This is a genomic window from Arthrobacter sp. D3-16, from assembly GCF_054408515.1.
The window spans coordinates 3,865,869-3,921,640 of sequence record NZ_CP096437.1 but is presented as its reverse complement, the minus strand read 5'-3'; the positions used below and the strand labels follow the sequence as shown (position 1 = coordinate 3,921,640).

The 55,772-nt window shown below is 65.2% G+C and carries 54 protein-coding genes, 1 pseudogene and 1 riboswitch (2 of these 56 cut by a window edge); of the genes and pseudogenes, 25 read left to right on the top strand and 30 right to left on the bottom strand.

Features of this window, described 5'->3' with window-relative positions; genetic code table 11:
* Together M1D32_RS18365 and M1D32_RS18360 are read right to left on the bottom strand one after the other, a co-directional pair.
* Positions 1–4, bottom strand: partial view of an amino acid ABC transporter permease gene (locus M1D32_RS18365; protein WP_458780048.1) — the 5' end (the start) only. The gene continues 785 nt to the left of window position 1, outside the view; the window shows 4 of its 789 coding nt (coding positions 1–4); the start codon lies at positions 2–4; its stop codon lies off the left edge, out of view.
* A gap of 39 nt (positions 5–43) precedes the next feature.
* Positions 44–910, bottom strand: a complete 867-nt coding sequence (locus M1D32_RS18360; RefSeq protein ID WP_458780047.1) for an ABC transporter substrate-binding protein — start codon at positions 908–910, stop codon at positions 44–46.
* A 183-nt stretch (positions 911–1,093) separates the two neighbouring features.
* Here M1D32_RS18360 and M1D32_RS18355 point away from each other — a divergent pair, with 183 nt between their 5' ends.
* Complete coding sequence (locus M1D32_RS18355; protein ID WP_458780046.1) at positions 1,094–2,182, top strand: LacI family DNA-binding transcriptional regulator; 1,089 nt, start codon at positions 1,094–1,096, stop codon at positions 2,180–2,182.
* On the opposite strand, the gene M1D32_RS18350 is transcribed toward M1D32_RS18355, so the two are convergent.
* The 7 genes from M1D32_RS18350 to M1D32_RS18320 form a co-directional block, all read right to left on the bottom strand.
* Positions 2,175–3,035 carry a sugar phosphate isomerase/epimerase family protein gene (locus M1D32_RS18350; RefSeq protein ID WP_458780045.1) on the bottom strand — a complete coding sequence of 287 codons (861 nt, stop codon included), beginning with the start codon at positions 3,033–3,035 and terminating at the stop codon, positions 2,175–2,177. The genes M1D32_RS18355 and M1D32_RS18350 overlap by 8 nt on opposite strands.
* 2 nt (positions 3,036–3,037) lie before the next feature.
* On the bottom strand, positions 3,038–3,874 hold the full coding sequence (locus M1D32_RS18345) for a carbohydrate ABC transporter permease (RefSeq protein WP_458780044.1): 837 nt from the start codon (positions 3,872–3,874) through the stop codon (positions 3,038–3,040).
* A complete protein-coding gene (locus tag M1D32_RS18340; RefSeq protein WP_458780043.1) occupies positions 3,868–4,839 on the bottom strand; it encodes a carbohydrate ABC transporter permease in 972 nt (323 codons plus the stop codon). Before M1D32_RS18340 ends, M1D32_RS18345 begins: the two co-directional genes overlap by 7 nt.
* A 10-nt stretch (positions 4,840–4,849) precedes the next feature.
* Positions 4,850–6,169 (bottom strand): ABC transporter substrate-binding protein, encoded by a 1,320-nt coding sequence (locus M1D32_RS18335; protein ID WP_458780042.1) that lies wholly within the window; start codon positions 6,167–6,169, stop codon positions 4,850–4,852.
* 179 nt (positions 6,170–6,348) lie between these two features.
* Positions 6,349–7,452, bottom strand: a complete 1,104-nt coding sequence (locus tag M1D32_RS18330) for a LacI family DNA-binding transcriptional regulator (protein WP_458780041.1) — start codon at positions 7,450–7,452, stop codon at positions 6,349–6,351.
* A gap of 61 nt (positions 7,453–7,513) precedes the next feature.
* On the bottom strand, positions 7,514–8,392 hold the full coding sequence (locus M1D32_RS18325) for a PfkB family carbohydrate kinase (protein WP_458780040.1): 879 nt from the start codon (positions 8,390–8,392) through the stop codon (positions 7,514–7,516).
* A gap of 85 nt (positions 8,393–8,477) precedes the next feature.
* Positions 8,478–9,479 carry an SIS domain-containing protein gene (locus M1D32_RS18320; RefSeq protein WP_458780039.1) on the bottom strand — a complete coding sequence of 334 codons (1,002 nt, stop codon included), beginning with the start codon at positions 9,477–9,479 and terminating at the stop codon, positions 8,478–8,480.
* A gap of 273 nt (positions 9,480–9,752) precedes the next feature.
* On the opposite strand from M1D32_RS18320, the gene M1D32_RS18315 reads away from it, so the two are divergent.
* On the top strand, positions 9,753–10,616 hold the full coding sequence (locus M1D32_RS18315; protein WP_458780038.1) for a DMP19 family protein: 864 nt from the start codon (positions 9,753–9,755) through the stop codon (positions 10,614–10,616).
* Positions 10,617–10,620: 4 nt separating this feature from the next.
* Here M1D32_RS18315 and M1D32_RS18310 read toward each other — a convergent pair whose 3' ends face one another.
* Positions 10,621–13,509: a glycoside hydrolase family 3 C-terminal domain-containing protein gene (locus M1D32_RS18310; RefSeq protein ID WP_458780037.1), complete on the bottom strand. Its 2,889-nt coding sequence runs from the start codon at positions 13,507–13,509 to the stop codon at positions 10,621–10,623.
* 194 nt (positions 13,510–13,703) lie between these two features.
* Here M1D32_RS18310 and M1D32_RS18305 point away from each other — a divergent pair, with 194 nt between their 5' ends.
* Genes M1D32_RS18305 through M1D32_RS18295 form a run of 3 tightly spaced genes read left to right on the top strand, consistent with a single transcriptional unit; the run spans position 13,704 to position 17,440 of the window.
* Positions 13,704–15,407: an extracellular solute-binding protein gene (locus M1D32_RS18305; RefSeq protein WP_458780036.1), complete on the top strand. Its 1,704-nt coding sequence runs from the start codon at positions 13,704–13,706 to the stop codon at positions 15,405–15,407.
* 12 nt (positions 15,408–15,419) lie between these two features.
* Positions 15,420–16,481 (top strand): ABC transporter permease, encoded by a 1,062-nt coding sequence (locus tag M1D32_RS18300; RefSeq protein WP_458780035.1) that lies wholly within the window; start codon positions 15,420–15,422, stop codon positions 16,479–16,481.
* A complete protein-coding gene (locus tag M1D32_RS18295; protein ID WP_458780034.1) occupies positions 16,478–17,440 on the top strand; it encodes a carbohydrate ABC transporter permease in 963 nt (320 codons plus the stop codon). Before M1D32_RS18300 ends, M1D32_RS18295 begins: the two co-directional genes overlap by 4 nt.
* Before the next feature lie 32 nt (positions 17,441–17,472).
* On the opposite strand, the gene M1D32_RS18290 is transcribed toward M1D32_RS18295, so the two are convergent.
* Positions 17,473–18,411 carry a LacI family DNA-binding transcriptional regulator gene (locus M1D32_RS18290; protein WP_458780033.1) on the bottom strand — a complete coding sequence of 313 codons (939 nt, stop codon included), beginning with the start codon at positions 18,409–18,411 and terminating at the stop codon, positions 17,473–17,475.
* A gap of 111 nt (positions 18,412–18,522) precedes the next feature.
* Between M1D32_RS18290 and M1D32_RS18285 the strand changes: the two genes are divergently transcribed.
* Both M1D32_RS18285 and yicI read left to right on the top strand, forming a co-directional pair.
* Positions 18,523–20,592 (top strand): beta-galactosidase, encoded by a 2,070-nt coding sequence (locus M1D32_RS18285; RefSeq protein ID WP_458780032.1) that lies wholly within the window; start codon positions 18,523–18,525, stop codon positions 20,590–20,592.
* A 6-nt stretch (positions 20,593–20,598) separates the two neighbouring features.
* Positions 20,599–22,779, top strand: a complete 2,181-nt coding sequence (yicI, locus tag M1D32_RS18280) for an alpha-xylosidase (protein WP_458780031.1) — start codon at positions 20,599–20,601, stop codon at positions 22,777–22,779.
* 65 nt (positions 22,780–22,844) lie between these two features.
* Here yicI and M1D32_RS18275 read toward each other — a convergent pair whose 3' ends face one another.
* Positions 22,845–23,438, bottom strand: coding sequence for a DUF5655 domain-containing protein (locus M1D32_RS18275; protein WP_458780030.1), 594 nt, complete (start codon positions 23,436–23,438; stop codon positions 22,845–22,847).
* Between the two features lie 209 nt (positions 23,439–23,647).
* On the opposite strand from M1D32_RS18275, the gene M1D32_RS18270 reads away from it, so the two are divergent.
* From M1D32_RS18270 to M1D32_RS18260, 3 genes are all read left to right on the top strand, one after another.
* A complete protein-coding gene (locus M1D32_RS18270; RefSeq protein ID WP_458780029.1) occupies positions 23,648–24,346 on the top strand; it encodes a protein tyrosine phosphatase in 699 nt (232 codons plus the stop codon).
* A gap of 219 nt (positions 24,347–24,565) precedes the next feature.
* Positions 24,566–25,144 (top strand): RNA polymerase sigma factor, encoded by a 579-nt coding sequence (locus M1D32_RS18265; RefSeq protein WP_458782229.1) that lies wholly within the window; start codon positions 24,566–24,568, stop codon positions 25,142–25,144.
* Positions 25,137–25,883: a hypothetical protein gene (locus tag M1D32_RS18260; protein ID WP_458780028.1), complete on the top strand. Its 747-nt coding sequence runs from the start codon at positions 25,137–25,139 to the stop codon at positions 25,881–25,883. Before M1D32_RS18265 ends, M1D32_RS18260 begins: the two co-directional genes overlap by 8 nt.
* A 33-nt stretch (positions 25,884–25,916) precedes the next feature.
* On the opposite strand, the gene M1D32_RS18255 is transcribed toward M1D32_RS18260, so the two are convergent.
* Positions 25,917–26,480, bottom strand: a complete 564-nt coding sequence (locus tag M1D32_RS18255; protein ID WP_458780027.1) for a COG4315 family predicted lipoprotein — start codon at positions 26,478–26,480, stop codon at positions 25,917–25,919.
* A 167-nt stretch (positions 26,481–26,647) separates the two neighbouring features.
* Between M1D32_RS18255 and M1D32_RS18250 the strand changes: the two genes are divergently transcribed.
* Together M1D32_RS18250 and M1D32_RS18245 are read left to right on the top strand one after the other, a co-directional pair.
* Positions 26,648–27,148, top strand: coding sequence for a sigma-70 family RNA polymerase sigma factor (locus M1D32_RS18250; RefSeq protein ID WP_458780026.1), 501 nt, complete (start codon positions 26,648–26,650; stop codon positions 27,146–27,148).
* Complete coding sequence (locus M1D32_RS18245; protein WP_458780025.1) at positions 27,145–27,813, top strand: zf-HC2 domain-containing protein; 669 nt, start codon at positions 27,145–27,147, stop codon at positions 27,811–27,813. The genes M1D32_RS18250 and M1D32_RS18245 overlap by 4 nt, the downstream gene beginning before the upstream one ends.
* Positions 27,814–27,881: 68 nt before the next feature.
* Here M1D32_RS18245 and M1D32_RS18240 read toward each other — a convergent pair whose 3' ends face one another.
* Complete coding sequence (locus tag M1D32_RS18240) at positions 27,882–28,700, bottom strand: DUF1206 domain-containing protein (protein ID WP_458780024.1); 819 nt, start codon at positions 28,698–28,700, stop codon at positions 27,882–27,884.
* Positions 28,701–28,972: 272 nt separating this feature from the next.
* Between M1D32_RS18240 and M1D32_RS18235 the strand changes: the two genes are divergently transcribed.
* On the top strand, positions 28,973–30,553 hold the full coding sequence (locus M1D32_RS18235) for a fimbrial protein (protein WP_458780023.1): 1,581 nt from the start codon (positions 28,973–28,975) through the stop codon (positions 30,551–30,553).
* 66 nt (positions 30,554–30,619) lie between these two features.
* On the top strand, positions 30,620–31,066 hold the full coding sequence (locus tag M1D32_RS18230; RefSeq protein WP_458780022.1) for a hypothetical protein: 447 nt from the start codon (positions 30,620–30,622) through the stop codon (positions 31,064–31,066).
* 40 nt (positions 31,067–31,106) lie between these two features.
* Here M1D32_RS18230 and trmB read toward each other — a convergent pair whose 3' ends face one another.
* The gene (trmB, locus tag M1D32_RS18225; RefSeq protein WP_458780021.1) at positions 31,107–32,030 is read right to left on the bottom strand and encodes a tRNA (guanosine(46)-N7)-methyltransferase TrmB; all 924 of its coding nucleotides are present in this window, start codon (positions 32,028–32,030) and stop codon (positions 31,107–31,109) included.
* 77 nt (positions 32,031–32,107) lie between these two features.
* Positions 32,108–32,503, bottom strand: coding sequence for a hypothetical protein (locus M1D32_RS18220; protein WP_458780020.1), 396 nt, complete (start codon positions 32,501–32,503; stop codon positions 32,108–32,110).
* A 150-nt stretch (positions 32,504–32,653) separates the two neighbouring features.
* On the opposite strand from M1D32_RS18220, the gene M1D32_RS18215 reads away from it, so the two are divergent.
* Both M1D32_RS18215 and M1D32_RS18210 read left to right on the top strand, forming a co-directional pair.
* The gene (locus tag M1D32_RS18215; RefSeq protein ID WP_458782228.1) at positions 32,654–33,931 is read left to right on the top strand and encodes an MFS transporter; all 1,278 of its coding nucleotides are present in this window, start codon (positions 32,654–32,656) and stop codon (positions 33,929–33,931) included.
* Between the two features lie 172 nt (positions 33,932–34,103).
* The gene (locus M1D32_RS18210) at positions 34,104–35,504 is read left to right on the top strand and encodes an MFS transporter (RefSeq protein ID WP_458780019.1); all 1,401 of its coding nucleotides are present in this window, start codon (positions 34,104–34,106) and stop codon (positions 35,502–35,504) included.
* A gap of 70 nt (positions 35,505–35,574) precedes the next feature.
* On the opposite strand, the gene M1D32_RS18205 is transcribed toward M1D32_RS18210, so the two are convergent.
* Positions 35,575–36,318 carry an SAM-dependent methyltransferase gene (locus M1D32_RS18205; RefSeq protein WP_458780018.1) on the bottom strand — a complete coding sequence of 248 codons (744 nt, stop codon included), beginning with the start codon at positions 36,316–36,318 and terminating at the stop codon, positions 35,575–35,577.
* Positions 36,319–36,647: 329 nt separating this feature from the next.
* On the opposite strand from M1D32_RS18205, the gene M1D32_RS18200 reads away from it, so the two are divergent.
* Entirely contained in the window at positions 36,648–38,558 is a 1,911-nt protein-coding gene (locus tag M1D32_RS18200; RefSeq protein WP_458780017.1) for a DEAD/DEAH box helicase, read from the top strand.
* A 121-nt stretch (positions 38,559–38,679) separates the two neighbouring features.
* On the opposite strand, the gene M1D32_RS18195 is transcribed toward M1D32_RS18200, so the two are convergent.
* From M1D32_RS18195 to M1D32_RS18165, 7 genes and pseudogenes are all read right to left on the bottom strand, one after another.
* On the bottom strand, positions 38,680–39,330 hold the full coding sequence (locus tag M1D32_RS18195) for an MBL fold metallo-hydrolase (RefSeq protein ID WP_458780016.1): 651 nt from the start codon (positions 39,328–39,330) through the stop codon (positions 38,680–38,682).
* Between the two features lie 73 nt (positions 39,331–39,403).
* Positions 39,404–39,532, bottom strand: a pseudogene (locus M1D32_RS18190) (aldo/keto reductase); the annotation flags it as partial.
* Between the two features lie 16 nt (positions 39,533–39,548).
* Complete coding sequence (locus M1D32_RS18185; protein WP_458780015.1) at positions 39,549–40,175, bottom strand: nucleoside/nucleotide kinase family protein; 627 nt, start codon at positions 40,173–40,175, stop codon at positions 39,549–39,551.
* Between the two features lie 111 nt (positions 40,176–40,286).
* Complete coding sequence (locus tag M1D32_RS18180; protein WP_458780014.1) at positions 40,287–40,664, bottom strand: DMT family transporter; 378 nt, start codon at positions 40,662–40,664, stop codon at positions 40,287–40,289.
* Positions 40,664–40,987: a DMT family transporter gene (locus tag M1D32_RS18175; protein ID WP_458780013.1), complete on the bottom strand. Its 324-nt coding sequence runs from the start codon at positions 40,985–40,987 to the stop codon at positions 40,664–40,666. The genes M1D32_RS18180 and M1D32_RS18175 overlap by 1 nt, the downstream gene beginning before the upstream one ends.
* A 9-nt stretch (positions 40,988–40,996) precedes the next feature.
* Positions 40,997–41,062, bottom strand: a riboswitch (guanidine-III (ykkC-III) riboswitch).
* Positions 41,063–41,146: 84 nt separating this feature from the next.
* Positions 41,147–41,677: a ferritin gene (locus M1D32_RS18170; protein ID WP_458780012.1), complete on the bottom strand. Its 531-nt coding sequence runs from the start codon at positions 41,675–41,677 to the stop codon at positions 41,147–41,149.
* A gap of 71 nt (positions 41,678–41,748) precedes the next feature.
* A complete protein-coding gene (locus tag M1D32_RS18165; protein WP_458780011.1) occupies positions 41,749–42,339 on the bottom strand; it encodes a HutD/Ves family protein in 591 nt (196 codons plus the stop codon).
* Between the two features lie 96 nt (positions 42,340–42,435).
* Here M1D32_RS18165 and M1D32_RS18160 point away from each other — a divergent pair, with 96 nt between their 5' ends.
* Entirely contained in the window at positions 42,436–43,050 is a 615-nt protein-coding gene (locus tag M1D32_RS18160) for a phosphoribosylanthranilate isomerase (protein WP_458780010.1), read from the top strand.
* 71 nt (positions 43,051–43,121) lie between these two features.
* Positions 43,122–43,523, top strand: coding sequence for a YccF domain-containing protein (locus M1D32_RS18155; protein ID WP_458780009.1), 402 nt, complete (start codon positions 43,122–43,124; stop codon positions 43,521–43,523).
* Between the two features lie 56 nt (positions 43,524–43,579).
* On the opposite strand, the gene M1D32_RS18150 is transcribed toward M1D32_RS18155, so the two are convergent.
* From M1D32_RS18150 to M1D32_RS18140, 3 genes are all read right to left on the bottom strand, one after another.
* Positions 43,580–43,966 (bottom strand): VOC family protein, encoded by a 387-nt coding sequence (locus M1D32_RS18150; RefSeq protein WP_458780008.1) that lies wholly within the window; start codon positions 43,964–43,966, stop codon positions 43,580–43,582.
* A gap of 95 nt (positions 43,967–44,061) precedes the next feature.
* A complete protein-coding gene (locus M1D32_RS18145) occupies positions 44,062–44,871 on the bottom strand; it encodes a 2-phosphosulfolactate phosphatase (protein ID WP_458780007.1) in 810 nt (269 codons plus the stop codon).
* Complete coding sequence (locus M1D32_RS18140) at positions 44,868–45,737, bottom strand: DUF4031 domain-containing protein (RefSeq protein ID WP_458780006.1); 870 nt, start codon at positions 45,735–45,737, stop codon at positions 44,868–44,870. The genes M1D32_RS18145 and M1D32_RS18140 overlap by 4 nt, the downstream gene beginning before the upstream one ends.
* Positions 45,738–45,874: 137 nt before the next feature.
* Here M1D32_RS18140 and M1D32_RS18135 point away from each other — a divergent pair, with 137 nt between their 5' ends.
* Genes M1D32_RS18135 through M1D32_RS18120 form a run of 4 tightly spaced genes read left to right on the top strand, consistent with a single transcriptional unit; the run spans position 45,875 to position 48,978 of the window.
* The gene (locus M1D32_RS18135) at positions 45,875–46,282 is read left to right on the top strand and encodes a TOBE domain-containing protein (RefSeq protein WP_458780005.1); all 408 of its coding nucleotides are present in this window, start codon (positions 45,875–45,877) and stop codon (positions 46,280–46,282) included.
* Between the two features lie 41 nt (positions 46,283–46,323).
* Complete coding sequence (gene modA / locus M1D32_RS18130; RefSeq protein ID WP_458782227.1) at positions 46,324–47,061, top strand: molybdate ABC transporter substrate-binding protein; 738 nt, start codon at positions 46,324–46,326, stop codon at positions 47,059–47,061.
* 13 nt (positions 47,062–47,074) lie between these two features.
* A complete protein-coding gene (locus tag M1D32_RS18125) occupies positions 47,075–47,923 on the top strand; it encodes an ABC transporter permease (protein ID WP_458780004.1) in 849 nt (282 codons plus the stop codon).
* On the top strand, positions 47,920–48,978 hold the full coding sequence (locus tag M1D32_RS18120; RefSeq protein WP_458780003.1) for a sulfate/molybdate ABC transporter ATP-binding protein: 1,059 nt from the start codon (positions 47,920–47,922) through the stop codon (positions 48,976–48,978). Before M1D32_RS18125 ends, M1D32_RS18120 begins: the two co-directional genes overlap by 4 nt.
* A 283-nt stretch (positions 48,979–49,261) precedes the next feature.
* Here M1D32_RS18120 and M1D32_RS18115 read toward each other — a convergent pair whose 3' ends face one another.
* The gene (locus M1D32_RS18115; RefSeq protein WP_458780002.1) at positions 49,262–49,645 is read right to left on the bottom strand and encodes a YciI family protein; all 384 of its coding nucleotides are present in this window, start codon (positions 49,643–49,645) and stop codon (positions 49,262–49,264) included.
* Positions 49,646–49,803: 158 nt separating this feature from the next.
* Between M1D32_RS18115 and clpB the strand changes: the two genes are divergently transcribed.
* Positions 49,804–52,461: an ATP-dependent chaperone ClpB gene (gene clpB / locus M1D32_RS18110; RefSeq protein ID WP_458780001.1), complete on the top strand. Its 2,658-nt coding sequence runs from the start codon at positions 49,804–49,806 to the stop codon at positions 52,459–52,461.
* 44 nt (positions 52,462–52,505) lie between these two features.
* Here clpB and M1D32_RS18105 read toward each other — a convergent pair whose 3' ends face one another.
* Positions 52,506–53,234, bottom strand: coding sequence for a septum formation family protein (locus M1D32_RS18105; protein ID WP_458780000.1), 729 nt, complete (start codon positions 53,232–53,234; stop codon positions 52,506–52,508).
* A 262-nt stretch (positions 53,235–53,496) separates the two neighbouring features.
* Between M1D32_RS18105 and M1D32_RS18100 the strand changes: the two genes are divergently transcribed.
* Complete coding sequence (locus M1D32_RS18100) at positions 53,497–53,730, top strand: DUF3073 domain-containing protein (RefSeq protein WP_050053419.1); 234 nt, start codon at positions 53,497–53,499, stop codon at positions 53,728–53,730.
* A 336-nt stretch (positions 53,731–54,066) separates the two neighbouring features.
* Here the strand turns inward: M1D32_RS18100 and M1D32_RS18095 are convergent, their stop codons facing one another.
* A protein-coding gene (locus M1D32_RS18095; RefSeq protein ID WP_458779999.1) for an ABC transporter permease subunit crosses the window boundary here: on the bottom strand, positions 54,067–55,772 show its 3' portion. Its footprint extends 103 nt past the window's final position; 1,706 of the gene's 1,809 nt are visible here — the last part of the coding sequence; its start codon lies off the right edge, out of view — the gene reads right to left on this strand; its stop codon occupies positions 54,067–54,069.

Genomic DNA, 55,772 nt, shown 5'->3' with positions numbered 1-55,772 from the left:
CCATGGTTGCTCTCAGACGTAGTTGGCTAAAAAATCCGGGCGTTTACTTGCTGGCCGTTGCTGCCGGGGTGGAGGTCTGCTCGGCCTTGGGCAGGTACTGCTCGGGCATCGGCGAGCCCGGGAACCACTTCTGGTACAGCGTCTTCCAGGTCCCGTCTTCCATGGCCTCGGCCAGGGCCTTGTTCAGGGCCTCCTTCAACGCGGTCTTGTCCTTGGCCAGGGCGAAACCGGCCGGGGCATCAAACGAGGGGATGTCCGCGACACTGACCAGGCCGTGCTGTTCGGTGTAGTCCTTCGCTGCTTCGTAATCCAGGAAGTGCGCGTCCGCCGAGCCGCTGTTCACGGCCGCGATCGCGGAGTTGTTATCCGGGAACCGGACCAGGTTCGCGGTGGTGAAGTTCTTCACCGCGTAGGCTTCCTGCAGCGTTCCCTGCACCACGCCCAACCGCTTGCCGGAGAGGCCATCGGCGTCCTGGATGCCGGAATCCTTCGTGGTCAGCACCGTCAGGTAACCGGCCAGGTAGCCGTTGGAGAAATCAACGGTTTCCTTGCGCTTTTCGGTGATCCCGATCGCCGCCACACCCACATCGAACTGGCCGTTCGCCACCGCCGGCAGGATCGCGGAGAAATCCTGGCCCGTGAAGACGACATTGTCCACCCCGGCCCGCTTCGCTACGTCCTTGAACAGCTCAACATCAAAACCGGTGAAATTACCCTGCGCATCAGTGAACGTATAAGGCTTCGAATCGCCCAGGCTCGCAACCCGGACAGTACCGGCCTCAATCAACCCATACGGGTTATCAGCTGAGGATGATGCAGGAGTGGAGCTTGCGCAGCCGGAAAGTGCCACGACCGCGGCGACTGCCGCGGCGATGAGGGCTGCGGGGCGGAAGGATTTTCGAGTAAACACAGCAGTTTTCCAATCGAGAGAAGCGGGAAGTGGAGGATCAAGATCCCCGGCGTGGTGATGTTTTGCCGGTACCTCTTGCTGAGTCCGGTCTCAGCGCCTACGATGAGACCGGACTCACATTGATTTCTTAAGAATGTAACCCACGCCACAAAGGGCGTCAAGCGCCCCTAATGAAAGGCCGACATGAGTACTGACGCTTCACGGCGCCGCGATGTCACAGTCGCCGACGTCGCCAAAGCCGCGCAGGTATCCAAAGCCCAGGCAGCACGTGCCCTGGGAAACTATGGTGCTGTCAGTGACGATGTGAGGGAGCGCGTGCTGGCCGCAGCGGAAGAGCTGAACTACCGGCCCAACGAACTCGCGCGGAGCATGAACACCGGGAAATCGAACACCATCGGCGTGGTGGTGGGCGACATCGAAAACCCCCACTTCGGCCTCGCCACCAGGGGCATCACCGACACCGCCAAGAAAAGCGGCTTCAACGTCATCCTCGTCAACACCGACGAGGACACCGCCGCCGAAGTCGACGCCGTCCAGGTACTGCTGGACAAGCGGGTGGACGGCCTTATAGTGGCTCCGGCGTCGTCGGTTGATACCCGGCACCTGGAGGGAGTCCACAAGTCCGGGCGTCCGTTGGTGCTCCTCGACCGCACGGCGCCGGGGCTCGATGTGGAAACGGTGGCGGTGGAGATGGAGAAGATCTCCCACGAATCCACCAGCTACCTGATCCAGGAAGGGCACAAGCGGATCGCCTTCATTTCCACCCTCCGAACAGATGAGCCCTACTTCGCCGGCTTGCCCCTGCACTCCTCACAAATCTCCGACCGGCGTGAGGGCATGAAGCGGGCCTTCGAAGAAGCGGGCCTTCCCCAACCCGAGGACCTGGTGCGCCTCAACGCCGATGGCCCGGAATCCATCAAGAAGATCACCCGGGAACTGCTGCAGCAGCCTGATCCTGCCACGGCCATCATCGCGTCCGACGGGCTTATCGGCCTCAGCGTTGTTGAAGCCATCCAGGACCTGGGTCTCTCGATTCCGGGCGACGTCTCGTTCCTGATGTATGACGACTTCGCGTGGACCCGCCTCACCACCCCTCCTCTGACGGTCATCGCCCAGCCTGTCTACGAGATGGGCGTTGCCGCCGCCGAAGCCCTCATCAGCCAGATCCAAGGCAGGAAAGTGCCGGCTGCCAAACCTCAGTTCGCCGCAACGCTGGTGAAGCGGGGATCTGTTGGCGCGAGGCCCAACAGTGGTGGCACTCCGCTCAACTAGCGGAAAAGTTCAAGGGCTGCGCCATACTGTCCCCGCAGGCGTTGAGGCACTTCTCGAAGGCGGCCCGGGGATCGATGGAGTACGAGCCGTCGCCGAAAAGCTCGAAAGTCAATGACTCCTTATACTCCAGCTGCCCTAATTCCCGCAGGATTGCTGTCAGGTCCATATTGCCGTCTCCCCACGCCATGTGTCCCGCGGGGGAGCCGTCTATCAGGTGTACATGGCGCACCTTCCCGCCAAAGGACCTGCCGTAATCACTGATCGCATCTCCTGCCACTGCCAATGCGACGGTGTCGATGACGACGCCGAGGTCTCGATGTCCGACGTCGTCCACCATGCGCCTAAGCGACGACACATCGGTGACCAGGTTCGACTCCACCCGCTGCAGCGGCTCCAGTACGCAGGACACGCCCAGTTCTGAGGCCCGTTCGGTAATTGCCTGCAGCGCGAGGACGCTCCGTTCCCACGCCGGCTCCAACGGCTCATCCTCGTAGCCGCGACCGGATGTGAGGAACAACAGTGGGGATTCCAGGTCACTGCTGATCTCAGCTGCGCGGAAGAAAAGCTGCATGCTGCTCTCGCGCAACCAGTCGGCACCCGAAGCGATGTTGACGGGGTAGGCAACCTGCTCAGGCGTTATGCATGCCACAGAAAGTTCACGCTCATGGAGCAGCTTCAGAACATTCCTGACGTCGTGCTTGCCTGCGCTCGGGATGTGCAGGTGGGGCGCTATGCCCCACAACTCCACCTTCCGGCGTGCCAGTTCCACCATGTCGTTGAGGCAACGCTCAAGAGTGTGGTGCTGGTAAGCAAAATTGGAACCGCAAATCTGGTCCACGTCCAGGTTGCCCATTGCTACTTCCCCACACCGTCAGCCAGGCCGCGGATGAAATACCGCTGGCCCGCAAAGAAGAGCACAATCACAGGAACGGCGGCGATGGCCATTCCTGCGAATACCACGGGGTAGTCCGTGCCGTGTTTGGCCATGAGGTTCGTAAGTCCCACCGGCAGCGTCTGCAGGGCGCCGCCGCTCGTGAAAATCATGGCGAAAAGGTATTCGTTCCAGGTGAAGAGAACGTTCAGCAGGATCGTGGAGATGATGATGGGGCGGCACATCGGAAGGATGACCTGCCAGAACGCCCGTGCCTTGGAGGCACCGTCCACTGCTGCGGCCTCGTCTACCTCGTGGGGCAAATCCAGCATGTAGGCGCGGATCAGGAAGGTGGTGAAGGGAACGCGGAAGGCGGTGTAAAGAATCAACAGCGCCCAGAAGCTGTTGTAGAGACCCAGCGCCTGGAACATCTTCACGAGGGGGATCAGGGCCACGGTCGGCGCCAGCATCAAGCCAGCCAGGATCAGAATCAGGATGGTCCGGTTGAACGGAATCCTGACCCTTGTAAGTCCGTAGGCTGCCCAGGCACTGATCAGCACCGTGGCGACGGTGGACGCGACGGTGACGAGGACACTCGTGGTGAGGTAGTCGCCAACACCGCGGTTCCAGGCGGTCGCGTAGTTTTCCCACCGCCAGGTTTCCGGAAGCGCAAACGGATTGGCGAACAGTTCCGAATTCGACTTCACACCGTTCAGCAGCATCCACAGCAGGGGGTAGATCACAACGATGGCCAGGGCCACCAGGAAGGCCTGGACAAAAACCCGTGCCAAGAGCATCAGTACTGAAGTCCGTGTCACCATTCCACCCTCCTGCGCTTGGCCAGCCGGAGCTGGAGTACCGCGAGGATCAGCGTGATGACGAAAACAGCCGTGGCGATGGCCGCGGCATAGCCAAAATCGTTGCGGACAAAACCGCTGCGGTAGAGCCAGGTGCCAAGGACCTGGCTGGAATTGTTGGGGCCGCCTGTGGTCATGACCATCACCTCATTGAAAACCTGGAACGCCCCCGAGACCGTAACGATCATCATCAGGCTGCTCATCTCGCGGACAAGGGGCAGGGATATGGAGAAGAACCTGCGGACGGGGCCAACGCCGTCGATTGAGGCCGCTTCGAAAAGTTCGGAGGGAATACGTTGCAGCGCCACTGCGAAGAGCAGGGTGCAGTAGCCGAAACCCTGCCACTGGCTCATGGCGATGATCCCGAAGATTGCCGTGTTTTCCTGGCCCAGCCAGGCTTGTGCGAAGTTTCCAAGCCCCAGGGTTTCAAGCGCGGCGTTCAGGATGCCCATACGCGGCTCATAGATGAAATAGAACAGGAGTCCGGCCACCGTAAGGGATATCGCCGAGGGAACGAAGTAGATCGCCCGCAGGGCACCCCGCCAGCGCGGACTGGGCAGCCCTTCCACGAGGGCTGCCAGAACCAGCGCTCCGAACACCTGGAAGACGATTGAGATTCCGGCATACAGGGTGTTGTTGAGGAGTGACTTCCAGAAGATCGGGTCATTGAACATCTTGAGGTAGTTATCGGCACCAATGAAGGTCTGCCGTCCGCTGTAGATGTCCCACTTCAGGAGGCTGAAGCCCAAATTCTGCACGAGGGGCAGGTAGCAGAAGGCACAAAGCAGCAAAACCGCGGGCAGGACCCACACCATATTGCGCCACCCGCGGGCCCTGCTCCTGGCCGCTTGCCGGCCTTTGGGGAGACCCTTGGCGTCGGATCCGGAGGCCGAAGGCGCAGGCCTCCGGATCACGTTCGAAACTGTCATGGCAGGTCTGCTACTTGGCTGCGCTGGAAGCGGAACGCACAGCGTCAAGGACTTGTTGCGGGGATTGGGTTCCGGCAACAAGGGCCTCGCCGCCTGCCAGCCAGGCATCGGCCACATCCGGGACGGTAACTGAATCAAGCCAGATGATGGCTTCGGAGGCGTCATTCACCTGCTTGATGCCTTCGACGACCGGTCCGGTGGAGTTCTGTTCCGAGACCACGCCCTTGACCGCACTGGGCTGACCATAGGGCGGTGACGAGAGCTTCGTGGCATTCTCCTTGCTCGTGGCGAACTTCATGAAGTCGACTGCCAGCGCCGCGTTCTCGGACTTGGGGTTAATCAGGTATCCCTCCGGAGAACCCTCGATTGCCCTTGTGTCCCCTTTCGCCGCGGCTGAGGCAGGCAGCTTAAAGATGCCCAGGCCGTCGTTCTTGAGCTGGGATCCCTCCGACGCCGTTGTGTCGAATTCGAGGACCTCCTGGTAGTACATACCGGCGGTACCCGTAGCCAGTGCCTGCTGTGCCGTGGTGTAGAGGACGCCGTTTGAGTCTTTTCCGCTGCCGGTGCATTCGTTGATCAGCTCGGTGAACTGCTCCATGGCCCGGAGGTAGCCCTGGTTCTCGAGCTTCGCCGTCTTGGGGTCGAAGTCCGCTTCCAGTTCGTCGGCAGGCACCTCATAGGCGAACAACTGCTGCAGGTAGTGCAGGCCCGGCCAGCCGTCCTTATTGCCAAAGGCAATAGGCTCGTAGCCGGCATCCTTGAGCACAGAGCAGGAGGAAATGAGTTCCTCGAAGGTGGACGGCGGGTTAAGGCCCAACTCCTTGAAAACCTTCTGGTTGTAGCCCATGAATTTTCCGTTGTTGTACAAGGGAACCGCAAAGAACTTGCCGTCTCGTTCAAAGGCTTTGAGTGAGGATTCGCCGAAGGTGCTTCCCCAATCAGTGCCAGGGGCGATAACCGGCGTCAGGTCCGCTGCGAGGCCGCCGTCGATGAAGTTGTTTGCCCAGTTCCCCGCCCAGGTGAAGTAGATGTCCGGCAGGGCCTGGGATGCAGTGAGGGTCTTGGTTTTGTCCTTGATGCTCTGGTCAGTCTCCTGGATGAGTTCGAAGGAGACATCAGGGTGGAGTTTTTTATACTCCTCGGCCAGGTCCTCGAAGTATGGTTCCAGGGGATCGCCACCGAATTTGGTCAGGATACTCAGGGTCCCGGAATATTCGGGTTCTTTCTGCAGATCCAACTGAGCAACAGGCTCGCTTCCGCCGGCGCAGCCGGTCAGAGCGAGGGCTGTTCCCGCCAGCAGGGCCGTCAATATGTGCGTGCTTTTCCGCATCGTTTTCTACTTTCGCTCGGATGGCTGAATAGCCGAGGTCCACAGGACGAAGAGTGCCGCCCTCCGTTGGACGGCACCTGCGCCAAGTGTGCGTTTTGGGAATTGTGATACCGGTACCACAGTGAATCACGATTGTGGTCCCGGGGGAAGGGTTTCAGGAAGAAATAGTTGCCGGCGGCTTATTCGGCTGCACGTGAAGGCGCAGGGCCGTCGGAGGAGCGCGCAATGAGTGTGGAGGGCAGGACGTGCTTCCTCGGTGCGGAAGAATCGCCCTCGATCCGGGCGAGGAGCTGTTGTGCCGCCGCGGCGCCAAGTTCGCGCATCGGCTGCTGGATCATGGTCAGGGGTGGTTCCATGACTGCGGCCCAAGGGCTGTCATCGAAGCCGATCAGGGACACATCCTTGAGGATCCGGCGGTTGTGCGTCCGTAGTGCATGGAGGGCGCCCACCGTTGCCTCGGTTTCCGTCGTGAAGATGGCAGTGGGGGGATCCGCCAGGGCGAGCATCCCTCCGATGGCCCTGGTTGCCTGTCGTTCATTTTTCAGGACGTGGGTTACCAACGCGGTATCGAACGGTATTCCGGCCTCTTCCAGGGCATCCAGGTAACCGCGAAGGCGTTCGCCATCACTCCAGAGTGCCTCATCAAGGATGCTGTGCATCTGCTGCAGGTCGGTTGCGGGGCTGAGGGTCACGGGGCCCCAGGCGAAGGCAATCCGCTGGTGGCCGTTCGCAATTAAGGATGCGACGGCGGAGCGGGCGGCCTCCCGGTTGTCGATGACCACCGAGTCGGTATCCAAGCCGTCCACCAGGCGGTCAATAAGGACCACCGGTATTCCACGTTCCATCGCTGTGGATAGGTGCGAGACGTCATCGTTCCGTCCCGCCGCCGAAGCGACCACAAGGCCATCAATCTGTTTGGCCAGCAGGACCCTGATGGCGTCGCGCTCCAGGTCCAGCTTCTCGTCCGTGCTCAGGATGATGGCATCGTAACCGGCCTGTTTTGCCGTTTCCGAGATGCCCCTGAGGACCCCCGAAAAGAAGGGATTGGCCACGTCCGCGAGAACAATTCCCAGCGTTTTGGTGATGCCCGTGCTCATGCTGCGTGCCAGCGTATTGGCCTGATAGCCCAACCGTTCGGCAGCCAACAGGACCTTTGCCCGCGTGGCATCACTGACGGACCCATAGTTGCCCAGGGTACGGGCAACGGTGGCCCTGCCGACCCCAGCGGCAGCGGCAACCTCCGAAATGGTCGGAGCGCCCCCGTGCTGATGATCCGGCGACATCCCGGTTCCCTTCTGGTCTTGGAATCGCCCTGGCGCGGTTCCGATGTGGACAAGCTCTGGTTCAGATCCTAGTTGCTGCAGCGACCGGACGGCCGTACCCGAATGCAGCTTCAACGTAGCACTGTTCCGCAGCCGATTCCGCGGCAAAAGCAAGGGCGGGGCGCAGGGAATCCGGAGTTGGCGGGGAGTCCCGGGCCCAGCCCGAGCGCAGGAGGCTAACGACCAATCCGGTGACGAACGCGTCCCCGCAGCCCATGGTATCGGCGAACCTTTGCGCGTCCGTGGGCGCCGCTCTTTGCGTATGGAACCGCTCGCCGTCGTACAGTACCGCGCCGGCGGCCCCCCTGGTGGCAACGGCGAGCGAAGCGCCCGCCCCCGTCACCCGTACAAGCTCATGTTCAACGGCACTCAATGGTGCGTCCCCCAGCGACAGCAGTGCCAAGTCCACGAAGGGAGCCGTGAGCTGCAAGTAGCTGTCAGTCCTGCGCTCCGGTTCCCACGAATAGTCAAAGCTGACCAAGGGGCCGGCCGCCCGCACCGACGGGAGCTGGTTTTCCGAGGCGGAGTAGACGCTCGAATGGACAAGGGCTGCTGCGGCCAGGTAGCTCGGGTGTTCAGGCCCAAGCATGAAGGGTTGGCTGATGGTGACACCGCCTTCATTCCAGCCCAGGAAGACCCGGTCGCCGTCGATAACCTTGATTTCGGTGACGCCGTTGGGGCCTTCGCGCGTCTGGCACCTGCTGACATCTACTCCTTCCGCTTCTATGGCGGAACGGACAAAGGCGCCCAGCGGATCGGAACCGAAGACACCCATGTAGGCGGACTCCAGGCCCATGCGGCGTGCCAGGACTGCAAAGTTCACGCAGTTTCCACCCGGGTACATCACTCCCCGGTCCAGGAAGCGGTCCACGATGTTGTCCCCGAACCCTATTACTTTCATGCTCATCCTGTCTTGACGGCGGTATCCCGGCTTGCGGCCGGGTGACGTTGCCGCGCCCCGGGCAGGGGCGCGGCAACGGAGTCTGTCAGTATTCAACGACCCGGTAGTACCGGCGCAGGTCCAGCGAATGGTTGCGGACCCGTTCCAGGTGCTTGCTGATCCGGTCAGCCACGGTGTCCAAAACCAAAGGCGCCAGAAGGCCCCGGAACCGTGCACTGATTCCCGCCAGCTCGTAGTCCTTGGTGTCGAGGATCGTGGTGTTCTTGTTGTAGTTCTCGGCGAACTTAACCACCCGTTCCATGAGCGGCCGGCTTTCGTCTTCACCCAGGAAAAGCACCAGGCTGGTGTCCTCCTCGATAAGTTCGAGGGAGCCGTGGAAAAACTCGGCGCCGTGGACACGCGTGGTGCGCAACCACTGCATTTCCTCGAGGATGCACATTGAGTACAAATAGGTGAAGCCCCAGAGATTGCCCGCGCCGACGAGGAAGTGGTAGTCCGCCTCCTTGTTTCGTTCTGCAAACGCTTCCGCCACTGGTTCTGCCTGCCGTGCTACCTCAATGAGGACTTCGGGAACGGTCTGGAGCTCAGCCGCAAATTCTTCGTACCCCTCGAACTCTCCCCGCGCAGCCAGAAGGCGGGTGGACAGGAGCAGCAGGGGGATGTCGAACGGCCAGGTCTTCGGTTCGGTGACCAGGGTGACATCCAAGGACTTGGCAAAAGGGCTGTCCCCGAAGCCGGTAAAGCCAACAGTGTAGGCGCCTTTGGCTTTGGCGAATTCGATCGCCTCGATGATGTCCTCCGTTGTTCCGGAAACAGAAGCAAAAACGGCGATGGATCCGGGCCCGAACGCCGGGTCGCCGGTCAGCATCAGCTCCTTCCCGATTGCTGCGCGTACGGGAAGGGTGGACCGTGAGCGGATGAAGTGTTCGTAGGGCAGCATCGCGGCGTAGGTGCCGCCGGCGCCGATGAGGAAGAGGTTGTCAAAACCCCGCTCCTGGATGGAGTCCACGAACTGTTCGATTTGTCCCTGCAGCGCAAGAGCGCTGCGGGTCTGGGCGAGGAATTCCTCTTCTTTGAAGCCGAGCACGGGCTGTCCTTTCGTCCTTTGTGGTAGTTGCGGTTGATACTTATTGATACCGGTATCACAACTGCTCATTATGGTTTCACGGTGCCGGTGACGGGTCAATAGATTTGCTGAACGAAATTTTGGTGCATCCCGCTCGTCGCAAAAGGGATTCGTCCAGGGTGCGGTCCCACAAACTTCGCCGGACGTTCACTTCCCCCTCAGCGCTGTGAAGGAACGGCGCAGTTAGCGTGAAAAGCGTACGAGCACCACCCGCTAACAGCCGTGAGGATTGAAATGATCACCAGCCAGCAGCCCGTCGTCCTGACCAGCAGCAGCATCGAATCCAGCGACGAGGACGTCGTGGAGGCCAACGTCAGCATCGTGGACGCCATGCACGCCGCCCTGCTCCGCACCGAAGAGATATCACCCGTAGCCGTCCGCGGCTACTACGTGGACTTCTACCTCACGCAGGCGCTGGAGGGCGGCTTCGCGCAGTACGTTTTCACCGCCGTCGACCGGGCCGAAACGGACACACTGATCCGTGAAGGCATGGCAGGGATGGGTGCCGCCGCCCACCTTGACCTGTTCAACCGTGCGGTGGCGGCCTACGACAGCCTGTCCGGGGAAGACGAAGAGCACTACCCCGACGGCGGCCTGGATGAGCCAGGGGAAACCGACGGCGTCCTCCGGATGGAGGAGCTCGACGGCGAGTTTGAGGAGCTGCTGGAGCGGGAGAACATTACTTCCCTTAACGCCGCCTGGCTGAGGGGCCAGGCCGCTCTTCTGGTGCTGGACGACGAGGAAGTCGGCGCGCATATTGAGCGGCTTGTGGTGCAGATCCCCGACCTGCCGGAGCGCCAGGCGCAGGCTGACGCCGAGGCCTTGGAAGACGCCCCGGACTTCGAGATCATCATCCGCGAGCTCTGCAGCATCGCAGGGTATGAGCTGATTAGGATCACCATGGGCGACCCCAACTATGTCCATGGCGGCGGGAAGACCCTGGCCTGGCACTTCTCCACCGACCACGGCGACTTCCTGATGGTCGAGGAGGACGACGAGGCCTTTATGATCAACCCCGACACACAGGAAATCGTCGCAGCGGTGGAGTTCGAGGAAGCGGACATTGAAGAAACCGACGCCGAGACGGTCGGCGCGTAAGGGGCTACCGCAGCTGCAGCCGGCTGACCGTGACGGCGCCTTCCAGTACCAGCCGGACGGTGCCTGCTTCATCGAGGGGTGAATTACCGGAATCCAGCGGTACCCGAAGCTCGCCGCGGAAACCGGGCGCAACACGGGCGGTGCCGATCGTGTTCCAAGTGTCGGCGGGTCCCGGCACCTGGACCCGGAGCACGCAGCCGGCACCCGGTCCGGCCGGGCGGCAGGACACAACGTCAACCAGCACAACGTTCTCCCGTAGCGGCTCGGCTGCACTCGAGAAGCGGTAGGTCACCCAGGCAGGGCGGGCGTCCTCGGCAGGTGTAACGGCAGTGCCCGCCAGCCGGGTCTCGGGAACCAAGGCAACGTTCCCGCAGGAGTCGAAGTTTTCCGAACGGAACCAGCGGCCCGCGCTGCGGCCGGGGCCCGGTTTCCCTGGCACTTCCAGCAGCGCTGCCAGGGGAAGGTTCTCTGCCGAGGAGCCAGCCAGCAGCTGGTAGGCGCCAGGCTCCACGAGCATCCGCTCCTCCACCACGCTGTAGGTTGCCAGGCGTTCCACTGGAACGGCGATTGTGGCCACTGCTGTTCCTCCCGCCGGAACCTCCACCCGCTGATGGCCCACGAGCAAACGGCGCGGGAACTCGAAGGGGTGGCCGGGGGCGGAGGCGTAGACCTGAACCAGCTCAAAGACGGGACGGCTGCCCCCGTTGCGTAGTTCCACTGTCAGTTCGACCACGTCTGTGGTTCCTCCGCCCGGCATCTCGCGGAGGGCCATGGACTGGTACTTTACATCGCCGTACGTCAACCCGTGCCCCAGCGGGAACAGGGGCTCGGCGCGGCTGTACAGGTAAGTGGAGCGTGAGGTGATGATGTCGTAGTCCAGGATGTCCGGCAGGTCAGCATCCCGGGCAAACCAGGTCTGCGCCAGGCGTCCGGTCGGTTCAGTGTCGCCACTCAAGACATCGGCCACACCGCTGCCCAGTTCCTGCCCGCCGTGGCTGGTCCACATGATGGCTGGCGTGTCAGCCAACGTGCCCAGGGCATAGGGGTAGGACGACACGATGAGGAGTACTGTCCGCGGGTTCGCTTCACGCACAACACGGACGAGTTCCTGCTCAGCCAGCGGCAGTTCCAGTGTGCTCCGGTCCAGCGTTTCCCGGCCGCCAAGGTGCGGATCATTGCCTACAACCACGACGGCGGTATGGGCTTCGGCGGCGGCCTGCCGGGCGGCTTCGTGTCCGGACCTCAGTGTCCGGAGCACAAACCGCTCAGCCGCGGCGGCGTCCGGAACCAGGGCGGCGCTGTTCGTTCCTGACTCAATTCGAAGCCACTTTCCGGTCCCGACATGCTGCAGGGCGGCGGTGCCGTCAGCAGCATAGTCACGCCTGAAGGTCTCCTGCACCACCCAGCCTCCCACCCGGTCTGCTTCCGCCCGCAGGTAACCGTCGCCCGCGTCCGTCACGAATTTGCCGGTCAGCATCGATTGGAGGGTTACCTCGCCGGCACCCCAGTCCTTCAAGGTGAACGACTCCGCCGTACCGGGTGCAGCCGCGGTGGCGGTAAGTACCGCTCCTGCCGCGCCGCCCAAATAGCCGCCGGTCCTGACGCTGCGCAGGGCAACGACGTCGGCACCTTCTTCCGTAACAACGTTGGCCCCCGCCGCCGCGCTGTAGCGGCGGCCGAGTCCATCAGCGATGCTGACGGCGTCCTGCAGGGTTCCGCTGTACCAGTCACTGAGGACCCGCGTTCCCAGGCTCCCAATAACGGCGATCGTGCCGGGTGCGTCGCCCAGGGGCAGGATGCCGGCGTCGGCATCGTTGCGCAGCAACACCACCGACTTTGCAGCCGCTTCCCGTGCCAGCTGAACGTGCGCCGCCGCGCCGATTACTTCTGCCTCGATCGAGGCATAGGGGTGGTGCGTAAATTCGCCCGTCCTGGCCCTGAGCGTGAGGAGCCGCAGGACAGCCCGGTCCACGTCAGACTCGCTGATCAGCCCCTGCTCAAGCGCCTCAGTAAGGTAGGCGATGGTCGGTGCAGGATTGTCGCCGTCGTCCGTGAAGCTGTCCACCCCTGCCTGCAGCGCGGCGGCGTAGGCTGCAGGGCCGTCGTCGAAATATTTCTCTTGCCGGAAGAGCGAACCGGGGGCACCGGCGTCCGTCACGATGGCCAGGGTGTCCCCGTTCCGCCATTGCCGGAGCTGTGACTGCACCAGGTCTGAAACGTGGGCAGGCCTGCCGTTGACCAGGTTGTAGGACAGCATCACCGCACCCGCTACCCCCTCTTCAATGGGGGAGCGGTAAGCGGGAAGCTCATATTCATGAAGTACCCGGGGGCTGAGGTTGCTGGAGGTGACGTTCCTGTCGAACTCGTTGTTGTAGCCGAGGAAGTGCTTGAGGGTGGGAACAGTCAGCCACGTGTGCGGGTCCTGGCCCTTTAGTCCCCGGCAGTAGGCGCCGGCCAACTCCGCCGTCAGGTGCGGATCCTCGGAAAATCCCTCTTCGTTCCGCCCCCACAAGGGATGCCGTAGCGGATTCACCACCGGTGCCCACACGTTCAGGCCCACGGAGGAATCTTCCGCCTTCTTTCCGCGAAGCTCCCGGCCTGTAGCCTCGCCGAGCCGCTCGATCAGGTCAGCATCCCAGGTGGCGGCCATGCCCACCGGCTGGGGAAAGACGGTTGCCGGGCCCAGCCAGGCAACTCCGTGCGCCGCCTCTGCCCCGGTGTGGAAGGACTCCAGCCCCAGCTCCGGAACAGCCGGCGCGTGCTGGTGCAGCATGGCCACCTTCTGGTCCAGTGACAAGGTGCCCAGGATCCGGGCGGGCACGCCGGGGTCCTGCGCCTGGCCGGGCTCTGGAGCATCGACATTGAGGGTGGAAGGCTGAGCGGAATGCGGCACTGGAGTCCAATCGGCTGTGTTATCGAATCGCTTATACGATTCAGGCGACACCCAGTGTTGCACTCTCCGATGTGAGGCGCAACACATTTCAGCCTTGCGGGATCCGCGAGGAGTGCCCTACGCTAATCGAAGTCGAACCGATTCGATGAATCAATTGAATCCCAGTCATTGACTCAACACGAAGGAGTGCTGTCATGCTCAGTTCCACCACAGGCCCCGGGAGGGGCAAGCCCCGAAAAACCGCCGCCGGACTGCTGGGCGAAGCATCATCCGCAGGCGTGAACCGCCGGTCCTTCCTCGGAATCCTCAGCGGCGCCGTGTTCCTGGCCGCGGCACCGGCCGCGCTCTCTGCTTGTTCCTCAGGTACCGCAGCACCCCAGGCCACGAACTCGGGAGGACTGGCGGAAGCGGTAGCCAAGCTGGTTCCTGCCTACAAGCCACTCGAGCTGGTGAAGCCCGACATCCCCTCCATCAACGGCTCCACCCCCGGCTTCACCAGCATCCCTTCCTCCTTGGTCAAGTCCGTCGCGACGACACCGGGAAGCGGCGGAACCTACACGGCCATGACGCCGGCGTGGTGGGCCGTCCCGCCTGCCCTGCCGCAGAACAGCTACTACCAGGCTGTCAACGAAAAGCTTGGCGCCACCATCAACTTCCAGGCCAACGACGGCAACGCTTACGCGGACAAGGTCCAGACAGTCCTGGCCTCGCCCAAGGACGTGCCGGACTGGATGGTCATCCCGAGCTGGAACCTCCCGCCGCGCTTTGGGCAGGCCGCTGCCGGAGTCTTCCAGGACTTATCGCAGTTCATCGCCGGCGACAAGGTCAACAAGTACCCCAACCTGGCAAACATCCCCACTGCAGCCTGGAAGATGGGCTGCTTCGAAGGTGGTCTCTACGGGCTCCCCTATCCCGGTGCACTGATCTCGGATGCCATTTTCTACCGGGCGGACCTCTTCGAGGAACTCGGAGTGGAACCGCCGAAATCTGCCGAGGAATACCGCACGCTCGCCAAGGAACTGACGGACGAATCCAAAAACCGCTGGGGCTCCGAGGACGTCTGGAACGGCGCCCAGATCATGCACGGCGTGGTTCCCAAATGGAAGATGGTGGACGGCAAACTCCAGAACAAGGTCGAGACGGACGAATACCGGGCTGCCCTTGAATGGACCGCCAAGCTGTTCTCCGACGGTTCCGTCCACCCGGACGCCGTGGCAGGCAACGCCCAGCAGTCCAAGCAGCGTTTCGAGTCCGGCGCTTCACTGATGGCATCTGACGGAACGGGCTCCTGGCATGAGGCACTCGCCCGGGTCCTGCCCTCCAACCCGAAGTTCAACATGCAGCCCATGGACTATTTCGCTCCCGACGGCGGCAAACCAACCCTCTTCCGGGCCCAGCCTGCCGCCATCTTCAGTTTCATCAAGAAGGCAGAGCCGGCCAAAGTCGAAGAAATGCTGGCGCTGGCCAACTTCATGGCCGCTCCCTTTGGTACGGAGGAGAACGTGCTGATCACCAACGGTGTTGAAGGGGTGCACTTCACCCGTGATGCCCAGGGCATTCCAAAGGCCACCGCCAAGGGGACCGAGGAGGTCACCAGTACCTACGCCTTCCTCGTCAGCCCGCCGATCGTCAACTCCATGGTCCAGTACCCCGGGCTGGTGAAGTCGCAGTCTGATTGGGAGGCGCGGCAGGCACCCAACGTGGTGGAGGACCTCTTCTTCGGCATGCAGATCCAGGAGCCGGCCAAGTTCGGCTCCCTCTCCAAGCCGTTTGATGACCTGGCCAAGGACATCATCCGCGGCCGCAAGAGCCTGAAGGATCTCGACAGCGAGCTCGCGTCCTGGAAGAGCAAGGGCGGGGACGAACTCCGGGACTTCTACGCCGGGTTCCTGGCTTAGGACGTGGCACGCATGATCACTGGAATAGAGCGCAAGGCTCCCGCGCCTGTGCAGGCCGGGTCCGGCGCACGCACCAGCGAGGCCTTGGCAGCAGGCACGACGGCGGGCCGCGGCTCCGGAGTTGGCAGGCGGGCTGCTGGAGGTCCGGGCGAGCGGCCGAGGGCGAGGGGCAACCTTCGGTTGCGGTTCAGGCGGGACCGTTCCCTGGTATTGATGGCGTTGCCTGCGGTCATCCTGCTGGGCGTCTTCGCTTACCTCCCCATGCTGGGCAATGTGGTGGCCTTCCAGGATTACTCGCCCTACGTCGGTATTCCTGACAGCCCCTGGGTGGGCACGGAAAACTTCGCAAGGGTGCTGGCTGACCCAGACTTCTGGCATGCCGTCCAGAACACCCTGGTGATCACAGCGTTCCAGCTGGTGTTTTTCTTTCCGGTTCCCATCGCCCTGGCCATGCTGCTGAACTCCCTGGTGAATCCCAGGCTGCGGGCGGCAGTACAGGCCGTGGTGTACCTCCCGCACTTCTTTTCCTGGGTGCTGGTGGTGTCCGTCTTCCAGCAGATCTTCGGCGGCGCCGGACTGCTTAACCAGTCGTTGCGGGCCAACGGCTGGCAAGCGATGGACATCATGACCAACCCGGACACCTTCCTGTTCCTGCTCACCTCGCAGGCTGTCTGGAAGGACGCAGGCTGGGGCATCATTGTCTTCCTCGCTGCCCTGAGCGCCATCGATCCCGCCCAGTACGAAGCAGCGGCGGTGGACGGAGCGGGCCGCTGGAAGCGCATGTGGCACGTCACCCTGCCCGGCCTGCGCAGTGTCATCGTGCTGCTGCTGATCCTGCGGCTGGGGGATTCCCTGACCGTGGGTTTCGAGCAGATGATCCTCCAGCGCGACGCCGTGGGGGCCGAAGCCTCGGAGGTCCTGGACACGTTTGTGTACTACACAGGTGTCCAAAACGGCGACTGGAGCTACGCCGCTGCCGCCGGCCTCATCAAAGGCCTGGTGAGTTTGGCCCTGATCCTGACAGCCAACAAAGTTGCCCATATCTTCGGCGAGAGCGGTGTCTATTCCAAATGAGCACAATGACCAGCAAGGCCGGGTCCTCCACCAGCATCGCCAAACGCTCCAAACAATCCAAGCCGCCGCGGCTGAAACCTGAGCGTCCCGTCTGGGACGAAGAACCCGGGGCAGCGGCGAAGGCAGGGAAGTTCATTGTCCTGGCCGTCGTCGTCCTGGCTGTCCTGGGGCCGCTGTACACGATCGTCCTGACAAGCATCTCCTCCCAGGCCACCATCACCCAGGCCGGCGGACTGGTCCTGGTCCCCGGCGAAATCTCCTTCGCCGCATACCAGCAGATCCTCAGTGGAGGTGTGGTCACCCGCGCGGTCCTCGTCAGTGTGGGAGTCACGGCTACCGGAACCGCCCTGAGCATGGTGGTTTCCATTCTCTGCGCCTACGGGTTGTCCCGGCCGGGGTCCTTTGCGCACACACCCATCCTGTTCACGCTGCTGATCACCATGTTCTTCAGTGCGGGAATCATTCCCTCCTACCTGCTGGTCTCCGGGCTGGGGTTGATCAACACGTACTGGGCGCTGATCCTGCCCAGTTGCATCTCGGTGTTCAACATCATCATCCTGCGCGGCTTCTTTATGGGGATCGACAGGGGAATCCTGGACAGCGCCAGGATCGATGGTGCCAGTGAATGGCGCACCCTGACGCAGATTGTGCTGCCTATGTCCAAGGCTGTTACCGCCGTGATCGCACTGTTCTACGGCGTTGGCTACTGGAACGCCTTCTTCAACGCAGTCCTCTACATCAATGACAGCGCCATGAATCCGCTGCAGGTGGTGCTCCGGTCCTACGTGCTCCAGGGCGTCTCGGTTCCGGGTCAGGTGGACGTGGGCACGGGAGCCGCTGCAGGCCCGGCCCTGCAGATGGCCGTCATCGTGCTGGCCATGGTGCCCATCATCATTGTGTACCCCTTTGTGCAAAAGCACTTCACCAAGGGCGTGATGATCGGGGCGGTCAAGGGATGAGGGGCCAGTCTGTGCCCGCCCTTCACCTCATGTCAGCGAACCCCGGCGGTGGTTTCTCCAGCTGTCAGTGTAGGTGCGATGAGCCGGAGCTCGGCGGGTTTTTCCAGGCTCAGCCGGTCCATCACCATCTCCACCGCGGCACGGCCGATGTCCATGGCGGGGATGGGCACGAAGGTCCAGGGCCGGACCGCAGCCTTCGCCACATCTGCCGGCGCAATGACCGCCACGGAGATGTCCTCGGGGACGGAAAAGCCGTGCACGGCCAGGTTCTCACGCAGGATCGGCAGCAGCCCCTCGTTGTGCACCAGGAGAGCAGTGATGGTCTCGGGGCCCGCGAAGACCTTGTCCAGGGCCCTTGCCAAATCAGGCGAGTTGGCCTCGCACGCTACGGCCAGATGACGAATCTCCAGCGCGCTGCATGCCTCCTCAAATCCACGCAGGGCGCGGTCGGCATACGTGGCGTGGCGGCGCAGGGAAGCCGGCGGAGACCCGATGAACGCAATGCCCCGGTGCCCCAGCTCGGCCAAGTGGCGAACGGCAGTGCGGGAGGCCCCGGCAAAATCAAAGTCCACGCAACTCAGGCCGCGCGGGTCATCCGGCATGCCGATCAGCACCGCCGGTTTCTGCAGCCTGGCCAGCACCGGGATGCGGGGATCGCGGGCTTCGATGTCCATCATGAGCAGGCCATCCACCATGGACTGGGACGTCACCCGCTCTATGCTGCCGGCGTCGTCCTGCGTCAGCAGCAGGACGTCCTGGTTGAACGAGCGGGCAGTGGTGACTACGGCCGTGACGAACTGCATGACCACTCCGACGTTCACGTCAGCACGAAGCGGCACTACCAGGCCCAGGACATTGGACCGGCTGGAGGCCAGCGCGCGTGCACTCGAGCGCGGGCTGTACTTCAGGCGGCGCATTGCCGCTTCGACGATATCGCGGGTTTCTTTCGATATAGGACGGTTCCCGCTCATGACGTAAGACACCGTACTTGTTGAAACTCCGGCTTCTTTGGCTACGTCACTGATCGTCGCCGCAGTTGAAGCCTTTCGATTACCCATACCCCCATTTAACCAAGGAATTCGATGCATCCTCGCAGCCACGGGCTGAACTTCGTGACCCAGCAGGCAGGGTTGCTGTTCGGCGCCGACTACAACCCGGAGCAATGGCCGGAAGAAAGCTGGCCGGAAGACATCCGCCTGATGCAACAGGCGGGGATCAACCTCGTCACCCTGGGTGTGTTCAGCTGGGCGAGGCTGCAGCCGTCCGAAGGCAAGTGGGACTTTGGCTGGCTGGACCGCATCCTTGCGCTCCTGCACGAAGCCAACATCCATGTTTGCCTTGCAACGCCCACCGCAGCGCCGCCGCCCTGGCTGGGGCACCGCTTTCCCAGCACGCTTCCCACGGATGCCTCGGGAACCACGCTCTGGTACGGCTCGCGCAACCAGTTCTCGCCGTCGTCAGCGGTGTACCGCAGCGCAGCGCGGCAGGTGACGGCGGCGCTGGCGGAGCGCTACGGAAAGCATCCCGCCGTCGTGATGTGGCACGTCGGCAACGAGCTCGGGCAGGTCAGCTACGACGACGAAACGGCCGGCGCGTTCCGGGGCTGGCTCCTGCGCCGCTATGGTTCCCTGGACAACCTGAACTCCGCATGGGGCACAACTTTCTGGAGCCAGGGGTACAGCAGCTGGGAGGAGATCCTGCCGCCCCGCACGGCGCCGTACCTGCACAACCCCACCCAGGTCCTGGACTTCAGGCGTTTCACCTCGGACTCGCTGCTCAAGCTCTTCACGGCCGAGCGGGACATCATCCGCCAGCGCTCTCCGGACGTCCCCGTCAGCACAAACCTCATGGGCTTCTTCCGCGGGGCGGACTACTTCAGCTTCGCCGGTGAGACGGACCTGATCGGCAACAATTGGTACACCGACCCGGCACAGCCCCAAACCTGGGAACTGGGCGCGCTCACCCACGATCTCTGCCGCGGACTGGCCGGGGGCCAGCCCTGGCTCCTGATGGAATCGGCGGCGTCAGCCGTCAACTGGCGCCCGCACAACATCGCCAAGGAACCCGGAGCGCTGCGCGTGGACTCCCTGTCTGCGCTGGCCCGAGGCTCGGACGGAATCTGTTTCTTCCAGTTCCGCCAGTCCGCTTTCGGCGCCGAGCGCTTCCACTCCGCTGTTGTGCCCCTGGCGGGGGAGGACACCCGCGTGTTCCGGGAAGTCTCGGCTCTCGGGTCCGAGCTGCAGGATCTCCGGCTCCTCGCCGGCACCCCCGCACCCTCGCGAATTGCCATGTTGTTCGACTGGGACAGCTGGTGGGCTGCCGAGTCCCCGGACTGCCCCAGCGACCGGCTGGGTGTGCTGGACCAATTGCAGGCCTACTACCGGCCGTTGCTGAGGCGCGGATTGTCGGTCGAGGTGGTGCATCCTGGTGCAGGCCTGGACAGCTTCGACCTGGTGCTTGTCCCCAGTCTCTTCCTCCTCACTGAAGCACATGCCGCGGCATTGTCCGACTGGGTACACCGGGGAGGAACTGCAGTGGTGGGGCCCTTCACCGGCTTGGCCGACAGCAACGGGCACCTCCGCCAGGGACGCTTCCCTGCAGTACTCGCGGACATGCTGGGTGTTACGGGGGAAGAATGGCGGCCTCTGGCCTGCAGCATTGGCCTTGAATTTACGCAGCCGGGCCCTGCCGGCGCGGAAGCCAACGCAGGAATGCCTGGCAACCTCAAAGCCACAGTATGGTCCGAGGACCTGCGCCTCCAGAGCTCCAGCGCCGCTGCGGTGGCCACCTTCACCTCCGGCTCCCTTGCCGGGAAACCGGCAGCGGTCCGCAACAGCCATGGCCGGGGGACCGCCTGGTACATCGGCTGCGACCTGCCCGCTGCAGCGCTGGGAAGCATTGTTGGGGCCGCGGTGGCGGAGGCGGGACTGACTGTGCCCGTCGCGGCGGAACTGCCCGACGACGTCGAACTCGCCACCCGGGGCGGTTACCACTTCCTGCTGAACCACAGCCCGGAGACGCGGGCGGTGTGCCTCAAAGAGCAGTCAGTGGACTTGCTCACCGGGGACAGCCACGGACCCCACATCACCCTGGAGCCTTACGGCGCACTGATCCTCAAGAACAACCTTGACCACATTGAGAACGGAAACTGAGATCCCATGAAATTCACTGACGGATACTGGCTGTACCGCAAAGGCTTTTCCGCGTTGCACCCCCGGGACGTATCGGACGTAGTGGTGGACGGCGGGACGATGACCGTCTACGCGCCCACCAAACGCATCAACTCCCGCGGCGACGCACTTAACCTTCCCCAGCTGACGGTCACCTTCGACGCCCCGATGCACGATGTCATTGGCGTAACCATCGAACACTTCCAGGGCGGCCTGGACAACGGACCGCATTTTGAAGTGAACCGGGCAGGATCCGCGGCGGAGTTCAGCCAGGACGCCGACCGCACTGCAAGCATCACCTCCGGAGGGCTGACGGCACGGATCAGCACGTCCGGCGATTGGGGAGTCGACTTCCTCGGGAACGGCAGGCTGCTGACCAGCTCCACTCCGCGCAGCGTCGGCGTCATCACGGACGACGGCGGGCGGACCTTCGTGCACGAACAGCTCAGCCTCGGAGTCGGCACCAACGTGTACGGCCTGGGTGAGCGCTTCGGCGCTTTCGTGAAGAACGGCCAGGCGGTGGACATCTGGAACGAGGACGGCGGCACGTCCAGCGACCTTGCCTACAAAAACGTGCCGTTCTTCCTCACCAATGATGGCTACGGCGTGTTCGTGAACCACCCGGAGAAGGTGTCCTTCGAGGTGGGTTCGGAAGTGGTTTCCCGTACGCAGTTCAGCGTGGAAGGCCAGAAGCTGCAGTACTTCATCATCCACGGGCCAACACCCAAAGACATCATCCGCCGCTACACCGAGTTGACCGGCCGGCCCGCCCGGATCCCGGCGTGGTCCTACGGGCTCTGGCTGTCCACATCGTTCACCACCGACTACGACGAGAAGACCGTCAACTCCTTCATCGACGGCATGGAAGAGCGGAACCTTCCGCTCTCCGTCTTCCACTTCGACTGCCACTGGATGCGGTCCTTCCACTGGAGCGACTTCGTGTGGGATCCCGCCACGTTCCCGGACCCGGAGGGCATGCTCGCCCGCCTGCACGGCCGCGGACTCAAGGTCTGCGTCTGGATCAACCCGTACATTGCCCAGCGCTCCCACCTGTTCCGGGAAGGCGCGGAACGCGGCTTCCTGGTCAAACGGGCGGACGGTTCGGTGTGGCAGTGGGACATGTGGCAGGCAGGAATGGGCCTGGTGGACTTCACCAATCCCGATGCCGTGCTCTGGTACCAGGACAAACTCCGCGGGCTGCTGGGCCAGGGAGTTGATTCCTTCAAGACCGATTTCGGCGAGCGCATCCCCACTGACGTGGTGTGGCATGACGGCTCGGATCCGGCACGGATGCACAACTACTACGCGCAGTTGTACAACAGGACCGTCTTTGACCTGCTTTCGAAGGAGCTGGGTGAGGGCGAAGCGGTGGTCTTTGCCCGCTCAGCCACGGCAGGCGGGCAAACCATGCCCGTGCACTGGGGCGGAGACTGCGAGTCCACCTTCGCAGCCATGGCTGAATCGCTGCGCGGCGGACTGTCGCTCGCGGCGTCGGGATTCTCCTTCTGGAGCCATGACATCGGCGGCTTTGAGGGCACGCCCGAACCGGAAATCTTCAAGCGGTGGATCGCGTTCGGACTGCTGTCCTCACACTCAAGGCTGCACGGCTCCAACTCATACCGCGTCCCGTGGCTGGTGGACGAAGAGTCGGTGGACGTCCTCCGCCACTTCACCGGGCAGAAGATGCGCCTGATGCCCTACCTTCAAATGGCGGCCGAGGAAGCGTATGCAGAGGGCATTCCGCTGATGCGGCCGCTCTTTATGGAATTCCCGGAGGACCCGGGCTGCGCACATCTGGACCGGCAATACATGCTGGGCCCCGACCTGCTGGTGGCACCCGTGATGGACCCCTCAGGCACAGTGTCCTTCTACCTGCCCGAAGGGACCTGGACCCATCTGGAAACCGGCGAGCAGCTTGCGGGCCCCCGGTGGCACCGCAAGGAGTACTCGGTTATGGAAGCGGCAACCTGGGTCCGGGAGGGCTCCGTGCTGCCCATCGGTACGGTGTTTGACCGGCCGGACTATGACTGGGCGCAGGACATGGAGTTCCAGGCCTTCGCTGCGCAGGACGGCACGCGCCGGGTCGCTGTGCCGTCACCGGGCGGGTCCACTACCGTCTTCGAGGTGACGGTTAAGGACGGTGGCGTGTCCGCCGTCGTGATCCCATAGCTGGTGCTGAACCGTCGGGGGCGGGGGAGGATGCGGGGCCGCCCCGCGTCAGCTGTTCTGCCCTGTCAGCTGTTCTGCTTTAGGGCCACGGCCAGGATAACCAAAAGTTCGTCGTCCACCTGGTCCGGTGAAGTGAGGCGCACCCTGCGGGTGAAAGGGTCATCGGCCCGGGTCTTAACGGTTTCTATCCGGCCCTCCGCAGGGGCGTCAAGCCGGAGGGTTACGTCTACGGCAGTGTTGATGCTCCGGGTGACCTGCGCAAACTTCCGCCGGGCGCTGTGGAGGGACACGTAACCCTTCCGCATCTGGATCTCCACACCGTCGGTTGCGGACGCCCATGCCAGGAGGGCGTCCGCGATGGGCCTCAGGTGCGGGTGGTTGGCATACTGCCCGTCAATCAGTTCGTCGGCGTCACGCAGCATAAATTCCGGGTAGCCGAACATCTCCCAGGACACTGCGTATTGGGCGTACCCGGTCACCCCGAAGCTGTCGCGCATCCAGGTGCGGAGTTCGCCGTCGTTCCGGATGCCGGCGGCGCGGGCCTTCTCAACCCAGTGCGCGGTGTCTTCGCCGGTCTTCCGCAGAAGGAGGGCTTTGTTGCTGTCCACCATCGACTGCCAGGTGCTGGCCTTCTTCCGGAACTCGGGGATCGCAGGCATGCATCGATCGTAGCGCCGTCCCTAAACCGCGCCGGCTCCTGCCTGCAGGTTGCTGCCTGCAGGCTGCCGCCATGATGGCCGCTGCCGTCGCCGCGAAAAAAGATTCCGGCCACCCGTAACCTTTCCGTGGTCCCCTGCGATGTAGGAGGTGATGGGTCCGCCCGACGGGCCTGAATCTAATATGTTGTCTAGGTTTTTTGGAGTGTCTTATGTCGTTGTTCACCGTTCTCGCCACCAGCAAAGTCGCCGCCGGAGTCCTGGCAGCCGGCACCATTGCCGTCGGCGGAACCGGCGCCGCCGCCGTTTCCGGCATCCTCCCGGCCGAAGCACAGCAGACCGCCCACAACCTCTTCGGTGCCCCGGCTCCGCAGCTGGCAGCAGAAGCCGCCACCGACGCAGAGGCAGCCGCTGACGCTGCCGCCGAGGCCGAGGCCACTGCCAACGCCTCCGCTGACGTGGACGCCGAAGCTGCAGGAACTGCCACGGTTTCTGAAGGCAACGTCGCAGGCCAGGCTTCCGTGTCAGCCGCGGCCGGCACGGCGGTTGATGCAGCCGGTGCCGCAGCCCTCGGCCTCTGCACCTCGTTCACCAACGGTGGCCTGAGCGCTTCTTCCGAAGGCTTCTCCTCGCTGGCCATCGCCGCGCAGGGTGAAGGGAACATCGAAAGCTTCTGCACCGACGTCGCAGCTCAGGCTGACGCTGCCGCGGAGGCCGGCGCCGCAGCCGGGGGTACCGCTGCTGTTGAGGTCGAGCGCCCCGAGGTTCCTGCTGTTCCGGCCATCCCCGCTGTTCCCGGTGTCGACGGCGAACCGGCAGTTCCCGCCGTCCCTGCAGTTCCCGGGGTTCCTGCTGCAACCGTCGACGGCGGCAAGGCAGCCGTGAACGCCCCGTCGGTTTCGGTCCGCTAAGCGCCCTTGGCTAGTGTGTACTGCGGGAAACGGCATGAGATCCGTTTCCCGCAGTACGGCAGTCCTGGATTCCGGGAACTGGCCTTTCAGGAATAACGCCGGCGCTCGGGACGCCGGCCCGGATTCAATCCCGGAATCAGCTGCCGTAAGGCAGCGGGAAGTAAGCGCAGGACCCGCAGAACGCACCGTACACCGGGAAGGGCATTGCCTTATTCCGGGATGGAGGAGCCGCCGGTGCTAGACACTTTGGCCCAAGAAGAGATCGCCATATTCGACGACGCAGACGGAACGGACCCGGCTGCGGTGTTCGGCGTTGCCTACCGGTCCTTCGCGGGCCCGGTACTGGGATACCTCAAGGCACGCGGCGTGGACGATCCCGAAGCGGTAACCCAGGACGTTTTCCTGGCGTTCTTCCCGAAGATCAGCGGCCTCACCGGCGGGCTGCAAGGGGCCAAATCACTCATTTTTTCCATTGCCCACGCCCGCATGGTGGACCATTACCGGCGGCTGGAGTGCAGGCCCCAGCTGACTCCGTACGACCCTCTGGAGGACGGGCGGAGCACCCCGTCAGCAGAACATTGTGCCGTGGAGCTAAACGGCGCGGCTGCCGCCCTGCTGGACGGACTCAGCGACGAACACCAGGAAGTGCTGGCCCTGCGCGTAGTGGCCGACCTGTCCATAGAACAGGTGGCCGGCATCATGGGCAAAAGCGAGGGCGCGATCAAGCAGCTCCAGCGCCGGGCCCTTCAAAACCTCAAGGCACAGACGCTCAAAAGAAACCAGGCAAACCATGAGTGACACTGCAGGATCCCGCCGTGACGGGTCCGTTGACCAGCTGCTGTTGGAGGCAGACCTGGCCGGCGACACCCAGCTCCGTCCCGTCCTTCTCGAGCTTCGCACCCTGGCGTCTCATGCACCGGAGCCTTCTGCCGAACTGCTGGCCCTGATGGCCGGGGCCAACGGGACGCTTCGTGTTGACCCTGAACCCGCCGAACACACGATTGCTGCACCTCGGGTTGACGAACTGTCTGCCCGCCGCAGGGCCAAACGCCGGATCGTCCTCACTACCCTGTCCGTGGCGGTCTCCCTTGGTGCCGGTGGTGCAGTTGCCGCGGCATCTGATGAATCCATCCGGCACTCGTTCAATCAGTTCAACCAGGCCGTCACGTCCTTTATTACCGGTTCCGGCGGCGCACCTGCGGGCGACCAGGCCGAACAGCCAGCAACTCCTTTGCCCACCTCCCCGGCCCGCACGGCACCAGCCGGCACTGCACCCGGCAGCCCGACCTCTATTCCGGCGGACCCTGCCGCAGCGGCGCAACCGACCGCCGCCCCGCCGTCGGACAGTTCAGTTGCGCCGGAGACCGCTACAGGCCAGCCAACTTCCCCGGGAAAACCCGGGGAAGTCCCCGCTTCAGAGACCCTGCCCGGGGCCGTACCCGAGCACATTGCCAACGGACTGGGCAAGTCACCGGAACTTCCGGTCCCCTCACAGGTTCCACTGCCAAGGACCCTCCCGGCCGTTCCGCTCCCGTGACATTGCCCGCCCCTCTCCTGGAATTGCCAACGCTTAGTAGCCGGACGCGCCCATCCTGATCATTTCGCCGGACGGATCCGCAAGGTACCAGACGTCGTTGACGCCCTGGCCCAGGATGTCGCCGGCCTTGGTGTCCTTGGCGAAGTAGTACAGGGGCAGCCCGTTCAGGGTTACCTGCTTTGCGCCATCGGGCGTCGTGATAGTGCCTACGGTCTCGGTGACTCCTTCGACCTTGGGCGTATCAGCGGTGGTGGTGACCGGGGGCCACGCGGTCAGGCAGGCGTCCGTGCAGGCGCTGGTGCCTGAGTCCTTTACATCCTTGGTGAAGAAGTAGACGCTCATACCTTTGGCGTCCACCACAATAGTGCCGGCGCTCGAGGACGCTGTCATAAGGTCGACGTCCGCGCTCGCCGTTGAAGTCGAGGTTGCGGAAGGCGGAGAAACAGAGGCAGCAGGGGCAGTTGCAGAGGCGGGAGGTGAGCCTGGCGTGACAGCCGGGCTGCTGGCGGCGGGAGTTGTTTCCGTGCCACCGGCGCAGCCGGTCAAGGCCGCTGCCAGGGCCAGGATGGCGAGGCCTGCGCCCAGATGCTTTTTCATAGGTTTGCTCCTTGGCTTTTGCCCGGCGTTGAACTACCGGACGCTAACCAGTAAGACGCCTCCGGGTGAAGAATGGTTCACAATGAACCAACCTCCGGTTGGGGACGTCATACCAGCCGGGGAGCGCGGAAGTGCCGTGCGGGAGGCTTGGGACAGGAGGTCCTGGAATGCCGCTTGACGAGGACGTTGTAGAGTCCATCTACCGCGACCACGGCCCCGCCCTTCGCCGCTTTGTCCTCAGTGCCTCCCGCGATCCGCAACTGGCCGAGGACGTGGTCCAGGAAACGGTGCTCCGCGTCTGGCAGCACGCGCCGGAAGTCACCGGAAGCCTGCGCAGCTATCTTTTCCGGACGGCCAGGAACATCATGATCGACAACTACCGCAGGGCGCAGCGCCGCCCGGCGGAGGCGATGTATGACGGCCTCGCCGACTCCGCCGAGGCTGTGGAGCGCATAGATGAGTTGCTGAACAGGGTGCTGGTCGAGGAAGCCCTGCTCCGGCTCAGCACTGAACACCGGGACGTGCTCGTGGCCTTGCACTATCGCCGCTTCACTGTGAACGAGGCGGCGGTGCAGCTGAATATCCCCAGCGGAACCGTAAAATCCCGGGCCTACTACGCGGTGCGGGCGTTACGGACCATTCTGGACGAGATGGGGGTGGAACGGTGAACGGTTCCGAGCTGCACGACTTGCTGGGCGCCTACCTGCTGGGCGGACTGGATACCGGGGACCTGGGGAAATTTGAAGCGCACCTCCAGGAGTGTCCAAGGTGCCGGGACGAGCTGGTCCGGCTGGAGAAAGTGCCTGCATTGCTGGACGCGCTGCCGGTGCCGGAGGCGGTGGCGCTCGCCGACGTCCCGGCGGGGAAGCGTGCTCCGGAAGCCCCTGCAGCCGCGGCCCCGGCACTCCTCCTCTCCGAACTGTCGCGCCGCCGTCGGAAGGCACGACGGCGGCGGGCGGCGCTGATGGGTGCCGTTGCCGCAGCATGCCTCGCCGTGGGGCTTGCGGTGGGTCCGGTCCTGAACCGGCCGGCGCAACCGGATGCGAGCTACTCGGTGCAGTCCGGAGGCGGCCTGCAGTTCAGCATCGACCTGGCCCGGAAGACCTGGGGAACCGAGTTGGCGGTGAACGGCAGCAGCCTCCCTTCCGACGGGACACTATCCCTGTGGGTGCGGGACCGCGCCGGCGGCGAAGACCGGGCCTGTGCCTGGACGGCTACTCCCAGCGGCAGGGTCAGGGTTACCGGAGCAACACCCATTCAACTGGCCAGCATTTCGACTGTGGAACTGCGCGACGGTACCCAGCACGCGGTTGCGGTCATTACCGTGCCCTAGCAGCCGGGCACGAGCCCGGGGGCATGCTCCAGCCCGCGCCGCAATGGCGGCTTTCCCCGGCGCGCCTGTTATTGGGTCATTTTCGCGAGGCGCGCCCGGACGATCATGTAGACGCCGTAGCAGATCAGTCCGGCGCCCACGGCTGCCAGGAGGTACACCCCGAACGGCTGGTCGCGGAGTGCCCGAAGGCCGCCGTCAAGGCCGGTGGACTCTTCAGGGTGCGCCTGCACGGCGGCTATGGCGATGAGCAGCCCGGTCAGTAGCAGGACGATGCCCTTGGCCACATATCCTGTGACGCCCAGAACGGTGACGGCGGTCCGTGCGGTGGACGACGAGGGCATCGCCAGATGCTTTTCGAACGATTTTCGGAGGCCACGGACGGCGTACACCACGCCCGTGACGGCGATGCCCACGCCCAGCAGGACCAAGAGCGCCACGCCGCCCGGCGCCTTCATCACCGACGCGGTAAGGTCGCTCGCCGCCTGCTGGTTGTCTCCGCCCGAGCCGGTTCCCGTTGCGAAGGACATCAGCGTGAGGGCAAGCCCCGCGAACACGAGCGCCTGTGCCGCTGCCTTTGCCTTCTTTCCGGCCTTTTCCTTGGTGGGCAACTGGTTGTAATCGAAGATGGCATCACTGGTCTGCCACAGCGCAAGGGCTGCGCAGGCGGCGAAGCTGGCCCACAGCAGGAAAGGTCCCGCAGGCTGGGTGGCCAGCTCGGCCACGGCACCGCTGAAGTCAGCGTTGCCCGAACCACCCATGGCCAGACGGATCGCGATAGTGCCCACCAAAAGGTGCAGGATGCCGCTCGCAGCAAAGCCCGCCCGGGCCACCAGTTCCAGGGTGCGGGAGTTGGTGACGTTCTCTGCCGCATCTGCGGCCTGTCTCAATTCTCTTTTGATGGCTGTTCCCTTTGTGCAGGCACGGATGCGCGGATGGAGCGTGCCCCCGCATAAGGGCAATCGTGCCACGCGCTGATGGTCCGGGCCAGTGATCCGTCAGGACTATGTGAATTGGGCGGCGGATTATGTGGTTTCAAGAAACGGGGACGAGTGCCGCCGCTGCGGGATGGGGAGGGATGCCCATCGCCGAAGTTCCCGCCGCTGTGGAACTATATGGTCAGCGACTGAACATCCACGCGAACTTCCCCGGGGGACGAACCATGACTTTTTACGGCGCCGACGTCAGCCAGTTACGGGCTCTGGCGAAGGCAGCTGACCAGGCTGCATCGTTATTGAGCACCCGGGCCAGTTCCCTGCACAGCCAGATCCAGGCGGCTCCATGGAAGGGCACGGACGGCGAACGTTTTCGGCAAGAGTGGAGCGGAAGCCACCGCCCCGGGCTGGAAAAGGTTGTGTCCAGCCTGCGTGAAAACTCCAGGATCCTGTTGCAGCACGCGGAGGAGCAGGAAAAGTCCTCCTCGTCCTCATCCGGCGGTGGCGGCATGGGTGCCTGGGACCGAATCACGCCGTTGGCTGAGCAGGCCCAAGACTGGCTGAAGGAACAGGCTGCGGCCGCCGCGGCCGCGGCCGGGCACCGGCGGGAGCTGGAAGCCGGCCTGGAACGCATGCTGGACGCCAGCCCGGAAGAACAGGCCGCATGGTGGGACAGCCTCTCTGCAGCGGACCGGAAATACCTGATCGAGGCCGAAAGCGACGACGGTCCGTTCGCCGAGGACCTCATGCGAATGGACGGCGGTATTCCCAAGTCCGCGCAGGAGCAGGCCAAGGAACATCTCCAGGACCTGGCCAAGGCGGACATCCCCGTCTACTCCGAGACGGGTAAGGCCTCCATCGAAGCCCGCGTGGCATGGGTGCACGGCGGTGCCGAGGTAGGCACCGAAGTGGTGGAGAATGCCGATGGCTCCGCCACCATGAAGGTGTATGGAAACATGGGGCTGGGCGTCAACGACACCACCGGAACCGCCGGCGTGACCTTTAATGGGCAAGTGTCCCGCGAATACTCCTTCGGGAGCGTGGAAGAAGCCATGGCAGCCCGGGAACAGATGTACCGGGACCTGCCGCCGGACAGCGTGGGCGAGATCAAGGATGTGGCCGGCAATCCGCCCGGCTACATCCTGGACACCATCAACGAGGCAGCCGGTGACAACGGCTCCACCGGGCAGACGGACAAAGCCAAGGGAACCCTGTCGCTGGAAGCCGAGGGGGAGACGGGGGCGGCATCAGGCTCGGCCAAGCTGGACCTGGCCTACGAGCGGAACCTGACCGATGGCACCTCGACAGCCAGCGGCGAGGTTTCGGCCCAGGGCAAGCTCAACCTGGACGGCCGCGTTTTCGAAGCTTCAGGCAAGGGCGGACTGCAGGTGAACATGGACAAGCACAGCAACATCGAGTCCGTGTCGGTGTCCATGGATGGAACGGTGGCGCAAGGAGTCACAGCGGGTACGGACGTCAAGGCTGCAAAGCTCGAGTCGTCGGTCACGGTGGGAACCCAGGGCACTGTAAAGATCGACGTCGATTACTCACCCGAGAACAAGCCCCTGGTCGACAGCTACCTGCGGAATGTCGCGCTGGGGAACGACCACGGCGCAGCACGCGATGCCGCCAGGTTGTACGGAGCCGGTTCTGCCACAGTCCAGGTCAACAACGTGGTGACCGCGTCCAATGAGGCCGGGCTTGACGTCAAGGTGGGCGAGGTTGAGGTCAAAACCGAGAGCCAGGCCACCACGAACGTCTCCACGTACTACAAGGTCCCCAACGACGCCAGGCTCGAGCGGCTGTAACCGGACCGGGCAGCATCCTGCCCCCGCACCCAGCCCAGCTACGATCCACCCGCTCAAGGAGCAAGAATGTCAGTCCACATCGAATCCCCGCTGGGGTTCACAGCAGAGTTTCCCGAGCACACCCAGGTCCTGGAAGACTCCACGGCCGGCCCCAACACTGAGCAGTACGGATTGCCCGGTGGAGTCCTTGTCACTGTTATCAAGGACGACACCTCGGTGCAGGGCGCACCGCAGGCCAACGGCTGGGCGCACCTGATGTCCGGTTTCTACCTGGAGGAAAAGGCGGGCACCCTTCTCACGGAAGGCGAGTTGAACCTCCCCGGCAAGGCCGCGTACGCAGTGGTGGCGGGCTACGACGACGCCGAGGGGTCGGGGAAAGTCGCAGCGACCGTGGGCGTGTGGGAACGCGGGCGGTTCATCGGCCTGGTAGCCATCTGGCCCTACGTCAACCCTGACGTGGAACTGAGGCTCAGCATGCTCAAGGAGATCGTTGCCTCCATCAGCGTGGGCTGATGCGCCTGAGTCGGCGTCGCCGGGTGTACCTCCGCTGGAACTAACCGCGGCGGTAGCAGAGATCAAAAATGAGCCGCCCGGCCTCGTGGGCCTTGCTTTCAAAGCTGGTCCGGATCCTTCCCTCGAACCTGGGGGCCCAGCCGCCCGTTTCGTCCACGCCCTCGTTGGGGCCGGTGTGTTCCGTGCTGACCGGGGCACGGCCTTCACGGACTGGGGCTCCGCCCACCACTGATTCCACGCCGGACTGCCACACCTGGGTCAGGGGACTTTCCGGTCCGCGGCGCTCGCCGGTGTGCAGGTTCTCAAAGTCCTTCGAATCCGCCAGGACATCGCGGACGTGAACTGCATAATTGGACCAGTCCGTGGCAATACGCCATAGCCCGCCCTTCTTCAGGGCACGGGCAGCAAGGTCCACGAACTCCGGTTGGATGAGACGGCGCTTGTGGTGGCGGGATTTGTGCCAGGGATCGGGAAAGAACACCCACAGTTCGCTGACGGAACCCTCCGGAAGCATGGTGGCCAGGACCTCCGGTGCGTTGGCCTCGACAACCCGGACATTGCTCAGTCCCCGGCTGTTGATCTTGATAATGGTGTTTGCCAGCCCGGGAGTGTAGACCTCCACGGCGAGGAAGTCCGTGTCCGGGTTCTGCTCCGCGGCGTGGCAGACAGCGTCGCCCAGGCCCGAGCCGATCTCAACGATGAGGGGCGCCTTGCGGCCAAACTCCGCCTCGGCGTCGAAGGTGTAGTCCGGATGGACTGAGGTGTTGGCTACATGCCGGGGGACGTTCACGGCCCAACGCTCGGCATGAAGTTCCCACGCTGCCTGCCGGCGTCCCTGCAGGCGAGTGCCGCGGCGAACGAAGCTGACAGGCCGGCCGCCGTACGTGCCGTAGGAAGCCTGGGTTCCGGGGGTTACCGGCCTCGGAAGATGCTGCGGCTGGGGGGTTTCTGGGGATTCACTCATCCCCTTCAGAATACCGGCGGCTGGAGATTGATGAAGAAAAGGCAGAGGGAGACAACCCATGGCGTCCAGGGAGTTTCTCAGAAGTACCGCATGCCATGCATGAAGCGCAGCGTGACGAAGAAACCGATGATAAAAGCAACGCTCGAAATCCACAGCGACTTGACCGCTAAGCGCCCGCTTTCGGACTCCGGCACAAACCTCCTGAGCGTGGAAAGAGCCAGGCAGATGGAGATGATTCCAATGGGCACGGGAAGGCTCCAGAAAATCAAGGGGACCAGCCAGGACGACAGGGTGTGCCCGCCGGCATCAGCGGCTCCGATCAAGGCGATGAGTGCGAAAGGAAAGGTGAAATAGATACTGGCCGGCGCGATGACGGCAAGCATCAGACTGGAGGTGGCAGAACGGGTGACCCTGGCCGAAGGCTCGGCGTCCGGCAGGGGCGGGCCAGAGCCGGGCGGTTGGGCGTTGTTCATGCTTCCAAAGCTATGGCTCGAACCTGCGCCCCAAGCAGCCATCCGGGGCCCTATGTGGATAACTCGGCCTTCCAGCCCTCCTGCGAGAATGGGCGGGTGACGGAAGCGACGAGTGCTGCGGCGAAGAAGGACCGGCCCGCCAAGCCCCCAATGAAACCCCGCCCCGAGAACCTGGTGGACGCCGGGATTGATGAGTTGCCGGCGGCGGAACCCACACTCGTGGGAAGCCGGAGGGGCCTGGTTTACCTGGGCCTGTGCCTGGTCCTGATCGGCCTGAACCTGCGCACGGTCTTCTCCAGTTTCTCGGCGGTGCTTCCCGAGGTGACGTCGCAGGCCGCACTGCCGGGGTGGGCGGTTGTCGTGCTGACCACTGTCCCGGTGACGCTGCTGGGTGTGTTTGCGCCCCTGGCTCCGGTGCTGGCCCGCCGGTTCGGTGCCGAGCGCGTGCTCCTCGGCGCCATGGCTGTGCTGACGGCGGGGCTGCTGCTTCGCCCGGCGGAACTCAGCCTGCGGGGAGCCATGGAGGGAGCAGGACACCTGCCCGCCCTCCTTGCCGGGACAGCCGCCTGTGGTGCCGCCATCGCCCTGTGCAATGTGCTCCTGCCGGGGCTGGTCAAGCGCGACTTCCCGCACCGGCTGGGCCTCATGGGCGGGCTCTACACCACAGCCATCTGCGCCTCTGCCGCCCTGGGAGCCGGCTTTACCTACCCCGTCTACACGGCGACCGGGCACTGGACCCTCGCGCTGTGGTTCTGGGCGCTGCCCGCCGCCGTCGTCCTTTTCCTGTTCCTGCCGGTGGCGTTACGGCAGCGCCCCGTCCGGCACCAGGCAGTGAAGGAGGGGGTGAACGTTTGGCGCTCGGCGGTGGCGTGGCAGGTCACCATCTTTATGGTGCTCCAAGCCATGATGTCCTTCAGCGTCTTCGCGTGGCTGGCACCCATCCTGCGGGAACGGGGAGTGGACGGCGCCACGGCGGGATTGATCGTGTCCGCGTCCATCGTGCTGCAAATGCTCGGCTCGCTCTTCGCCCCGGCCCTCGCGGCGAGGCTTCGGGACCAGCGCGCCATCAACACCGTGGTGGCGCTAATGACCGGCGGAGGCTTTGCGCTGAGCATCTTCGGGCCGCTCGAGCTGATCTGGGTTTGGGCAGGACTGCTGGGGCTGGGCCAGGGGAGCCTCACCGCGGTGGCGCTCACCATGATCATGCTGCGCACCCGGGACGGGCATACTGCGGCGCACCTGTCGGGGATGATGCAGGGCGTGGGCTACGGGCTCGGTTCAACGGGGACCCTGCTGGTGGGCCAACTGCACCAGGCCACCGGGTCCTTCACAGCCGCCGGCGTCCTCTTCCTGGCCGTTGGCCTGCTTGCGGCGGTATTCGGTTATCGAGCCGGACGGAACCGCTTCGTCGGTGATTCGACCGGGTAGCAGGCAACTACTTGGGTGAACAAGTGGTGCTCGCCGATGTGATGAACGCGGAACCCGCCCTGCAGCAGCGGATTCCGGGGATCGAACTGGTGGGTTCTGCAGGAAGCGCCGGCCCCGTCACTGCCGGCCGCTATGCTGGCACGACAGACAAGCGACCGATCGGCCCAGAAGCGTGCGCGAGACAACCCTTTCAGCCGCCGACCCCCACGCCGGCATACTGCAGCGGCCGTACCTGTGGGTGACCATCGGTGCCTGCGGGTTGGTGTTCCTCGCGGCGTTCGAATCCCTTGCGGTGACCACCATCATGCCCGTGGTCAGCCGTGAGCTGAATGGCGCGAACCTCTACGCCCTGGCGTTCGCCGGCCCGCTGGCGACCGGCGTGATCGGCATGGTCGCTGCCGGAAACTGGTCCGACCGGCGGGGACCCACCGTTCCCCTGTATGCGTCAGTAGCGCTGTTCGTGGCGGGGCTGCTGATCGCCGGCACCGCCGTCTCCATGCCGCTGCTGGTGGCAGGCAGGCTGGTGCAGGGGTTGGGCGGCGGAGCCCTGACCGTTGCGCTGTACGTGTTGGTGGCCCGCATCTATCCCGGGCTGCTGCACCCCAGGATCTTCGCTGCCTTCTCCGCGGCCTGGGTGATCCCGTCCCTGGTGGGGCCCTTCGCCGCCGGGATCGTGGCGCAGGTGTTGAGCTGGCACTGGGTGTTCCTCGGTGTGGTGGGCCTGGTCATCCCCGCACTGGTGATGATCGTGCCGGTGCTCCGCGGGATGACGTCCACCAAGGAACAGGCAGCCCCCGCGGAGCAGCCGTCCACCCCGTGGGCAATCGGCCGCCTTGCCTGGGCCACCCTTGCAGCGCTTGCCGTGCTGGGGCTCAACCTTTCCCGGGAGGCCAGGCTTCCCGGCTTCCCCGCAGCGCCGGCACTCCTGGCGGTGGCCGCCGTCGTGGTTGCCCTGGTGGCCGTGCGGCCGTTGGTGCCGCCGCGCACCCTCATTGCCGGGCGCGGCCTGCCAAGCGTAATCCTGGTCCGCGGGCTTGCCTCCGCCGCATTCTTCGGCGCCGAAGTCTATTTGCCGTACCTGCTGATTGAGCAGTACGCCTTTTCGCCCACCTTTGCCGGGCTCACCCTTACCGGTGGAGCGTTGGCCTGGGCGGGCGCCTCGGCCGTCCAGGGGCGGCTCGGCGCGCGGTTGTCCCACCGCCGCGCCGTCCGCATTGGTTCGTTGATGGTGCTGGGCGCCGTAGTCCTTGCCCTGGCCACCACCGCGCTGCAGTGGCCGGCTGCCGTCGCCATCGCCGGGTGGATCTTCGCTGGCGGCGGCATGGGCCTGCTCTATCCGCGGCTGAGCGTGATGACCCTGGCTCTGTCCACCAAGGAGAACGAGGGCTTCAACAGCTCGGCCATGTCCATCTCCGACTCCCTGGGCGGCGCGCTCGCCCTGGCCACCACCGGCATCGTGTTCGCGGCCTTCACCACGACGACGGAATCCTTCTCAGGGGTCTTTGGTCTCGCCGCCGTGGTGGCCTTGGCCGCGGCAGCCATCGCGCCCCGGGTCACCGCCAAAACCCGTTGAGATTTTGTCCAGCTATGCAGGCTTGGCTGCCTCCGAAGTCTGCACATTTGGACAAACACTCCGAGGGGAGTCAGGCGAGCCGGCTGGCGCGGACCACCACGTCGGCTATGGTGGCGTGCTGGCCATCCGGTCCGGTCACCGGCCGCTCCCGGCTGGTCTGCAGTTCCAGCTGCCATTCGGGTCCGTCAAGCCCCAACTCCTGGACCAGTTGCTCTCCGGTGTAGAACATTCCGTCGTGCGTGTGCGCCCCGCCCCACGGCGGTAGGCGGTGCGGATGATGCCCCACCACCAGCAGGGTTCCGCCCGGCTTGACCGCCGCGGCGGCAGTGCGAAGGGGACCCTGCCAGGCGAGTTCCTGGGAGTGGAGGAACTGCGAGGTCACCAGGTCGTACGACTCTTCGGGCTGCCATTCCTCGAGGTCGGCCTGCTGCCAATGGATGCGGCTGGCGATGGCGCCCTCGGCTGCGTGCACGCTTTCGCGTGCCAATGCGGCCTTCTCGTGCCCGTGCGCACGTTCCAGCGCCACGGCTGAAACGTCGACGGCGGTGACGGTCCAGCCGTGTTGGGCGAGCCAGATGGCGTCGGCGCCTTCGCCGCAGCCCAGGTCCAGCGCATGCCCCGGCCGCAGCCCGGCCGCCTCGCGGACCAGTTGGGGGTTTGGCTTACCGCTCCAGATCTGGGGTTTGCTGCGGTACCTCTCGTCCCACAGGGACGCCGCGTCCCGGATCCCCTGACTCCCGCTGTCCCCGGAAAGGCCGGGGCCGCCGTCGTGCATTGCCTGGTGTTCGTGCTGGTGGGCCGCGTGTTCGCTCATGCCTCAACCCTGCCCCCGCACGCCTGTCTTCGCAACGCTTAAGCTGCCCGGTTGGGGTGGGTGGAGCAGGGGAGCGCGCGAAGGATGCTAGACTGGTGGAACTTGATGTGCAGTGATGCCCATGTACCCCTTCATTTAGGGGACGGGGCTTTTTTCATGTGAGAGGCACATCCTGCGTCGATGAACGCGTTCCATTTGGTCCCGGCCGCCGCTTTGCATAAGCGGCAGCAGGCTGGTTGATCACCTGACTTTTCTTCGGCGAACCCCCTGGGCCAACCGGCGTCGGGGGCCGATATCCGCACGGATACCGCCTGAAAGACCTTTGAACTTTGACTACTTTTGCTGCCCTCGGCACGCCCAAAGCCCTTGCCGACACCCTCACCGCACAGGGAATCACCGAGCCGTTCCCCATCCAGGTGAAGACCCTCCCTGACACCCTCGCAGGACGCGACGTCCTGGGCCGCGGCCGTACCGGCTCCGGCAAGACCATCGCCTTCGCCATCCCGCTGGTGGCACGCCTCGCTGAGCGCGAAGCCAAGCACTTCCGCAAGCCGGGCCGCCCCATGGGCCTGGTCCTTGCGCCCACCCGCGAGCTGGCCACGCAGATCAACGCCACCATCGAGCCGCTGGCCAAGGCTGCCGGCCTGAACACCACCGTGATCTACGGCGGCATCTCCCAGGCCCGCCAGGAAAAGGCCCTCCGTGCCGGCGTCGACATCGTCATCGCGTGCCCCGGCCGCCTGGAGGACCTGATCCGCCAGCGCATCCTCACCCTCGAGGCCGTGGAAATCACCGTCCTGGATGAGGCTGACCACATGGCCGACCTCGGCTTCCTGCCCGTGGTGAAGAAGCTCATGGACATGACCCCCAGCCAGGGCCAGCGCCTGCTCTTCTCCGCCACCCTGGACAACGGGGTGGACAAGATCGTCCAGCGCTACCTGTCCAACCCGCTCACGCACTCCGTGGACGACCCGCAGGCAGCGGTCACCACCATGGAGCACCACGTCCTGGTGGTCAACGACCAGACCGTCAAGAAGCAGCTGATCGTGGAGCTGGCCTCCGGTGCCGGCCGCCGCGTCCTCTTCATGCGGACCAAGCACCACGCCCGCAAGCTGGCCAAGACCCTCACCGACGCCGGGATCCCCGCCGTGGACCTGCACGGCAACCTGTCGCAGAACGCCCGCGACCGCAACCTCGCCGAGTTCTCCTCCGGTGACGTCCGCGTCCTGGTGGCCACCGACGTCGCAGCCCGCGGCGTGCACGTGGACGACGTCGAACTGGTGATCCACGTTGACCCGCCCACCGAGCACAAGGCATACCTGCACCGTTCAGGCCGCACCGCCCGTGCCGGTTCCGACGGCACTGTGGTGACGCTGACCCTCCCGGAGCAGCAGACCGACGTGAAGAAGCTGATGAAGGCCGCCGGCGTCGAGGTTAACTTCGAGCGCGTCACAGCAAGCTCGCCCATCGTTGCCGAGCTCGTGGGCGAAATGGCTGAGAAGATCGATCCGCGCACCCGCGCAGCGCTGCTGGCCAAGAAGGCCGCTCAGCAGGGCGGCGGCACCTCAACGGGCGCCAACGCCGAGCGCAAGCGGGCACGCCGCCAGGCTGCACCCACTGCCGGTGGCCGTGGCGGCCGTGGTGGACGCGGCCGGGTTTCCGCCGAGCCCACCCGTACCGATGTTCCCCGTGCCGAGCGCCGCGCAGCAGCGTTCGAGGGCCGCACCGAAGCCCGCGCAGCGTTTGACCGCGTTGCCGAGCAGAACGAGGACCGTGCCGTTGCCGCAGCAGCTGCCCGCCGCAACGCCCGTGGCCGCGGCACTGCAGCTTCGACGCACCGCAACGACGTCCCCGCGGCAGGTGGCCGTGCAGCGGCTGGCCGCGGTTCGGACGGACGTACTGATTCACGTGTAATCCGCAGCGACGCTCCCCGCGGTGGCACCGGCCGCCCGGCTTCCTCAGGTCGTCCGGCTTCCTCCGGCGGACAGCGCAGCGGACGTCCGGCAACGGGCCAGCGTGCCGCAGCCGGTGCAGGTGCCCGGACCGGCGGCACTTCACGTTCGGCAGGTGCAGGTGCAGGTGTGGCCAGCGGCGGCAACAAGGCTGTCTGGTCCTCGAACACCGGTGGAACCTCCGGCGGCTCCTACGGTTCAAGCAACGGCGGCGGCTCCGGCCGTCCCGCCCGCAGTGGCCCGCGCCGCGCCTCGGCTCCCGCGTCGAACGAGCGCCGCAGCCGCTAAGGTTACGGGTTTCTCGCCGCGCAGACTAGCTGGCGATACACAAAATCCCGGGCGCTACGGGTCTATCCGTAGCACCCGGGATTTTGCGCAGGGGAACCACCAAGCGCAGCGCGGCCTGAACTCACCAGCCGCGGGCGCGCCACTCCTCGAGGTGTGGCCGCTCAGCACCCAAGGTTGTCGGCTTGCCATGGCCGGGATGTACGACGGCGGTGTCCGGGTAAGCGCCGAACAGCCGCTCGGTGACGTCGGTCAGAAGCTGGGTGAACCGCTCCGGATCCTTTTGGGTGTTTCCCACTCCGCCGGGGAACAGCGAGTCGCCGGAAAAGATGTGCGTGGGGCCTTCCGGGTCCCTGTACACAAACGCGATCGACCCGGGGGTGTGCCCGCGCAGGTGGACCGCGGTCAGTTCGAAGCCGTCCACGGCCACCGTGTCCCCGTGCTCAAGGAGCCGGTCAACCGCAACAGGCAACGCGTCGGCGTCGTCCTTTCCTGCTGCAGTGGGCGCACCGGTGACGGCCACCAGCTCCTTCAACGCCCGCACGTGGTCCCAGTGCTGGTGCGTGGTGGCGATCAGGGCGAGCATGGGCTCCCCGGATGTATCCGCAGCCGTATCCTGCAGCAGCTGCTGGATGGCCGGCAGGTCATCCGCGGCGTCGATCAGCACCTGTTCGCCGCTGGCTTTGGCGGTCAACACGTACACGCTGTTGTTCATCCCGCTCACGGAAATCCGGCGGATGGTCAGCGCAGGCAGGTCGTAGAGAAGTGAGTCCATAGGCTTCAGTCTAGGGACGCCGTCGCCCAGGTTAGAGGCGCCAATGGTGCCGGTGAGGAATCGCCGGGGCGAAGGCGAGTACGCGGCACGCTCCCTGGTGTTTGACCTTGCCTTGCTGCACAAGCTCCGCCTTGGCCTCCACGGTTTCCACAATCGGAACGCGGAGGTCACGGCGGTGCATGCAGCAGAGGTCCATCACGTCCCTATATCCGCCAGCCCTAATGCCAGGGAATGATCCGGTCCGCAGCCGGGCGGGTCGCCTGGATCAGCCCGGCGTTGGCTTCGTCCGGGCCGGTTGCCCACGCCTCAGCGGCAGCCGGCTCCATGCCAAACGACACATGCCGTTCCACCAGACGCGTGAGGCGCAGCTCCGGCGGCGTGTCCACAAACCACACCTCGTCGAGCTGCGCCCGGATGTCCTTCCAGGGTTCCTGTTCCATCAGCAGGTAGTTGCCCTCCGTGATCACCAGCGGGACATCGGCAGGGATCGCGATGGAAGCAGCGACCGGTTCATCCAGGGTGCGCCGGAACTCCGGGGCGTAGACAACAGGCTCATCCCGGCGCACCAGGCGGCGCAGCAGCGAAAGGTAACCGCCGGCGTCGAACGTGTCGATGGCACCCTTGCGCTGCCGCAGCGGGGTGCCGTCGATGATGGCGTTGCCGAGATGGAAGCCGTCCATGGGCACCACTACTGCCTGCCCGGGCTCGAACTGCTGCCGAATCCATTCGGCGAAGGTGGACTTGCCGGAACCAGGGGCGCCTGCGATGCCCAGCACGGTCCGCGTGCCCGGAACGAGCCTTGCCCGGAGGGCGGCCATTGCCTGGGTGATCTCGGGGGAGTCCATGGCAAAAGCCTAGACCGCCCGCTGAATCTCCCCACCTTTCGTTTCAGGAGTGCCGCATACGACGGCGGGCTGCGGGGCCACGCCGTCGGCCTGCCTCAAACATGGGGAGGCTCAGCGGCGGGTTGAGGCGGCAGTTTCCGCCTCATGGGCGTCGGCCCCGCCGGGCAGCGCTTTGAGCCCGGCCGCGCAGGCGACGATTCCAGCGATGAACACCACTTTCACCACGCTGAAGGCTTCGACGCCGGTGGCCATGGCCCAACCCACGGTCAGCGCCGCACCAATTCCCACCCAAACCGCGTAGGCGGTGCCCAGGGGAATAGTCCGGATGGCCATACCCAGGCCCAGCATGCTCAACGTTGCCGTCACGGCGAAGACCAGGGTGGGAACGGGCTCGGTGAAGCCGTCGGACAAACCGAGGGCCGTGGCCCACACCGCTTCGAGAACGGCCGAGGCAAGAAGCACCAGCCAGGGTATCGAGCGCCGCAGCATTACGCCACCACCTTCAGGCCCACCACGCACACCGCGATGCCGGACAGCAGGAGGAGCCGTGCCGCCGTCGGGCGTTCCACCTTGGTGACGATGGCGTAGGCGGAGGTCAGCACCACACCCACGCCCACCCACACTGCGTAGGCCGTTCCGGTGGGTATCGATTGCATGGCGATGGCCAGGCCACCGGTGCTGGCGGCGACGGAGACCAGGAAAAGCGCGGCGGGGGCGATGCGGCGCCGGCCGGAAGCCTGGAAGGTACGGTGCAGGGCTGCTGCCCACACGGCTTCAAGGGCGCCGGAAAGAATGAGGATTAACCACGACATGACAGATCCTTTGGCCAGTCTTGTCGCGTGCCGGGTACTGAACCGTCGTCCGGAGGCCCGTTTGCGGAGCCTACCCTTCCAGCGTAGCAACGCCCGACGCCGGGCGGCCACTGATGGTGCGGAACCTCACCACCGGGTGGCCTGCCTGGGCTTCGAACGTTAGAGGGCGCCGCCGGCAGCTTCCGGGGCGGAGGAGTCGCGGCCGCCGTCGCCGATGGTTTCGCGGGCAATGAAGTTCTCGATGTCGAACAGATTGTCTGCCCGCTCGGCGATGTTCAGGAGCGTGGTCATGGACGCGACTTCCTCCACCTGCTCCTTCAGGAACCAGAGCATAAACTGCTCGCCCAACGCATCGTTTTCGCCGCGGGCGGCCCGGAACAGGTCCTCGATGTTGCGGGTGACTTCCTTTTCCTGCTGCAGGGCCAGGGCCAGCGGCTCGGTGACCGAGGTGAAGTCGTTGCGGACGGCGGGGACGCCTGGAATGGTGAAGGCGATGTCCCGGTCCAGCATGTACTGCACCATCATCATGGCGTGGTTCCGTTCCTCCACAGACTGGCGGTAGAAGTATTTGGCCAGCTGGGGGAGGTCCTGGTTGGCGAACCAGGTGGCCACGGCAATGTACTGCTGCGATGCCGTGAATTCGTTGCCGATCTGGGTGGACAGGAGCGCATTGAACGTTGAAGTGGTCATAGCCCGAGTCTAGGGACGGCCGCGTGGAGCCACCAGTGTGGAAAGGCTCTGCTTCCCAAGGCCAGGCTGGCCTATTCCGGGCCGGGCTCATCCTCTACCGGGTCGATCGAAACGACGGCAAGGAAGCCGCGGCCCAGGACGTCGGGGGTGCCGACGTCGGAACCCACCACCGCGTCGTATCGCGCCAGTGTTTCGGGTTCATTGGTTCCTTCAGCCGCCGTGGCCTGTCCCTGGAGCAGGATCCCCAATTGCCCCTCAAAAATGGGCTTGGCACGCTTTTTCGAGAGCTCGATGATGGACGTGAAGCCCTTGAAGCGGCCTGCCCGCGTGATGACATTGAGGTCCCGGATGTCGCCCGTTGGAAGGGAAGCATGCGTGCTGGCCCCGCCAGGAAAACGGAACGGCCGGTACTTCTCGAGGGGGTGTTCAGCGCCGTCCACGGACAGCAGCAGGAGCTCACCCTCGACCACCGTCAACACCCGCTCCATCCCCGGGAACGCAGAAAAGTCACCGGCCTTGCTGACGTCGGCGATGCTGACCCGCCAGTCCCAGGTCCCGTCCTGCGCGGAAGCTGTCCCGGGGTCGCTGGCCAGCTGGCGCGTCACACCGCCGCCGTTCCGCCAGGGTTCGGGCAAAAGGTCTGCAAAGCGGATGATCTCCATCTGCCCAGCCTAATTCCCCTGCGTACATCCCGCGGCCCGCCTTCCTGCTACTCTCCTCCGGGGGGATAACACAAGAACAGCCTCAAGGAGCCGGGAATGTTTGTAAAAGTGTGTGGTCTCAGTACGCCCGAATCTGTCCGTGAAGCGGTAAATGCCGGGGCGGATGCCGTGGGTTTCGTCCTTACTGCCAGCCCCCGCGTTGTCACCCCGTCCCAGGCGTCCTCGTTGCTGGCGGAGGTCCCAGCGGGAGTCTCGCCCATCGGAGTATTCCGCCACGAGCCGGTGGCCGACGCCGTGGCGATCGCCCGCGCAGCCGGGCTGGAATGGGTCCAGCTGCATGGCCCGCGCACCCGTGAAGACGTCGCTACCGTGCATGACGCGGGCATGAAACTGATCAGGGCAGTCACCATGGAGGCAGCTCCAGAGGAGTTCGAAGACTGGGGCGAGGACGTGCTGCTGATCGACGCAGCGGTGCCGGGCTCCGGGAAGGCCTGGGATTACGCCTCCGTTGCCGCCCTGCCAGTTCTTCAAGGACGGCGCTGGCTGCTCGCCGGCGGCCTCGACCCCGCCAACGTTGGTTCCTCCTCCACCGCAGCCCACGCCTGGGGCGTCGACGTCTCCTCCGGTGTGGAGGCATCCCGGGGCGTGAAGGACCTGGCCAAGGTGCGTGCCTTTGTGCAGGCAGCGAAGGGTGCTGCTGCTCCGGTGTAGCAGCCGGGGTAAGGGATCGGTCAGGGCAAACCCCCATCCTTTTGTCGAAGCCCCCGGGGCACAATGGATGAATGAAGACACTGCTCAACATCATCTGGCTGGTTTTCGGGGGATTCTGGCTTGCGCTGGGCTACTTCCTGGCCGGCGTCATCTGCTGCCTCCTGATCATCACCATTCCATGGGGCATCGCTTCGTTCAGGATTGCGTCATATACGCTGTGGCCGTTCGGCCGCACGGTGGTGGACAAGCCGGGGGGAACAGGAGTGTTTTCCCTACTGGGCAACGTGATCTGGCTGCTGGTGGCGGGTATCTGGATCGCCATCGGCCATGTGGTCACGGCCTTTGCCATGGCCATCACCATCATCGGCATCCCGCTGGCCATCGCGAACCTGAAGCTCATCCCGGTGTCCCTGATGCCACTGGGGAAGCAGATCGTGCCCACCAACGCGCCGTTCGTCAACGCCTACCGGTAGACGGGGCGGCGCAAACCGGGGAAGCAGCGCGCGGAAACGGATGAGCTGACGGGCGACTATTCCGCTGACTCATCCGGCCGCAGCGCCCGCAGGACGCAGAACTCATTGCCGTCCGGATCAGCCATCACCACCCACGTAACCTCCAAGCCCTGGCCCACGGAAACGCGTCTGGCGCCAAGGCCTTCAAGCCTTGCAACCTCTGCGTCGCGGTCCTCGGGCCGCAGGTCCAGGTGAAGCCTGTTCTTGACCTCCTTGCGCTCGGGCACCTTGAGGAAGAGCAGGTCCGGGGATACCCCGTCCTCGGGGCTGCCCGCCGGTGGCTCGAGCACAATTTCGTCGTCCGCCTCGTAGGTGTGGCGCCACCCCAATGCCTTCTCCCAGAAGTCCGCGGGCACTTTAGGATCGGTCGAATCGATGCAAAGGGACTGGATGCGCAGGGTCATCCGAGCAGTGTCGCATCCCGAAACCACGACCGTAAAGGTCCGGGCGGCAGAATGTATCGCCTGGCCCGGGCCGGACCAGGAGGGCGCCGCGTCCTTCAGCGGGGGCTGAATGCCCCGTTGATCAGGAGGGCGACAGACATGCTATCGTCCAATTCCGCGGCGATATCCACGTCGTCGGCGTAGCCCGCACCGGCCAGCTCGCGGCCGCTCGAACACCCGTGCAGCATGTCCCGGAGCCGCGGCTCCGCGGCCTCGAACACCGCCATCGCCGCCACAGCTTCAGGTGAGTAGCCGTGCCTGCCGTCTTCGGCCTCGTAACCGCCCTTGCCCGCAGCAACCAGGCCCGCAATGAACGCACCTGCGCCGATCTGGTCCTCCACAGCAGGGCGGAGGGTGCCGTCCGGCCAGTGTTCACCGGCGGAAATCACTGCGATCACGGCATCGTCAGCGAAGTTGCCCACCACCCAATCTGCTGTTGCTGCCGCATTGCGGAGCGATACCGCAGCTACCAGCGGGACCTCGCCCGCCAGCTCATGGCAAAGAGCGGAACCGTTCGGTGACGGCAGGACCACCCGTTCCAAGGACCCCGCAGCCCGGATACTCGCCGGCGAGAGGCTCAGTCCGCCGCCGTTGCGGGGCCCTGCCAGCTGCGCGCCGTGGTGGGCGGCGAAGTCCTCCGCGCTGGTGTCCTTCCAGGGAAACGGAAAAACGACGGCCCCCCGGTCCAGGGCGACGCTGACGCAGGTGCTGAAGGACAGGACGTCCACCACCACGGCGAGGTCCGCCCCGGACGTTACGGTCCTGGCGCCGTCGAGCCCCCATTCCTGCCGTACGTTGTAGGGCAGTTGCCGGTGGGCAGCACTTGCCGTCAGTGCGTGGCGGGGGTTTGAAGTGGGTGCGTTCACGCCAGTTCGCCTTTCAGGTTCCGGTGGGCGGCGTCCAGCCACAGTTCCCGCGCCCGGCCGGTGTGGAAGAGCGGGTCCAGGTCCAGCAGGTGGCGTACGACGGCGGCGCGCCCGGCAGCGAAGTCAGCGTCGCCAATGTGGGCGTAGTCCTGGCGGACGTCGGCAACGTACCTCGCGTACTCGTCAGGTTCCCCGCCCAGGACGGAAAGGTCGGCATCGCAGAGGAGGGCACCGTCGTCGTCCCCCGGCTCGGGGCGATGGTCCGATGTCAGTCGCACCAACCGGGCCACCTCGGCGGTCTCCGCCTCGGGAAGGCCGGCAGCAACCAGCCGTTCCTCCGCCAGGCGGGCTGACTCTTCCTCGTCCTGGCCGGCGACGCCCCGGTAGACGGCGTCGTGGAACCACGCGGCCAGCAGCACCGTGCGGGGCGGGTCAACGGGATCGGTGAGCAGGTCCAGCGCTTCCAGTACCGACAGCAGGTGCGTGCAGCCGTGGTACCGGCGGTGCGGCTCGCTCCACCGGTCCAGGAGGTCGAGGAAAAGCGCGTCGTGGCCGGGCATGATGGCGTCCCACCGGTTGAACAGCGGCACCTTGAGCGACTTGTTCCGTTGCCGGGCAGGGATCCGCAGGCCGCTGGCGATCAGCTTGCGGACCAGGATCCGGGCCTCCACAGGAATGGCTCCCGCCGCCACCAAATCATTGAAGCGGCGCTCAGCAACGTCGTAATGGTCGCCGTCGAAGGCCCGCTCCGGAATGCCGGCTGCTGCTGCGAACGCGTGCAGTTCGGCAAGCGACGAGTCAGACACCAGATGCGAGAAGTGGGTCCCGTGGGCAGGCCAGAGCGGCGGGTCGATGTAGATGGCCATGGAGGAAGTCTAGTTGGGGGGTCCATGGCGCCGCTTTGCCGGAACGCGTCCCTCCATGCGGGGAAGTGTCCGGGCAGTATCCGAAGATGCGCCACAGTTCTCCTCGTCTTACCGCATCTGCGCCATACACTGGGCCTATGACCATAATTCGCGTTGCTGAGGCTGCCCGGTTCCTCGGTGTCAGCGACGACACTGTGCGGCGCTGGTTGGACACTGGATCACTCACCGCCATCAAGGATGAGGGCGGCCGGCTCGCCGTGGACGGGCTGGAACTGGCCCGGCATGCACAGAAACTCGCGCAGCTACCGGACGATCCGCACCGTACCGGCAGCTCCGCGCGCAACAGGTTCGTGGGCCTGGTTACCGGCATCACGGCGGACAAGGTCATGGCCCAGGTGGAGCTGCAATGCGGGCCGTTCCGGGTGGTGTCGCTCATGAGCAGCGAGGCCGTTCGGGAGCTGGGGCTGGAACCTGGTTCAGTGGCCACCGCAGTTGTCAAAGCCACCACGGTCCTCATCGAAACCCCGCGGGGCAAGGCGCTGTGAACAGGCTCCACGGGCTCACGGCATTGCTGCTGGCAGTACTGATGACCGTCACGCTGGCAGCCTGCACTGGCAAGGGCGATGCGGCCGCCAACACCAGCGGCGGGACGCTGACCGTGTTCGCTGCCGCATCCCTCAAAACCAGCTTCACGGAACTGGCAAAGATGTTTGAAGCCCGGCACCCGGGCACCGCCGTCACCCTCAGCTTCGCAGGATCGTCAGACCTTGCCACCCAGATCAACCAGGGCGCGCCGGCGGACGTCTTCGCCTCCGCGGACACCAGGAACATGGAAAAACTGCAGGAGGCCGGGCTGGTGGATGGCGAGCCGCAGATTTTCGCCACCAACACGCTCACCATCGCCGTCCCGCCCGGAAACCCGGCCGGCATCCGCTCCTTCCCGGACCTCGCCAAACCTGGAACCCGTCTGGTGCAATGTGCCCCACAGGTTCCCTGCGGTGCCGCCGCGGCCGTCATTGAACAGCGGACCGGAACAGACCTGAACCCGGTCAGCGAGGAAAACTCCGTAACGGACGTGCTGGGCAAAGTCATCTCCGCGGAGGCCGACGCGGGGCTGGTCTACGTCACCGACCTTAAGTCCGCAGCAGGCAGGGTGGAAGGCGTTGCCTTTCCGGAAGCAGCCGGTTCCGTCAACAGCTATCCCGCCGCCCTGCTGTCCAACAGCAGGAACAGCGCAGAGGCCCGCGCCTTCCTCGAACTCATCAGCAGCCCCGAAGGCCAGCAAGTACTCTCAGCCGCCGGCTTCGGACCGGCCCCGGCGTGAGCGGCCAAGCCTCATGAGTCGCCAGGCATATAGCGGCGTTCCGCGCTGGATCCATGCCGTGGCGGTCCTGGCCGCCCTGGTGGTCATCCTCCCGCTGCTCGCCATGGTGGCGAGGGTCAACTGGGCCAACTTCCTGCCACTGGTCACCTCAGAGTCCGCCCTGTCGGCACTGGGCCTGAGCCTCCGGACGTCCGCTGCCAGCACCGTCCTGTGCATCCTTCTCGGGGTACCGCTGGCCCTCGTTCTGGCCCGGGGCAGGTTCCCGCTGCAGGCACTGCTGCGCTCGCTGGTGCTGCTCCCGCTCGTCCTGCCACCCGTGGTGGGCGGCATCGCGCTCCTCTACACGTTCGGCCGCCAAGGCCTCTTGGGCAGCACCCTGGAAGTCCTCGGCCTCCAGGTTGCCTTCTCCACCACCGCAGTCGTCCTGGCGCAGACGTTCGTGGCGTTGCCGTTCCTGGTGGTGAGCCTGGAGGGAGCCATGCGGACCGGGGGCGAACGGTACGAAGCGGTCGCCGCAACGCTCGGCGCCTCGCCCGGACGGGTCTTCCGCCGCGTGACGCTGCCGCTGGTGCTGCCCGGGCTGGCATCGGGGGCTGTGCTCTCGTTCGCCCGCAGCCTGGGGGAGTTCGGCGCCACTCTGACGTTCGCGGGCAGCCTCCAGGGGGTAACCCGGACGCTGCCGCTGGAAATCTACCTGCAGCGTGAAACGGACCCGGATGCTGCCGTCGCCCTCTCCCTGGTGCTGGTGGCCGTGGCAGTGGCCGTGGTGGCGCTTGCGTACCGGCGCCCCGGCGGGCGTGCTGCCCCGTCGTCCGAGCACCGGACGACGACGGCCGGAACCGCGGTGAGGAACGCCGCGTGACGTTCGCATTTGAGGCAGCCGTGGCCGGGCGGGGGTTCGACGTGGCCCTGACGGTCGCTCCGCGGGAAACGGTAGCGGTGATGGGGCCGAACGGGGCGGGTAAGTCCACGCTGCTGGCCGTGGTCGCGGGTCTGCTGCGGCCGGACAGCGGCCGGGCGGAGCTTGGCGGACGGACGCTGTTTGATCTCTCGCCTGGCAGGAGCAGGTGGACGCCGCCCCATCAGCGCGGTACCTCGCTGCTCGCCCAGGAACCCCTGCTATTCCCCCACCTCAACGCCTTGGAAAACGTGGCCTTCGGTCCGCGGAGCGCCGGGGTGCCGAAGCACCAGGCAAGGGCCGACGCCGTCCGCTGGCTGGCCGAAGTCGAAGCCCAGGACCTCCATGACCGCCGCCCCGCCGAGCTTTCCGGCGGCCAGGCCCAGCGCGTTGCGGTGGCCAGGGCGCTCGCCGCGGACCCGGGACTCCTCCTCCTGGACGAGCCGATGGCTGCGCTGGACATCCACTCCGCGCCGCTGCTCCGCCGCCTGCTGAAACGGGTCCTCGCCGACAGGCCGGCCATCATCATCACCCACGACGTCCTGGACGCGCTGATGCTGGCGGACCGGGTAGTCATCCTGGAAGGGGGCCGGATTTCAGAAGAAGGCCCGACCCGGGAGGTACTCGAGCGGCCCCGCAGCGCCTTTGCGGCCGGACTGGCGGGGCTGAACCTGATTCCTGGAAACCTTACCCGTGACGGGCTCAGGACTTCCGGCGGCCAGACCGTCGCTGGCCATATCGAGGACCCTGGCCCGGCAGGAGAAGATGAGCGGGCAGCGGTGGCCGTGTTCCCGCCGTCGGCCGTTTCCGTATTCCTCGACGACGCCCACGGCAGTCCACGCAACTACTTCGAAGTGACCATCACGGAGCTCGAGCCGCACGGCGACCTGATCCGGGTGCGCGCGGGACACCTGGCAGCGGACGTCACTCCCGCCGCTTCCGCAGACCTCGGCCTGGCCCCCGGCCTGTCCGTTCACTTCGTCGTTAAAGCGATGGCCGTGGCAATTTACCCTGCGTGAGGGGGCACGCCCTGCCCTGGCTGTGGTGTTACAAACTTGTCACGTCTCGTGACTCCCGCCGCAATTACCGGTAAAGTCCCCGGTGGGCGGGCGGACGGCTAATCCTGCCGCTACTGCAACGACCACGCCTCAGTGGCCGAAACCTGAGCTGGATCACCAGCGTTTCGGGGATTCGGGATTCCTGACTACGGCGGCACTGAACCGGCCGGCGGGTGGCTTTGCTGGGGGAGCCACCCGCCCACTTATTTTTTCCTTGCCCGGACCGGCTCCGTGCTCCCCGAACCTACATCCCCGGCAGGTCCAGGGATTCGTAAACCTGGATGCTCGCGCTAGGCATCATGAGGTGCGGGTGCCCGTCCAGCAGCGCCTGGGCGCCGGCGAGGTCCTCCGCCTGGAGAATCGCATAACCGGCCACGCCAGTGCTGGTGTCTGCCGTGCCGGTTGCTGTAATTTCCTTCCCGGCCCCCAGCGGATTGCCTATGTCCACGAGGCCTTCACCCGCCTGCTCGGCCCATGCCAGCCAGGCCTTCATGCCCTCCTGGGCTGCCTCCGGCGAGCTCTCGGCCATTTGCGCCTGGGCGGATAGCGCTGCGATGTAGAGAACAACAAACTTCTTCATTGCCTGTCCCGTCTGCCATGCGCCGGCGGCACTGTGCTCCCCGGTCACAAGGTGATCCTAGGGGTGGATCGGCACCCTTGGAAACGTTTGGCCGCACGGGTCTCGCATCTTGGTTCGCTCTGGGAAAACAGGAAATAAAAAGTACCCCCGCCAAAGTTGAGCGTAGTAGACTCAACCTAGACAACAGACCCCGAAAGGAGCTCTCTTTGGACGTCAAATTCACCACCAAGAGCCAGGAGGCTCTTTCGGCTGCCGCCATGAACGCCTCCACGGCCGGCAACCCGCAGGTGGAACCCGCCCACCTGCTCAAGGCGCTGATGGACCAGCGTGAAGGCGTCGCCGTGGCACTTCTCAGGGCCACCGGCGCGGACCCGGACGCCGTAAGCGTCCAGGCGAGCAGCGCCATCAAGGCACTGCCGGCCACCTCCGGCGCTTCCAGCCAGCAGGCCCAGCTGTCCCGGCCTGCCTTGCAGGCTATCCAGAGCGCCAAGGAGGAAGCCGACCGGCTGGGCGATACTTTTGTGTCAACCGAAGTGCTCCTGCTGGGGCTTTCCTCCGGAAGCGACGCGGCGGCCCGGTTGCTGCGCGACGCCGGTGCCTCCCACGAGGCCCTGCTCGCCGCCCTGCCGGGCGTCCGAGGCGACCGTAAAGTCACCAGTCCGGACCCGGAGAACACGTTCCAGTCCCTGGAAAAGTTCGGCACGGACCTCACCGCCATGGCCCGGTCCGGCAAGCTGGACCCGGTGATCGGCCGCGACACGGAAATCCGGCGGATTGTCCAGGTCCTGAGCCGCCGCACCAAGAACAACCCCGTGATCATTGGTGAGCCGGGCGTCGGCAAGACCGCAGTGGTGGAGGGCCTGGCCCAGCGCATTGTGGCCGGGGACGTGCCCGAAAGCCTGCGCGGCAAGACCCTGATCGCCCTGGATCTTGCCTCGATGGTGGCCGGCGCCAAGTACCGCGGTGAGTTCGAGGAACGCCTCAAGGCCGTCTTGGAGGAGATCAAGAACTCCGAAGGCCAGATCGTCACCTTCATTGACGAAATCCATACGGTGGTGGGTGCAGGTGCCACCGGCGAGTCATCCATGGATGCCGGCAACATGCTCAAGCCCATGCTGGCACGCGGCGAGCTGCGGCTCATCGGCGCCACCACCTTGGATGAGTACCGGGAGAACATCGAAAAGGACCCGGCACTTGAGCGCCGCTTCCAGCAGGTATACGTGGGGGAGCCCAGTGTTGAGGACACCATCGGCATTCTCCGTGGCCTGAAGGAGCGCTACGAGGCGCACCATAAGGTGGCTATTGCCGACTCCGCCCTGGTGGCCGCTGCGACGCTTTCAAACCGCTACATTTCCGGCCGCCAGCTGCCGGACAAGGCTATAGACCTCGTGGATGAGGCCGCGTCCAGGCTGCGCATGGAAATCGACTCCGCGCCGGAGGAGATTGACCAGCTGCGCCGCGCCGTCGACCGGCTGACCATGGAGGAGTTGGCCTTGGAAGGCGAGACCGACGCCGCGTCCGTGGAGCGTCTTGCAGCCCTCCGCGCGGACAAGGCGGACAGGGAAGAGGAACTCGCGGCACTGAACGCCCGCTGGGAGGCAGAAAAGGCCGGCCTCAACCGGGTGGGCGACCTGAAGGCGAAGCTGGACGAACTGCGCTCCACCGCGGACAAGGCGCAGCGCGAGGGCGACCTTGAGACGGCGTCGCGGATTCTCTACGGCGAGATCCCGGCCCTGGAGCGTGAGCTGAACGCTGCGGCGGAGGCCGAAGCCGCTGTCACGGACAAGTCCGCGCAGATGGTTGCGGAGCAGGTGACTGCGGACGATATCGCCGAGGTCATCTCGGCGTGGACCGGCATCCCCGCCGGCCGCATGCTGCAGGGCGAAAGCCAGAAGCTGCTGCACATGGAGGAGGAGCTTGGGAAGCGCCTGATCGGGCAGAAGAAGGCCGTTGCGGCGGTTTCCGACGCCGTCCGCCGCGCCCGTGCCGGAATCAGCGATCCCAACCGGCCCACAGGCTCGTTCCTGTTCCTCGGCCCCACGGGCGTGGGTAAGACGGAGCTGGCAAAGGCCCTGGCGGACTTCCTGTTCGACGACGAGCGAGCCATGGTACGGATCGACATGTCCGAGTACGGGGAGAAGCATTCGGTGGCGCGGCTTGTGGGTGCGCCTCCCGGATACGTGGGGTATGAGGAGGGCGGCCAGCTGACCGAAGCCGTCCGCCGCCGCCCCTACTCCGTGATCCTGCTTGACGAGGTGGAGAAGGCCCATCCCGAGGTCTTCGACATCCTCTTGCAGGTGCTCGACGACGGCCGACTCACCGATGGCCAGGGCCGCACCGTTGACTTCCGCAACGCAATCCTGGTGCTGACGTCCAACTTGGGCAGCCAGTTCCTGGTGGACCCCTCACTGGATGCCGAGGCCAAGCGGAACGCTGTGCTGGCCACCGTCAACGCCTCCTTCAAGCCGGAGTTCCTGAACCGGCTGGATGAAGTGGTGCTGTTCGATCCACTGTCCGTGGAAGAGCTGGCCCGCATCGTTGAACTGCAGGTGGCCGAACTGGGCCGGCGGCTGCACGAGCGCCGGCTCACCCTCGACGTCACCGACGGCGCGCGCGCCTGGCTGGCCATGTCCGGCTTCGATTCCGCCTATGGTGCCCGGCCGCTGCGCCGGCTGGTCCAGCGGGAGATCGGCGACCGCCTGGCCAAGGCCATCCTGTCCGGTGAGATCGCCGACGGGGATACGGTGCTGGTGGACACGGCTACCGACGTCGATGAACTCACCATCGCAGGGCTGGAGGCCCTTGCCGGGCCCAACGGCGGCGCCGTTCCGGGAACGGGGCTGGTAGTCCGCCGGAAAGCCTAGTTCCGCGGGTTGGTCTCGAGTGTGCTGCCGTGCTGCCCCAAGCGTTAGGGCAGCACACTCGCGTTGACGTTGTTGCCGCCGGGGGAGGTTACGTAACAGTCCAATCTGCGGTCCCCGGCGTCCCAGCTACTGGAGCTGGGAAAGCTGCGCTCGAAGGTCAGCGTGTACTCGTTGGCGGCCGGGCCAAGTTTCGCCGCCTGGCATGCTTCGAGGGCCTTGGCTTTGAGTGCCTCGGCGCCCGGGTAGGACTCGCCTTCCGGGTAGCGGAACACGGCGACCAGCTGGGCCGAATGGCCGGTGTCACACGGCACCACGGCGGATTTGAGCGCTTCCGGGTCAAAGTCCCTGAAGCAGTCGCCCAAGGCATAGGAGGCAGGTTCCGCTTCGCGGGGCAGCGGCAGCGGGGTGGCCGGCGGCGTGACGGAGGTTTCCAGGATGCCGGGAACCGGCCCTGCGGAGGCTTCCTGGTTCCCGTTGGTGTTCAGCCACAGGGCAAGCCAGACCAGCGAACCGATGACCGCCAGAAGGACGGCGACGAAGAACGCCTTCCACAACGTCCGCTGGCTGACGCTGAGGCGGCCGGCTTCCGGTCCATCAGGGATGGCGGAACGGTCCTGCTCCAGCGGCTCGCCTTGGCCCTGCTCGTGCCCCTTGGTGCGTGCAGGGGGCACGGCTGCGGGGATCCCATACTCGGCCGCCGGAACTGTGGGCAGGCCGGCGGTGGGCGGAGAGCCGGGTTTGGGCGGAACGTCATGGTGGTTCACTGGGTGCATCCTCCTGCGTTTACTCCGCTGTGGCTGCCGGATTCCCGGCCAGTATCCGTAGTTGCTGAGTCGACTCTACCGAAGAAAAAAGCCGGATTCTGGCCATGGAAGGGCAGGAATGGTATGAGCGGGGGCGCCGGGAGCAGTGGGTGGCAAGCAGGGCCAGCAGAAAGCATGTAATCTAGGTGTACGACAAATTGACCAAACATTCCGGGGCCTCACCTACGCCAAGGTGACCACCTCCGGTCCAAGTACAAAAGGGGGTCACGCCATGGGGCGCGGCCGTCAAAAGGCAAAAGCTACCAAGCAGGCTCGGGATATCAAGTACTACTCCCCGAACACTGACTACTCGGCGCTTCAGCGTGAGCTGACGGGTCCAGGCAGTCGTGCCACGAGCCATTACGCGAATGAGCCGGTTGAACCGGACTATTCGGCTTATGTGGATAAGTACGCGGATGATTTGGAAGAAGACGACGACGAGGTAGACACCCGTCGGATCGGCTAGTTGTCGCAAGTGCTGTTGCCGTAACCGGACAGCCCTGTGACGCCGCAGCACGAACGGATGCAGCAGTGGATTCTGCGGTCTCCAGCTTTTAGTGCAGCGCTTCTTTTTTGGCACCTTTGATCCAGTGGATCACCTGTGCCGACTCAGTTATTGAACCCGCTGCCTGCACCGGAATCCGGTGCAGGCAGCGGGTTTTTTGTTGCCTGTGGCCCTGGTACAGCCTCCGGCGCAACGCGAGATCACGTCCTGCATCACGTCGGGAACTCGCACTGCAGCGGCAGCAACGCCGTCGAACCCCGCCCAGGGCGTGATGGGGGCGTGCCGGGGAGGTACGGGCTAGGCCATATATGCGGTTTCGGGTTCAATCACCGTGCGGGCGGCAGCCGGGTTTCCGAACCTTCCGAACCTTCCCGGCCGTGCCGACCCAGGGCCGCTCCCGGTGCCCGCGAGGCTGACCGCCAGCACCGATGCCAGGACCAGCGCGGATGCCGGTGCCAGGACCGCCCAGGGTGCCCGTTCCACGTAGCCGATGCCCTCCGCCAGGATCAGGCCCCATTCCGGTGACGGCTGCTGCGGGCCCAGCCCCAGGAACCCGAGTGCCGCGAGGGCCAGGGCGACTCCCGGCAGCCGGAGCATTGCGTGGCGCAGGAGCGGCAGTGCAACCGCCGGCAGTATGTAGCGGAACATGACGCGCGCTCTTCCTACCCCCAGCACGGGGAGGATCTGAACGTACGCCTGCGCCCGGGCCTCCTGCGCCAACGCCGCTGTGTGGGCAGCCAGGGGCGCCCACCCCACGGCTGCCACTGCCAGGGCGGCCCCTTGCGCGGACGGACCGGTCACGGCTGCAACAACCAAACCGGCGAGGATGGGCGGGGCGGCGTTGGCCACCTCGAGGGGCCCGGTGGCAGCCAGCGGGAAGAGGCCGACGGCGATTCCCACGGCCAGGCAGGCAAGTACCACTACCAGCGCGGTCCCCAACGTCCCCACGGCGCCATGCCCCACCCGGGCCAGGAGGTCACGGCCGCTGGCGTCCGCACCAAAGGGCAGCGACCAGGCGGGTGCTGCCAGTCTCGGGTGGGCCGAGGTGTACGGGTCGCGCAGCAGTCCGGCCCCGATGACGAGCAGCAAGGCGGCGGCCGCAACTGCAGGCACTGCCAGCCGGGGGCGGCTCCCTTCGTGCGCTGGCTCCGGGAGCGGAAGTGTGCCGAAGCGGACCGCGGGCCCGATCAGCAGGTACCGCGCCGCCGTCGTCAGCGTTCCCACCAGCAGGGCAAGCCCCATCAGTGCCAGCATGCCGGCCTGAAGGGTGGGAATGTCCTGCGCGCTGGCCGCTCCCAGCAGCGCCCGGCCGAGTCCCGGAATGGCATACACCTTTTCCACGGCTACGGCCCCGCCGGTCAGTCCGATGAGGACCAGCCCGATCTGCGGCAGCACTGCCGGCAGTGCCCGCCGCAGCACCGCCCGCGTCAATTGCACAGGTCCTGCACCGGCCAGCCGCCACGTGGCAACCCACTTCTCGCCGTATCCGGCGCGGATGGCGTCGGACAGCAGCAGGCCAATCAGGCCGCCTGCCGGGATGCCAAGGGCGAGGGCCGGCAGGACGGCATACTCCGGACCCTTCCAGCCGAACGGCGGAAACCACTGGAGCCAGACGGCACCCACCACCAGCAGCATGGCCGAAAGCAGGAACTCCGGCAGGGAGGTGAGCGCCGCCGGAAGGGCTCCGGAGGCGTCCCCTCGCCGCTGCCGAAGCCCGTCCGCCAGTGCGGGCACACAGATGAGCAGGGCAATGAGTACCGCCGCCGCAATGGCAAAACCCATCAGGGTCACCGAAACGCTCAGCGCGGCTCCAATGCCGGGACCCACGGGAGTGCCGCTGATCCAGGATGTGCCGAGGTCCCCGGCGAAGACCCCTTGAGCCCAGGACCCGAACACGGACAGCGGTCCCTGCCCGAGGCCGAGTTCGGCCCGGATGGCAGCCAGGGCTTCGGGCGTGGGCTCCCGGTCCGAGTACCTGGCGCGGAGGATGGCGTATTCAGCCC

Coding starts and splice junctions, on each gene's coding strand:
- M1D32_RS18100 (WP_050053419.1), top strand. CDS start 53,497: ATGGGGCGCGGCCGTCAAAAGGCAAAAGCTACCAAGCAGGCTCGGGAT.
- M1D32_RS18185 (WP_458780015.1), bottom strand. CDS start 40,175: ATGGACTCCCCCGAGATCACCCAGGCAATGGCCGCCCTCCGGGCAAGG.
- M1D32_RS18230 (WP_458780022.1), top strand. CDS start 30,620: ATGTCAGTCCACATCGAATCCCCGCTGGGGTTCACAGCAGAGTTTCCC.
- M1D32_RS18255 (WP_458780027.1), bottom strand. CDS start 26,480: ATGAAAAAGCATCTGGGCGCAGGCCTCGCCATCCTGGCCCTGGCAGCG.
- M1D32_RS18180 (WP_458780014.1), bottom strand. CDS start 40,664: ATGCTGCGGCGCTCGATACCCTGGCTGGTGCTTCTTGCCTCGGCCGTT.
- M1D32_RS18140 (WP_458780006.1), bottom strand. CDS start 45,737: ATGGCCATCTACATCGACCCGCCGCTCTGGCCTGCCCACGGGACCCAC.
- M1D32_RS18135 (WP_458780005.1), top strand. CDS start 45,875: ATGACCATAATTCGCGTTGCTGAGGCTGCCCGGTTCCTCGGTGTCAGC.
- M1D32_RS18260 (WP_458780028.1), top strand. CDS start 25,137: ATGAGTGACACTGCAGGATCCCGCCGTGACGGGTCCGTTGACCAGCTG.
- M1D32_RS18275 (WP_458780030.1), bottom strand. CDS start 23,438: ATGCCTGCGATCCCCGAGTTCCGGAAGAAGGCCAGCACCTGGCAGTCG.
- M1D32_RS18345 (WP_458780044.1), bottom strand. CDS start 3,874: ATGGTGACACGGACTTCAGTACTGATGCTCTTGGCACGGGTTTTTGTC.
- M1D32_RS18335 (WP_458780042.1), bottom strand. CDS start 6,169: ATGCGGAAAAGCACGCACATATTGACGGCCCTGCTGGCGGGAACAGCC.
- M1D32_RS18340 (WP_458780043.1), bottom strand. CDS start 4,839: ATGACAGTTTCGAACGTGATCCGGAGGCCTGCGCCTTCGGCCTCCGGA.
- M1D32_RS18305 (WP_458780036.1), top strand. CDS start 13,704: ATGCTCAGTTCCACCACAGGCCCCGGGAGGGGCAAGCCCCGAAAAACC.
- M1D32_RS18165 (WP_458780011.1), bottom strand. CDS start 42,339: ATGGAGATCATCCGCTTTGCAGACCTTTTGCCCGAACCCTGGCGGAAC.
- modA (WP_458782227.1), top strand. CDS start 46,324: ATGACCGTCACGCTGGCAGCCTGCACTGGCAAGGGCGATGCGGCCGCC.
- trmB (WP_458780021.1), bottom strand. CDS start 32,030: ATGAGTGAATCCCCAGAAACCCCCCAGCCGCAGCATCTTCCGAGGCCG.
- M1D32_RS18355 (WP_458780046.1), top strand. CDS start 1,094: ATGAGTACTGACGCTTCACGGCGCCGCGATGTCACAGTCGCCGACGTC.
- M1D32_RS18235 (WP_458780023.1), top strand. CDS start 28,973: ATGACTTTTTACGGCGCCGACGTCAGCCAGTTACGGGCTCTGGCGAAG.
- M1D32_RS18330 (WP_458780041.1), bottom strand. CDS start 7,452: ATGTCGCCGGATCATCAGCACGGGGGCGCTCCGACCATTTCGGAGGTT.
- M1D32_RS18220 (WP_458780020.1), bottom strand. CDS start 32,503: ATGAACAACGCCCAACCGCCCGGCTCTGGCCCGCCCCTGCCGGACGCC.
- M1D32_RS18105 (WP_458780000.1), bottom strand. CDS start 53,234: ATGCACCCAGTGAACCACCATGACGTTCCGCCCAAACCCGGCTCTCCG.
- M1D32_RS18160 (WP_458780010.1), top strand. CDS start 42,436: ATGTTTGTAAAAGTGTGTGGTCTCAGTACGCCCGAATCTGTCCGTGAA.
- M1D32_RS18150 (WP_458780008.1), bottom strand. CDS start 43,966: ATGACCCTGCGCATCCAGTCCCTTTGCATCGATTCGACCGATCCTAAA.
- M1D32_RS18290 (WP_458780033.1), bottom strand. CDS start 18,411: ATGAGCGGGAACCGTCCTATATCGAAAGAAACCCGCGATATCGTCGAA.
- M1D32_RS18175 (WP_458780013.1), bottom strand. CDS start 40,987: ATGTCGTGGTTAATCCTCATTCTTTCCGGCGCCCTTGAAGCCGTGTGG.
- yicI (WP_458780031.1), top strand. CDS start 20,599: ATGAAATTCACTGACGGATACTGGCTGTACCGCAAAGGCTTTTCCGCG.
- M1D32_RS18205 (WP_458780018.1), bottom strand. CDS start 36,318: ATGAGCGAACACGCGGCCCACCAGCACGAACACCAGGCAATGCACGAC.
- M1D32_RS18125 (WP_458780004.1), top strand. CDS start 47,075: ATGAGTCGCCAGGCATATAGCGGCGTTCCGCGCTGGATCCATGCCGTG.
- M1D32_RS18350 (WP_458780045.1), bottom strand. CDS start 3,035: ATGGGCAACCTGGACGTGGACCAGATTTGCGGTTCCAATTTTGCTTAC.
- M1D32_RS18250 (WP_458780026.1), top strand. CDS start 26,648: ATGCCGCTTGACGAGGACGTTGTAGAGTCCATCTACCGCGACCACGGC.
- M1D32_RS18155 (WP_458780009.1), top strand. CDS start 43,122: ATGAAGACACTGCTCAACATCATCTGGCTGGTTTTCGGGGGATTCTGG.
- M1D32_RS18285 (WP_458780032.1), top strand. CDS start 18,523: ATGCATCCTCGCAGCCACGGGCTGAACTTCGTGACCCAGCAGGCAGGG.
- M1D32_RS18300 (WP_458780035.1), top strand. CDS start 15,420: ATGATCACTGGAATAGAGCGCAAGGCTCCCGCGCCTGTGCAGGCCGGG.
- M1D32_RS18215 (WP_458782228.1), top strand. CDS start 32,654: ATGAAACCCCGCCCCGAGAACCTGGTGGACGCCGGGATTGATGAGTTG.
- M1D32_RS18315 (WP_458780038.1), top strand. CDS start 9,753: ATGATCACCAGCCAGCAGCCCGTCGTCCTGACCAGCAGCAGCATCGAA.
- M1D32_RS18270 (WP_458780029.1), top strand. CDS start 23,648: ATGTCGTTGTTCACCGTTCTCGCCACCAGCAAAGTCGCCGCCGGAGTC.
- M1D32_RS18265 (WP_458782229.1), top strand. CDS start 24,566: ATGGAGGAGCCGCCGGTGCTAGACACTTTGGCCCAAGAAGAGATCGCC.
- M1D32_RS18195 (WP_458780016.1), bottom strand. CDS start 39,330: ATGGACTCACTTCTCTACGACCTGCCTGCGCTGACCATCCGCCGGATT.
- M1D32_RS18325 (WP_458780040.1), bottom strand. CDS start 8,392: ATGAAAGTAATAGGGTTCGGGGACAACATCGTGGACCGCTTCCTGGAC.
- M1D32_RS18170 (WP_458780012.1), bottom strand. CDS start 41,677: ATGACCACTTCAACGTTCAATGCGCTCCTGTCCACCCAGATCGGCAAC.
- M1D32_RS18295 (WP_458780034.1), top strand. CDS start 16,478: ATGAGCACAATGACCAGCAAGGCCGGGTCCTCCACCAGCATCGCCAAA.